This is a genomic window from Enterobacter cloacae complex sp. P29RS, assembly GCF_014893445.1.
Classification (GTDB): Bacteria; Pseudomonadota; Gammaproteobacteria; order Enterobacterales; family Enterobacteriaceae; genus Enterobacter; species Enterobacter intestinihominis.
The window spans coordinates 1-56,968 of record NZ_JADBPZ010000032.1 but is presented as its reverse complement, the minus strand read 5'-3'; the positions used below and the strand labels follow the sequence as shown (position 1 = coordinate 56,968).

Annotated in this window: 56 protein-coding genes and 1 other RNA gene (1 of these 57 cut by a window edge); 22 read left to right on the top strand and 35 right to left on the bottom strand. The window is 56.0% G+C overall.

The features are described from left to right. Positions 1-397: the 5' end (the start) of a peptidase U32 family protein gene (locus IM282_RS20540; RefSeq protein ID WP_022649510.1), read on the bottom strand. The gene continues 599 nt to the left of window position 1, outside the view; only the first 397 of its 996 coding nucleotides appear in the window; it begins with the start codon at positions 395-397; the stop codon falls past the left edge of the window. A 221-nt stretch (positions 398-618) separates the two neighbouring features. Here IM282_RS20540 and IM282_RS20535 point away from each other — a divergent pair, with 221 nt between their 5' ends. Next, entirely contained in the window at positions 619-1,143 is a 525-nt protein-coding gene (locus tag IM282_RS20535; RefSeq protein WP_023307057.1) for an SCP2 domain-containing protein, read from the top strand. Then, on the top strand, positions 1,137-1,640 hold the full coding sequence (locus IM282_RS20530; protein WP_022649509.1) for a GNAT family N-acetyltransferase: 504 nt from the start codon (positions 1,137-1,139) through the stop codon (positions 1,638-1,640). The genes IM282_RS20535 and IM282_RS20530 overlap by 7 nt, the downstream gene beginning before the upstream one ends. Here the strand turns inward: IM282_RS20530 and IM282_RS20525 are convergent. Beyond that, the gene (locus tag IM282_RS20525) at positions 1,627-1,956 is read right to left on the bottom strand and encodes a GIY-YIG nuclease family protein (RefSeq protein WP_003861768.1); all 330 of its coding nucleotides are present in this window, start codon (positions 1,954-1,956) and stop codon (positions 1,627-1,629) included. The two genes, IM282_RS20530 and IM282_RS20525, sit on opposite strands and share 14 nt — an antisense overlap. 14 nt (positions 1,957-1,970) lie before the next feature. Between IM282_RS20525 and IM282_RS20520 the strand changes: the two genes are divergently transcribed. Further along, on the top strand, positions 1,971-2,405 hold the full coding sequence (locus IM282_RS20520; RefSeq protein WP_022649508.1) for a YhbP family protein: 435 nt from the start codon (positions 1,971-1,973) through the stop codon (positions 2,403-2,405). On the opposite strand, the gene IM282_RS20515 is transcribed toward IM282_RS20520, so the two are convergent. Further along, positions 2,385-2,903 (bottom strand): type 1 glutamine amidotransferase domain-containing protein, encoded by a 519-nt coding sequence (locus IM282_RS20515; RefSeq protein ID WP_015571965.1) that lies wholly within the window; start codon positions 2,901-2,903, stop codon positions 2,385-2,387. The two genes, IM282_RS20520 and IM282_RS20515, sit on opposite strands and share 21 nt — an antisense overlap. Before the next feature lie 128 nt (positions 2,904-3,031). Between IM282_RS20515 and IM282_RS20510 the strand changes: the two genes are divergently transcribed. After that, entirely contained in the window at positions 3,032-3,676 is a 645-nt protein-coding gene (locus IM282_RS20510; RefSeq protein ID WP_022649507.1) for an NAD(P)H-binding protein, read from the top strand. Positions 3,677-3,716: 40 nt separating this feature from the next. Further along, entirely contained in the window at positions 3,717-4,754 is a 1,038-nt protein-coding gene (locus IM282_RS20505) for a permease (protein ID WP_192970774.1), read from the top strand. Positions 4,755-4,804: 50 nt separating this feature from the next. On the opposite strand, the gene dolP is transcribed toward IM282_RS20505, so the two are convergent. From dolP to IM282_RS20485, 4 genes are read right to left on the bottom strand one after another with little or no spacing between them, the layout of a single operon-like run. Continuing rightward, positions 4,805-5,380 carry a division/outer membrane stress-associated lipid-binding lipoprotein gene (gene dolP / locus IM282_RS20500; RefSeq protein WP_022649505.1) on the bottom strand — a complete coding sequence of 192 codons (576 nt, stop codon included), beginning with the start codon at positions 5,378-5,380 and terminating at the stop codon, positions 4,805-4,807. 9 nt (positions 5,381-5,389) lie between these two features. Then, positions 5,390-5,980, bottom strand: coding sequence for a DnaA initiator-associating protein DiaA (gene diaA / locus IM282_RS20495; protein WP_003861754.1), 591 nt, complete (start codon positions 5,978-5,980; stop codon positions 5,390-5,392). 21 nt (positions 5,981-6,001) lie between these two features. Further along, positions 6,002-6,397: a YraN family protein gene (locus IM282_RS20490; RefSeq protein ID WP_022649504.1), complete on the bottom strand. Its 396-nt coding sequence runs from the start codon at positions 6,395-6,397 to the stop codon at positions 6,002-6,004. Continuing rightward, the gene (locus tag IM282_RS20485; RefSeq protein ID WP_192970773.1) at positions 6,355-8,493 is read right to left on the bottom strand and encodes a penicillin-binding protein activator; all 2,139 of its coding nucleotides are present in this window, start codon (positions 8,491-8,493) and stop codon (positions 6,355-6,357) included. Before IM282_RS20485 ends, IM282_RS20490 begins: the two co-directional genes overlap by 43 nt. A 61-nt stretch (positions 8,494-8,554) precedes the next feature. On the opposite strand from IM282_RS20485, the gene rsmI reads away from it, so the two are divergent. Continuing rightward, positions 8,555-9,418 carry a 16S rRNA (cytidine(1402)-2'-O)-methyltransferase gene (gene rsmI / locus IM282_RS20480; protein WP_023298712.1) on the top strand — a complete coding sequence of 288 codons (864 nt, stop codon included), beginning with the start codon at positions 8,555-8,557 and terminating at the stop codon, positions 9,416-9,418. A 67-nt stretch (positions 9,419-9,485) separates the two neighbouring features. On the opposite strand, the gene IM282_RS20475 is transcribed toward rsmI, so the two are convergent. The 11 genes from IM282_RS20475 to kbaZ form a co-directional block, all read right to left on the bottom strand. Beyond that, entirely contained in the window at positions 9,486-11,375 is a 1,890-nt protein-coding gene (locus IM282_RS20475; RefSeq protein WP_192970772.1) for an enterotoxin, read from the bottom strand. A 16-nt stretch (positions 11,376-11,391) separates the two neighbouring features. Further along, positions 11,392-12,564, bottom strand: a complete 1,173-nt coding sequence (locus IM282_RS20470; protein ID WP_063147850.1) for a MalY/PatB family protein — start codon at positions 12,562-12,564, stop codon at positions 11,392-11,394. A 12-nt stretch (positions 12,565-12,576) separates the two neighbouring features. Then, on the bottom strand, positions 12,577-14,148 hold the full coding sequence (malX, locus tag IM282_RS20465; protein ID WP_192970771.1) for a maltose/glucose-specific PTS transporter subunit IIBC: 1,572 nt from the start codon (positions 14,146-14,148) through the stop codon (positions 12,577-12,579). Between the two features lie 116 nt (positions 14,149-14,264). Continuing rightward, entirely contained in the window at positions 14,265-15,137 is an 873-nt protein-coding gene (gene kbaY / locus IM282_RS20460) for a tagatose-bisphosphate aldolase subunit KbaY (protein WP_003861740.1), read from the bottom strand. A 12-nt stretch (positions 15,138-15,149) separates the two neighbouring features. Continuing rightward, positions 15,150-16,295 (bottom strand): SIS domain-containing protein, encoded by a 1,146-nt coding sequence (locus tag IM282_RS20455; protein WP_063147852.1) that lies wholly within the window; start codon positions 16,293-16,295, stop codon positions 15,150-15,152. 246 nt (positions 16,296-16,541) lie between these two features. After that, positions 16,542-17,675: an N-acetylglucosamine-6-phosphate deacetylase gene (nagA, locus tag IM282_RS20450; RefSeq protein ID WP_063147853.1), complete on the bottom strand. Its 1,134-nt coding sequence runs from the start codon at positions 17,673-17,675 to the stop codon at positions 16,542-16,544. After that, positions 17,672-18,106, bottom strand: coding sequence for a PTS galactosamine/N-acetylgalactosamine transporter subunit IIA (gene agaF, locus IM282_RS20445; RefSeq protein WP_032626392.1), 435 nt, complete (start codon positions 18,104-18,106; stop codon positions 17,672-17,674). The genes nagA and agaF overlap by 4 nt, the downstream gene beginning before the upstream one ends. A gap of 16 nt (positions 18,107-18,122) precedes the next feature. Continuing rightward, on the bottom strand, positions 18,123-19,001 hold the full coding sequence (agaE, locus tag IM282_RS20440; RefSeq protein ID WP_022649494.1) for a PTS N-acetylgalactosamine transporter subunit IID: 879 nt from the start codon (positions 18,999-19,001) through the stop codon (positions 18,123-18,125). Further along, positions 18,991-19,770, bottom strand: a complete 780-nt coding sequence (gene agaW / locus IM282_RS20435; RefSeq protein ID WP_003861730.1) for a PTS N-acetylgalactosamine transporter subunit IIC — start codon at positions 19,768-19,770, stop codon at positions 18,991-18,993. Before agaW ends, agaE begins: the two co-directional genes overlap by 11 nt. Before the next feature lie 10 nt (positions 19,771-19,780). Further along, positions 19,781-20,254 (bottom strand): PTS N-acetylgalactosamine transporter subunit IIB, encoded by a 474-nt coding sequence (gene agaV / locus IM282_RS20430; RefSeq protein WP_003861728.1) that lies wholly within the window; start codon positions 20,252-20,254, stop codon positions 19,781-19,783. Positions 20,255-20,273: 19 nt separating this feature from the next. Continuing rightward, the gene (gene kbaZ / locus IM282_RS20425; protein ID WP_032677146.1) at positions 20,274-21,581 is read right to left on the bottom strand and encodes a tagatose-bisphosphate aldolase subunit KbaZ; all 1,308 of its coding nucleotides are present in this window, start codon (positions 21,579-21,581) and stop codon (positions 20,274-20,276) included. Between the two features lie 239 nt (positions 21,582-21,820). On the opposite strand from kbaZ, the gene IM282_RS20420 reads away from it, so the two are divergent. Continuing rightward, positions 21,821-22,624 (top strand): DeoR family transcriptional regulator, encoded by an 804-nt coding sequence (locus tag IM282_RS20420; RefSeq protein ID WP_015571958.1) that lies wholly within the window; start codon positions 21,821-21,823, stop codon positions 22,622-22,624. 107 nt (positions 22,625-22,731) lie between these two features. Here IM282_RS20420 and garD read toward each other — a convergent pair whose 3' ends face one another. Beyond that, a complete protein-coding gene (gene garD, locus IM282_RS20415; RefSeq protein WP_023298704.1) occupies positions 22,732-24,303 on the bottom strand; it encodes a galactarate dehydratase in 1,572 nt (523 codons plus the stop codon). A 367-nt stretch (positions 24,304-24,670) separates the two neighbouring features. Here garD and garL point away from each other — a divergent pair, with 367 nt between their 5' ends. From garL to IM282_RS20360, 11 genes are all read left to right on the top strand, one after another. Next, a complete protein-coding gene (garL, locus tag IM282_RS20410) occupies positions 24,671-25,441 on the top strand; it encodes a 2-dehydro-3-deoxyglucarate aldolase (protein WP_003862676.1) in 771 nt (256 codons plus the stop codon). Positions 25,442-25,462: 21 nt separating this feature from the next. Beyond that, on the top strand, positions 25,463-26,353 hold the full coding sequence (gene garR, locus IM282_RS20405; RefSeq protein ID WP_063150245.1) for a 2-hydroxy-3-oxopropionate reductase: 891 nt from the start codon (positions 25,463-25,465) through the stop codon (positions 26,351-26,353). A 56-nt stretch (positions 26,354-26,409) separates the two neighbouring features. Continuing rightward, positions 26,410-27,555, top strand: coding sequence for a glycerate 2-kinase (garK, locus tag IM282_RS20400; protein ID WP_022649489.1), 1,146 nt, complete (start codon positions 26,410-26,412; stop codon positions 27,553-27,555). A gap of 32 nt (positions 27,556-27,587) precedes the next feature. After that, positions 27,588-27,964, top strand: an RNA gene (gene rnpB / locus IM282_RS20395) — RNase P RNA component class A. A gap of 672 nt (positions 27,965-28,636) precedes the next feature. Further along, a complete protein-coding gene (tdcA, locus tag IM282_RS20390) occupies positions 28,637-29,557 on the top strand; it encodes a transcriptional regulator TdcA (RefSeq protein WP_126504249.1) in 921 nt (306 codons plus the stop codon). Positions 29,558-29,653: 96 nt separating this feature from the next. Next, complete coding sequence (gene tdcB / locus IM282_RS20385) at positions 29,654-30,643, top strand: bifunctional threonine ammonia-lyase/L-serine ammonia-lyase TdcB (RefSeq protein ID WP_023298701.1); 990 nt, start codon at positions 29,654-29,656, stop codon at positions 30,641-30,643. Between the two features lie 9 nt (positions 30,644-30,652). Continuing rightward, complete coding sequence (gene tdcC, locus IM282_RS20380; RefSeq protein WP_063150244.1) at positions 30,653-31,984, top strand: threonine/serine transporter TdcC; 1,332 nt, start codon at positions 30,653-30,655, stop codon at positions 31,982-31,984. Positions 31,985-32,014: 30 nt separating this feature from the next. Further along, the gene (gene tdcD, locus IM282_RS20375) at positions 32,015-33,223 is read left to right on the top strand and encodes a propionate kinase (RefSeq protein WP_192970770.1); all 1,209 of its coding nucleotides are present in this window, start codon (positions 32,015-32,017) and stop codon (positions 33,221-33,223) included. Positions 33,224-33,238: 15 nt separating this feature from the next. Next, positions 33,239-35,533 (top strand): formate C-acetyltransferase, encoded by a 2,295-nt coding sequence (gene pflB / locus IM282_RS20370; protein ID WP_192970769.1) that lies wholly within the window; start codon positions 33,239-33,241, stop codon positions 35,531-35,533. Between the two features lie 274 nt (positions 35,534-35,807). Next, a complete protein-coding gene (locus tag IM282_RS20365; protein ID WP_192970768.1) occupies positions 35,808-37,139 on the top strand; it encodes an amino acid permease in 1,332 nt (443 codons plus the stop codon). A 20-nt stretch (positions 37,140-37,159) separates the two neighbouring features. After that, positions 37,160-38,461: a serine dehydratase subunit alpha family protein gene (locus IM282_RS20360; RefSeq protein WP_163347188.1), complete on the top strand. Its 1,302-nt coding sequence runs from the start codon at positions 37,160-37,162 to the stop codon at positions 38,459-38,461. Between the two features lie 102 nt (positions 38,462-38,563). On the opposite strand, the gene IM282_RS20355 is transcribed toward IM282_RS20360, so the two are convergent. Then, positions 38,564-39,265: a pirin family protein gene (locus tag IM282_RS20355; RefSeq protein WP_022649481.1), complete on the bottom strand. Its 702-nt coding sequence runs from the start codon at positions 39,263-39,265 to the stop codon at positions 38,564-38,566. Between the two features lie 104 nt (positions 39,266-39,369). On the opposite strand from IM282_RS20355, the gene IM282_RS20350 reads away from it, so the two are divergent. After that, complete coding sequence (locus IM282_RS20350; protein ID WP_038416772.1) at positions 39,370-40,272, top strand: LysR family transcriptional regulator; 903 nt, start codon at positions 39,370-39,372, stop codon at positions 40,270-40,272. Positions 40,273-40,319: 47 nt separating this feature from the next. Here the strand turns inward: IM282_RS20350 and IM282_RS20345 are convergent, their stop codons facing one another. From IM282_RS20345 to IM282_RS20295, 11 genes are all read right to left on the bottom strand, one after another. Further along, positions 40,320-40,685 carry a DUF805 domain-containing protein gene (locus IM282_RS20345; RefSeq protein WP_023307037.1) on the bottom strand — a complete coding sequence of 122 codons (366 nt, stop codon included), beginning with the start codon at positions 40,683-40,685 and terminating at the stop codon, positions 40,320-40,322. A 106-nt stretch (positions 40,686-40,791) separates the two neighbouring features. After that, on the bottom strand, positions 40,792-41,778 hold the full coding sequence (locus tag IM282_RS20340; RefSeq protein ID WP_192970767.1) for a glutathione S-transferase family protein: 987 nt from the start codon (positions 41,776-41,778) through the stop codon (positions 40,792-40,794). A 72-nt stretch (positions 41,779-41,850) separates the two neighbouring features. Further along, positions 41,851-42,243: a DoxX family protein gene (locus IM282_RS20335; protein WP_032626373.1), complete on the bottom strand. Its 393-nt coding sequence runs from the start codon at positions 42,241-42,243 to the stop codon at positions 41,851-41,853. A gap of 253 nt (positions 42,244-42,496) precedes the next feature. After that, complete coding sequence (locus IM282_RS20330) at positions 42,497-42,793, bottom strand: YqjK-like family protein (RefSeq protein WP_022649477.1); 297 nt, start codon at positions 42,791-42,793, stop codon at positions 42,497-42,499. Further along, on the bottom strand, positions 42,790-43,188 hold the full coding sequence (locus IM282_RS20325) for a phage holin family protein (protein ID WP_003862647.1): 399 nt from the start codon (positions 43,186-43,188) through the stop codon (positions 42,790-42,792). Before IM282_RS20325 ends, IM282_RS20330 begins: the two co-directional genes overlap by 4 nt. Before the next feature lie 2 nt (positions 43,189-43,190). After that, positions 43,191-43,496, bottom strand: a complete 306-nt coding sequence (locus IM282_RS20320) for a YqjD family protein (protein WP_008503141.1) — start codon at positions 43,494-43,496, stop codon at positions 43,191-43,193. A gap of 29 nt (positions 43,497-43,525) precedes the next feature. Continuing rightward, positions 43,526-43,894, bottom strand: a complete 369-nt coding sequence (locus IM282_RS20315; RefSeq protein WP_017382428.1) for a DUF1090 domain-containing protein — start codon at positions 43,892-43,894, stop codon at positions 43,526-43,528. 143 nt (positions 43,895-44,037) lie between these two features. Further along, positions 44,038-44,421 carry an EnvZ/OmpR regulon moderator MzrA gene (mzrA, locus tag IM282_RS20310; protein ID WP_058677050.1) on the bottom strand — a complete coding sequence of 128 codons (384 nt, stop codon included), beginning with the start codon at positions 44,419-44,421 and terminating at the stop codon, positions 44,038-44,040. Positions 44,422-44,423: 2 nt separating this feature from the next. Then, positions 44,424-45,086: a DedA family general envelope maintenance protein YqjA gene (yqjA, locus tag IM282_RS20305; protein WP_022649475.1), complete on the bottom strand. Its 663-nt coding sequence runs from the start codon at positions 45,084-45,086 to the stop codon at positions 44,424-44,426. A gap of 341 nt (positions 45,087-45,427) precedes the next feature. Continuing rightward, on the bottom strand, positions 45,428-46,204 hold the full coding sequence (exuR, locus tag IM282_RS20300) for a transcriptional regulator ExuR (protein WP_192970766.1): 777 nt from the start codon (positions 46,202-46,204) through the stop codon (positions 45,428-45,430). A gap of 196 nt (positions 46,205-46,400) precedes the next feature. After that, entirely contained in the window at positions 46,401-47,699 is a 1,299-nt protein-coding gene (locus IM282_RS20295) for an MFS transporter (protein ID WP_022649474.1), read from the bottom strand. Positions 47,700-48,174: 475 nt separating this feature from the next. Between IM282_RS20295 and uxaC the strand changes: the two genes are divergently transcribed. Then, complete coding sequence (uxaC, locus tag IM282_RS20290; protein WP_023298694.1) at positions 48,175-49,587, top strand: glucuronate isomerase; 1,413 nt, start codon at positions 48,175-48,177, stop codon at positions 49,585-49,587. Between the two features lie 17 nt (positions 49,588-49,604). Then, positions 49,605-51,092 carry a UxaA family hydrolase gene (locus tag IM282_RS20285; protein ID WP_023307033.1) on the top strand — a complete coding sequence of 496 codons (1,488 nt, stop codon included), beginning with the start codon at positions 49,605-49,607 and terminating at the stop codon, positions 51,090-51,092. Positions 51,093-51,231: 139 nt separating this feature from the next. Here IM282_RS20285 and sstT read toward each other — a convergent pair whose 3' ends face one another. From sstT to IM282_RS20265, 4 genes are all read right to left on the bottom strand, one after another. Then, entirely contained in the window at positions 51,232-52,473 is a 1,242-nt protein-coding gene (gene sstT, locus IM282_RS20280; protein ID WP_023298692.1) for a serine/threonine transporter SstT, read from the bottom strand. Positions 52,474-52,748: 275 nt separating this feature from the next. Next, positions 52,749-53,714, bottom strand: coding sequence for a TerC family protein (locus IM282_RS20275; protein ID WP_022649470.1), 966 nt, complete (start codon positions 53,712-53,714; stop codon positions 52,749-52,751). Between the two features lie 252 nt (positions 53,715-53,966). Then, positions 53,967-54,965 carry a Gfo/Idh/MocA family protein gene (locus tag IM282_RS20270; RefSeq protein WP_022649469.1) on the bottom strand — a complete coding sequence of 333 codons (999 nt, stop codon included), beginning with the start codon at positions 54,963-54,965 and terminating at the stop codon, positions 53,967-53,969. Positions 54,966-55,035: 70 nt separating this feature from the next. Beyond that, positions 55,036-55,539, bottom strand: a complete 504-nt coding sequence (locus IM282_RS20265; RefSeq protein ID WP_023298690.1) for a M48 family metallopeptidase — start codon at positions 55,537-55,539, stop codon at positions 55,036-55,038. An 83-nt stretch (positions 55,540-55,622) separates the two neighbouring features. Here IM282_RS20265 and rlmG point away from each other — a divergent pair, with 83 nt between their 5' ends. Beyond that, a complete protein-coding gene (gene rlmG, locus IM282_RS20260) occupies positions 55,623-56,759 on the top strand; it encodes a 23S rRNA (guanine(1835)-N(2))-methyltransferase RlmG (RefSeq protein ID WP_192970765.1) in 1,137 nt (378 codons plus the stop codon). The last annotated feature ends 209 nt before the right edge of the window (positions 56,760-56,968 follow it).

Here is a 56,968-nt window from a genome sequence, read left to right as displayed (position 1 = left end):
AGTGTCGATGATAAAAACGCACGGCCTCTTCATTGGTGGCCGATGCCTGAACAGAGACGTGGCGCTCAATATGCGGATAACGTTCTGCCGCATACTCAAGCATAGCGAGGTCGGCCAGGATCAACGCATCGGCGCCCAGCTGGGCCGCCATATCCACGGCGCGCTGCCAGCGGGCGTAGCCATCAGGATGGGCAAAGGTATTGATGGCGATGTGCAGTTTGCGCCGGTGCTGGTGAACGAAGTTAACGGCTTCCTGAAGTTTTTTCTCCGTAAAGTTAAGACCCGCAAAATGGCGGGCATTGGTATCATCTTTCAGCCCGATATAGACCGCATCGGCCCCATTTTCGATGGCCGCCTTAAGCGCCGGAAGGTTTCCGGCAGGGCAGAGCAGCTCCATAATTTATCCCGATGTTGTCGATCGCAGGGATCGTAAAAAATGTTAACGAGCTGGGATTTTAATTAACCCATACGCGACAATTTTTGATTTAAGGCAGCTAATGGCGTATTGATGGCACCAATAATGAGGTATACCGGACAACGGTTTGTTGATTTACGCCGCTATCTTCTTGTCGGGATATGGCAAAATAGCAGGATTATAGCTATCAGGGAGTAAAGCTCGTGCTGGATAAACTGCGTTCACGTCTCGTACAATTCGGTCCATCAATGCTGAGCGTGCCGGTAAAACTGGCGCCGTTCGCGCTTAAACGCCAGGTGCTGGAACAGGTACTGAGCTGGCAGTTCCGCCAGGCGCTACAGGACGGTGAGCTTGAGTTTCTGGAAGGCCGCTGGTTAAAGATTGAAGTACGCGATATCGGGTTGCGCTGGTTTACTTCCGTAGAGAACGATCGGCTTATCGTCCGTGAAACCGCCGAGGCGGATGTCAGCTTTAGCGCGGATGCCAGCGATCTGCTGATGATCGCCGCGCGCAAACAGGATCCGGACACCCTCTTCTTCCAGCGTCGTCTGGTGATTGAAGGCGACACGGAGCTCGGTCTGTACGTCAAAAATTTAATGGATGCCATTGAGCTGGAGCAGATGCCGAACGCACTGCGTATGATGTTGATGCAAATGGCAGATTTCGTTGAGGCCGGGCTAAAAACCCCGCCGGACAGTAAACACACTTCAGTAGGTGAACCATGCTGATTCGAGTCGAAATTGGGATTGATGCGCCGGGTATCGATGCGTTGTTACGCCGCTCTTTTGCAGGCGACGCCGAAGCTCAACTGGTTCACGATCTTCGCGAAGATGGCCTGATTACGCTGGGCCTGGTTGCCACCGACGATGAAGGGCAGGTAGTCGGCTACGTGGCGTTCAGCCCGGTGATTGTGCAGGGTGAAGAGTTGCAGTGGGTCGGCATGGCGCCGCTGGCGGTGGATGAAAACTACCGTGGACAGGGCCTGGCACGCCAGCTGGTCTATGAAGGGCTGGATTCCCTGAATGAATTTGGCTATGCCGCTGTCGTCGTTCTGGGCGATCCGGCGTTCTACGAGCGTTTAGGCTTTGAGCCAGCGTCCAGATACGATCTGCGCTGCCACTGGCCAGGCACGGAAACATCTTTCCTGGTACATCCTCTGGCGGACGATTCGCTCGATGGGGTTACCGGTCTGGTGGAGTACCACGATCATTTCAATCGTTTTTAAGCAGGCTTTCGCGTAGCGCCTCGAAAGAGCCGTCCCCGTTGACGAGACGCTCTTTCTGGCGCTTCGTCAGCTGCTTGATGCGGTACTCCAGCCTGAGCGCCAGGGATCTGTCGCCCACGGCGGCTGAAAACGCCAGCTGAAGTTCACCTTTCCCCCGCAGTGCTTTCGCCCCTTTTCCCGTTTGATGTTGTAAAAAACGCCGTGCCACATCGGTAGTGATCCCGGTGTAGAGTGCGTTATCAGCGGTTCGGACAAGATAGAGAAACCAGCACACGGTAAACAGATTCAGTATGTTAAGGTGAACGCACCATAGCATGAGAGAGAGCGAAAATGGAAACACTGGCCGCCATTAACCGCTGGCTGGCAAAGCAGCATGTTGTGACCTGGTGCGTCTGTAAAGACGAGGAGATGTGGTGCGCAAATGCCTTTTATTACTACGATCCCGAGCGCGTGGCCTTTTACGTGATGAGCGAAGACAAAACGCGGCATGCGCAGATGACGGGCCAACAGGCAAAAGTGGCGGGCACGGTAAATGGTCAGCCTAAAACCGTTGCGCTGATCCGCGGGGTCCAGTTCAAAGGCGAAATTCGTCGCCTGGAAGGTGAGGAAAGCGACGCCCAGCGTAAACGCTATACGCGCCGCTTCCCGGTGGCCGCAGCGCTAAAAGCCCCGGTGTGGGAAATCCGCCTCGATGAGCTGAAATTTACCGACAACACCCTGGGCTTTGGCAAGAAGCTGCACTGGTTACGCACCGAGCAGGCGTAGCGCTTCGCGGTTAAACGCTGGAAGATCGTCCGGCGTACGGCTGGTGATCAGCTGATCGTTATCGTTCACCACTTCCTGATCGTAGAACTCGGCACCGGCGTTTTTCAGATCAATAACGATCGGTTTCACCGCGGTGAGCTTACGCCCGCGTACCACCTCGGCGCTGATCAGCAGCTGCGGGCCGTGGCAAATGGCAAACACCGGTTTACCGGTGCCGACGAAGTCACGGGTAAAGGTGACGAAACGCTCGTCCCCGCGCAGGGAATCCGGTGAATGGCCGCCCGGTAACAGCAGGGCGTCGAAATCCGACGGGCTGACGTTATCAATGGATTCGTCAATGGTCACGCTGGCTTCACCCTTGTGGCCCTTCACGGTTTTACCCGCTTCTTTTTCGATGGTGACCACCTCGTGGCCCGCCTTGCGGAATGCCTCTGCTGGCGACGTAAATTCTGAATCTTCAAACTCGTCGGTAATCAAGACTGCGATTTTTTTACCCATGCTTCCTCCGTTGTTTTCGCTTCAGACTGTTTTTTTCCCGTTTGTGGTAAATACTTACCGGTAACAGACTTTTAAGTGTGGTAGAGCAGGCCCAGATCGCAAACGGACAATTCTGTAAAGGGGACAAGATGAGTCAGGTACTGATTACCGGCGCAACCGGGCTGGTGGGTGGACATCTGCTGCGGCTGCTGATCCAGGATCGGCATATCAACTATATCGCCGCCCCGACGCGTCGCCCGCTGTTGGATATCACCGGCGTCTATAATCCGCACGATCCCCAGCTTACCGACGCGCTGGCGCAGGTGCAGGATCCCATTGATATCGCCTTTTGCTGCCTTGGCACCACCCGACGGGAAGCGGGCAGTAAAGAAGCCTTTGTCCATGCAGATTACACGCTGGTGGTAGATACCGCTCTGACGGCCAAGAAGCTGGGTGCTAAGCATTTCCTGGTGGTCAGCGCGCACGGCGCGAACGCAGGCTCGCCGTTTTTTTACAACCAGGTGAAGGGCAAAATGGAAGAGGCGTTAATCGCGCAGCAATGGGAGCGCCTGACCATCGTGCGGCCTTCCATGCTGATGGGCCACCGCGACGAACGGCGTTTTAACGAGTCTTTTTTCGCTCCGCTGTTTCGCATCCTGCCCGGTAACTGGAAGTCCATCGAGGCGCGGGATGTCGCGCAGGCGATGCTGAAAGAGGCACTGGCTCCGTCGCAAGAGGGGGTTAATATTATCCCTTCGGCAAAACTGCGTGAAATCGCGCAGGGCGAGGCGTAAACTTCCCCGGCTTATTAAATAACACCTTCCGGGGAATGGTATGACTGGTCAGTCTTCATCTCAGGCGGCAACACCTGTTCAGTGGTGGAAGCCCGCACTCTTCTTTCTTGTGGTCATCATTGGCCTCTGGTATGTGAAATGGCAGCCGTACTACGGTAAAGCCTTCACCGCCGCCGACACCCACAGCATCGGTAAATCGATTCTCGCGCAGGCCGATTCCAGCCCGCTTCGCGCGGCGTGGGATTACGCCATGATCTATTTTCTTGCCGTCTGGAAAGCGGCGGTATTGGGCGTATTGCTGGGCTCGCTGATTCAGGTACTTATCCCGCGTAACTGGCTGATAAAAACCCTGGGACAACCGCGCCTGCAGGGCACGCTGCTGGGAGCGATTTTCTCCCTGCCGGGCATGATGTGCTCCTGCTGCGCTGCACCGGTGGCGGCGGGTATGCGCCGACAGCGCGTGTCGATGGGCGGCGCGCTTGCCTTCTGGATGGGTAACCCCCTGCTGAACCCGGCAACGCTGGTGTTTATGGGCTTCGTTCTCGGCTGGCATTTCGCGTTTATCCGTCTGGCGGCTGGCCTGCTGACGGTGGTGCTTGTCGCTACGCTAGTGCAGCACCTGGTGAAAGACAACGAGGCCGGGCCTGCCTCCGTTGAGCTGGACCTCAGCGATCCGCAGGGCAGTTTCTTAGCTCGCTGGGGCAAAGCGCTGTGGCAGCTTTTCTGGAGCACAATCCCGGTCTATATCCTGGCCGTACTGGTGCTCGGGGCGGCGCGCGTCTGGCTGTTCCCGCATGCGGATGGCGCTATCGACAACACGCTGATGTGGGTGATTGCGATGGCGGTGGCCGGTTGCCTGTTTGTGATCCCAACCGCGGCGGAGATCCCGATTATTCAGACCATGATGATGGCTGGCATGGGTACCGCACCGGCGCTGGCGCTGCTCATCACGCTGCCGGCGGTGAGCCTGCCGTCGCTGATCATGCTGCGTAAGTCATTCCCGGCGAAAGCGCTGTGGCTGACGGCGGGGCTGGTGGCGTTGAGCGGAGTGATTGTGGGGAGTATGGCGCTGGTGTGAAAGAAAGCCCGGTGGCGCTGGCGCTTACCGGGCTTACAGTCAGGTGTGAATTACTTGATATAAGTAAAGGCGGTGGTGACGTGCTTCACGCCGCTCACCCGGCTGGCGATATCCGCCGCCGCTTTCCCTTCACGTTCTGTCACCAGGCCCAGCAGGAACACTTCGCCGTTCTCAGTGGTTACTTTCACGTTTGAGGATTTCACCTGGTCGGTACCCAGCAGCTGGGAACGCACTTTGGTGGTGATCCAGGTATCAGATGACGCGGTGCCGAGACCAATCGGCTGGCCCTGGCGGATCTCGTTAAACACTTCCGCCGTACCTTCTACGCCCATCGCGATCTGTTTGGCGCGCGAGGCGAGTTCAGGGGTTGGCGCCTGGCCTGCCAGCAGAACTTTGCCCTGATAAGCCGTCACGTTAATGCGTGCTTCCTTCTTGATCTGTTCGTCTTTCGACAGCGCACTGTTTACGCGCAGCTCAAGCGTACCGTCATCCACCTGCGTCCCAACGGTACGCGGATCGGTCGCTGCTTTGGTGCCGACCGCTGCGGTACCGACTACAGCGGCAGCGATGCATCCCTGAAGCAGTAATGCAGACATCACGACTGCAAGGGCCGATAAAACCTTCATGAGAACTCCTTAATCATCCTGGTGAGGGAAAAGCGTGTTATCGATCAGATCGCATAAGCAGTTCACCGTGAGCATATGCATCTCCTGGATGCGGGCGCTACGGTGCGAAGGAATGCGGATCTCCACATCCTGCGGCCCCAGCAGGCCAGCCAGCTCACCGCCGTCGTAACCGGTCAGGGCGACAATCGTCATGTCCCGGGTTACTGCCGCTTCAACCGCCTTAACGATATCCCGGCTGTTACCGCGCGTGGAGATCGCCAGCAGCACGTCTCCGGCATGGCCTAAGGCGCGCACCTGCTTGGCGTAAATTTCGTCATGCAAACGATCGTTGGCAATCGCAGTTAAGACCACGTTATCGGTGTTTAGTGCAATGGCTGGTAAACTCGGTCGCTCGGTTTCGAAGCGATTGATCATGCTGGCAGCAAAATGCTGTGCGTTGGCGGCGGACGTGCCATTGCCACAACAGAGGATTTTGTTGCCGTTGAGCAGCGACTGAACCAGCGTCATCGCTGCACGCGAGATCGCGTCCGGAAGGGCTTCCGCTGCGGCAATCTGCGTTTGAATGCTTTCTGTGAAGCACACTTTTATTCGTTCGAGCACGGTATCCCTTTAAAATCTTATTTATGCGTCTTCGCCAAACGCGTTTTTAAGCCAGTCGATCGCATTTCCGGTGAAGGCTACCACATCGAAACGGCAATCCACAGTATCAAAACTCCCATTATGGCGGGCAAGCCACAAGTGGGCAGTCTGTAATAATTTTTGTTGTTTGGCGAGCGTCACGCTGGCGGCAGCACCGCCAAAACGGGACGACTGTCGGTAGCGTACTTCAACAAACACGATGGTTTGACCGTCTTTCATAATCAGGTCAATCTCGCCGCCGCGCCCGCGAACGTTGGCGGCGACAAAGCGCAGTCCTTTGCCTTCAAGCCAGCGGCGCGCTTTTAGCTCCCACGCGTCGCCGGTCTCTTTGCGGCTTAACTGGCCGGGACGATCTGCCCCTGCTGGTATTTGAGCCATGATAACTTCCTGTTAATCACACAATCCTGATCGGCGGTCAGATCGCCGGTATTCCCGTTAAGCTCAAAGCCCGGTACCTGGCGCATCTGGGTAAAGTGGTTTGCCAGCGCCCAGGCATCGACGCCCATCGCGTACAGACGCGCCAGGGAATAATCATTGCGCACCGCGCCCAGCGCCTGCTGCATCAACTGCGGGTTGCTGCCTGCCAGCAAAGGGATCTCGCTGTATTGCAGTCCTTCCATTTCCAGACGGAAATCCGGGCCTGCGGTACCCTGTGCGCTGCGTGAGCTGGCGTAGAGCGTTGCGCCGCTCTGGCTGCCGTTACGCATGGCGATCATTGGTTTGATAAAGGCGATCTCTTCCGGCGTAGCGACGATGTACGCCGAATCCACTTTACCGCCGCCGCTGATTTGCGCGTCGGTAGGGGGGGCTGGGATCGTCAGACCGCCGATGGTGACGCTCTGCTGCTGCGGCAGGCTGGCGGATACCGGGCTACCGTTGAGGGCAATACCTGCCCCGCCGTTCACGCCCGCTCTCAGTTCGGAAGCTGAGCCAAATTTCTGCTGCAACACCACGCCACCGCCAAGGGTCTGCCACTCTTGCGCAAAGGCGTTGGCAACGCGGTCGCCCAGCGTGCTGCGTGGGATCAGCAGCAGCGGCGCCTGTTTGCCCTGCTCGTGGATATGACGGGCCGCATCGCGGGCTTCATCCTCCGGAGAGAGGGCGAAGTAACAGATATTGGCGCGGTTCTGAACCTGCTCTGGCTGGTTCAGCGCAAGCACGTTCAGCGTGGTGTTGCTCTTCATCAGCGCTTCCACGTTGTTTTTCAACAGCGGGCCGACAACGATGCTGGCCCCGTCCTGCTGAACCTGCGCCAGCACCTGGTCAAGCGGCTGGGCGCTGGTGTCGTAGATTTTCAACTCTGCACCAGGGTTAGCGCTGGTGGTGGCCACAGCCTGCGGCTGGGCTGCTGGCTGCTGTTCCGGCTGCGCGGTTTGCGGCTGAGGTTGTTCTGCCGTCGCGGGCGCCGGAGTTTCAGCCGGGGCCTGTGTTGCCGCAGGCGCTGAGGTAGCGGGTTGCGTCGTTGGGGCGGTAACCGGATTCTGCATGGTGCCCTGGGCAGGGGGTTGCGCGGTGGTCAGGTCGCTGGTTTCGGCGGCTGACGGACTGACGACGTCGTTCACATTCGCCGCCTGTGCTGCCTGCGCCGGAACGGCGCTGCCGGTGACGGCGGTAGTGCCGTTTTTCGCGGCTTCAAAACCTTGCTGAATGGCGCGGCCAAACACCGCTGCCTGGCCGTTTAACGGCAGCAGCAGGGCGATTTTGCTGGTGGAGGCGGGCTTAAAGTTTTGCACGTTCACCAGCTGCGTTGGCAGCATTTTTGCTCCCGGGTTTTGCGGGTAGCGCTTTTGCCAGTCGGTAATGCCGGCTTTCAGCATGTTCGGATCGCTGCGGTTGTTGAACCACATCTGTTGCAGATCCAGCCAGCCTTGCAGGACATTTTCATCGGCGTTGATCACCAGCGCTCTGGCCTGATCCTGGGTCATGGAGGCGAGTGCCTGCCAGGTTGCGTCAATATTTTTCTGCTTGTCCGCACCCGCAAGCAGAGGCTCCTGGGCAATCAGCGCGCGGAGAAGCGTCAGGGAGGGGCGACCCTGCTCAGCGGTGATACCGGCCTGCCAGAAACGGGCCTGCTGATTCTTATCCAGCGCGCTCAGTTCGAGAGTGCCGAGGATCTTCTTCGCGCCGTCGAAATCTTTCTGCGCGACCTTCAGTTCTGCCGACAGCAGCGTCTGCTCATGGCGCTGATCGTCGTTAAGATCCTGCGGCAGCTGGCTGAACAGCTCGGCGGCCTGCTGGGTTTTTCCTTCCTTCAGCAGTGCACGAATGGCGAGTAATTGCCAGTTGATCCTGGTATCATTTGAACTCTGCGACATTTGTTGCAGATAAAAGCCAGAATCAGCCTGAGCGGATCCCTGCATATGAGCAGTGCTCTGGTCGGGTGCCTGAGTGCCGCAGCCTGTAAAGATCAGAGCTGCCAGCAGGAGGGGCACGCTGTGCGCAGCTTTTTTACGAAGAAACGTTAACGGTACCATACTGTATCCAGTGATTTTTTTACGCAATGCTCAATATTAAATCGGCAATACGGACGAAACAATGAAACAACACGAAACGGCAGATAATTCTCAAGGCCAGCTTTATATTGTACCTACTCCTATCGGGAATTTGTCTGATATTACCCAACGTGCACTCACTGTATTGCAAGCTGTTGATTTAATTGCTGCTGAAGACACCCGTCATACCGGTTTACTGCTGCAGCACTTTGCCATTAACGCCCGTCTGTTTGCCCTGCACGATCACAATGAGCAACAAAAAGCCGAAACGCTGGTGGCGAAGCTGAAAGAAGGGCAGAACATCGCGCTGGTCTCCGATGCGGGTACGCCGCTTATCAACGATCCGGGTTACCATCTGGTGCGCACCTGCCGTGAAGCAGGGATCCGCGTTGTGCCGCTGCCGGGGCCGTGTGCTGCTATTGCCGCATTAAGTGCGGCGGGCCTGCCGTCCGATCGTTTCTGCTACGAAGGTTTCCTGCCTGCTAAATCCAAAGGCCGTCGCGACGTGTTAAAGGATCTGGAAGCAGAGCCGCGTACCCTGATTTTTTACGAATCAACCCACCGCCTGCTGGAAAGCCTGGACGATATGGTTACCGTCTGGGGCGAATCCCGCTACGTGGTGCTGGCGCGCGAGCTGACCAAAACCTGGGAAACGATCCACGGTGCGCCGGTTGGCGAACTGCTGGCGTGGGTGAAAGAGGATGAGAACCGCCGCAAGGGCGAAATGGTGCTGATTGTCGAAGGGCATAAAGCGCAGGAAGACGCCCTGCCTGCCGATGCGCTGCGTACGCTGGCCCTGCTACAGGCTGAACTGCCCCTGAAAAAAGCGGCGGCGCTGGCGGCGGAGATCCACGGCGTGAAGAAAAATGCGCTGTATAAATATGCGCTGGAGCAGCAGGGGGAGTAAGCCCCTGCCGCCTGTTTTGCCGGGTGGCGGCTTCGCCTTACCCGGCCTACACCGTGTCAAAGCCTCACTATTTTCCCGGCATCGCCTCAAACACCAGCGTTTCCAGCGGTTGCAGCGTAATCACCACAGCGTTTTTATATTCCTCTGGTACGGTCGAATTACTGCCGTACACGGCTTTCAGGGTAAACTGCGAGCGCTCTCCTGCCGGGATCTCAAAATCTTTGGTTAAATCCAGGTAGTAACGTTGCGGCTTATCCGACGGGTTGCGTAAACCAAAAATCGCTTTGTCTTTACTCCATGAGGCCCAGCCGTAAACCTCAAGCGAAGTTGGGTCACCGCCAATCCAGTGCGTATCCACCAGCACGCTGGCATTCTCACGCGACCACTTCGCCGCCTGTGCCAGGGTATCCCACTTCGCCTTGTTAAGCATGGACGGCGTGATGTACAGCTCCTGAAGCTGAGTTCCGGTCGCGAAGTAGCTCCAGACCTGATCGGCAAAATCACCGTCCGTTTGTACTTTCTCCAGTCCATAGTAAGCGTTCTCTGCGCTGACGATCCCGTGGTACATCAGGGAGTTCAGCGGGAACAGCGGGCCTTTGCGTACGATGGAGCGATAAGTTTCGGCATCCCGGTAGGTCATCCACTGCTGCACTGGCGTGCCGGGACCGTACAGGTTGATATCATCGCCCTGACGCCAGATTGAATCAGCATAGAACAGCCAGGACGGGCTCGCGTCGGTGCCGGTGGTCAGGTTGATAAACAGGTTCGGGTTTGCGCTGCGCATGTTGTGCAGCAGGGCAATGGACGCGTCAAAATCCGATGCAAATGGGCTGCCCTTGATATGCGAATTGGCGTTACCCATTCCGTCGAGCTTGAACGAGGTAATGTGCTCGTTTTTGATCAGCTTAATGATCTGATCGTTAAAGTTTTTAAAGTAGTTCGGCCCCGACAGCGCCAGCTTGCCGTCTACGGTTTCGAAACCATACTCTTTTGCATGCGAGACGCGAATATCGCGCGGCTTGTTGTAACCGCCCCACGGTGAAAGCCACAGCCCAACCGAGCTATGCAGGCTATCGGCTTTTTCCCTGACTTTGCCAAAACCGTTGCTGAATGCCGGGCCAAACAGCCAGCGTCCGGTGCGATCGTCCCAGCCATCGTCCAGCAGGAACGCGTCCAGCGCCACCCCGCGTTCGGCAATAAATTCTTTATTCCATTCGTCCATCCGCCCAATGACATCCTGCTCGGAGTAAGGAGTAAAGAAGCCAATGTCCATCCAGCTGTTGTAGTGCAGATAAGGCTTATAAGGCCGCGGGCGCACGGCATCGATAAACTGGTTTACGCTGCGCCGCAGCTGATTAGTTTCCGGGAAAGTGCCGAACCAGGTGGTAAAACTGACCGGTGTCTCAGGCAGAATTGGCGTTTTCAGCTCCACGTTGAGGTTCGTGGTGGCTTCATAAGCGTAAGTATTCACAATCGGTTTGTCTGGCAGGATGAAGAACGAGTCGGCCACGATTGGCGAGCTGTTAATCGCCCCGTCAACGTAAGGTGCCTGAGACTGCTTCTTCGTCGGGAAGAAGGTCATTTTCGCTACGTCCCGCGGCTGCCCGACGGCGGCGATGGTGTAGCCGATGCTGGCGTATTTTCCCTTCACCAGGTTCAGTTTCACCGTTACGTTAAAATCCGGATGCGTAAAGTCGATGACTATCGCGTTGTCCTGCTTTTCGACGTGCTTGATTTTGAAATCAGCGGTGTGGATTTTTGTTTCATCCGGCAGTGTCAGAAAGAACAACTCCTGTGGCGTGAGCGGATGGTTAGCCTTGCTGTCCGTTACTACTACCGTTGCATTTGCATCATCAAACGAAAGGGCAATATTGTTGTTACTGAGCGCGTAGTTTGCTGCCGCCGCGCCATGAGAAACACAGAGAGCCAGCAGCGAGAGAGTGAGCATTTTTTTCATCGGGGTAAGATCCTTATCAGTAATGCTTCAGCATTCGGTTGATGGACTGTTCCAGCCAGTAGCGCTGGGTGCCGAAGTTAATACGCAGGTAGTTTTCGCCGTTTTGTACGTAGTGGCTGCCATCTTCGATGACCACGCCAGCGTGTTTTGCGAAATGTTGGGTTAGCGCCGTCGCACTGCGATCGTCCGCACTGACGTCTATCCAGGCGAGATACGACGACTCCGGGTTCATCATCTTCCATGCAGGGAAGTGGGTCTGGATGGCATCTGCAAGGTAGCGGGCATTGCCGCGCAGATAACCATTCAGCGCGTCGAGCCATGGCAGACCTTGCTGATAAGCCAGAATAATTCCCCACACGCCGAAGATATTGGGCGAGGTAATGGAGTTCTTCTCCAGCTGCTGGCGGAAACGCTGGCGCAGCGAATCGTCTGGAATCATTGAGTAGGATGTTTTTAGCCCGCCAAGGTTGAAGGCTTTATTGGGGGAGGTCAGCACAATCAGATTGTCCTGGGCGGCACAGCCCGAAGTCAGACAGCTGACGAATGTACCGTCCAGAATGTGCTCGGCGTGAACCTCATCAACCACCAGAATCGTGCCGTAGCGCTTACAGAGATCGGACACCTGGCGTATCTCATCCGCGCGCCAGATGCGGCCCGAGGGGTTATGCGGCGAGCAGAAGAACCACAGTTTTGGACGGTGAGTTTTGAGCTGAACTTCAATCAGATTAAAATCCAGCTGATAGCGGTTTTCCTTCACGCTCAGCGGATTTGCAAGCACCCGCACGCCCTGTCGCTGTGTCGCCATCGCAAACGGGTCATACACCGGGGTGTTCATCATCACGCAGTCGCCGGGATTGCAGAACGCCTGAACCGTATAGTGCAGCGTAGAAACGGTGCCGTAGGTCAGGGTGATCCATGACTTATGCACCTCAACCTGATGACGGGTGCGCTGGAAGGCGATGACCGCATCGTAGAATTCGTCGAAGCACCAGGTGTAACCGAAGGTGCCATGCTCCACGATGCGCTGAAAGCCTTCAATCACGGCGGGTGGCGAGGTGAAATCCATGTCTGCTATCCACAGCGGGATAAATCCCTCCGGGACATCACCGAAACGCGAACACACAAACGCATGATCCCATTTACGGCATTTATCGCTTTTACGCTCAATGATTCTGTCGAAATCAAACACAACGACCCCCTGTTAAATTAAGGCTTCAATACCGGATTTGACGCTCTGCACCTGCGGGCCGATGATCACCTGAACGCTGTGGGCATCAAGCACCACGACTGACAAGGCGCCAGCGGCCTTCAGCGCCTGCTGGTCGATAAGCCCCATATCTTTCACCACCAGACGTAAGCGGGTAATGCAGTTGTCGAGCGACTCAATATTCTCTTTACCGCCAAGCGCGCGAAGAATAAGCCCATGATCGTATTTTGATTTTCCACGTGCCCGGGTATTGGCTTCCACCGCCTGGAGCGCACCCTGCGCGTCAACCTCACGGCCTGGCGTTTTTATATCGTGCTTGAGGATGTACCAGCGGAAGACGAAGAAGTAGATAGCAAACCAGGCAATACCCACCGGGAACAGCAGATACCATTTGGTCGACATCCCCTGCATGACGCCGAAGATCAGCAGATCCAGAATACCGCCGTCAGTGTTGCCGATGGTGACGCCGAGCAGCGCCATCACCATCAGCGCCAGGCCAGACATAACGATATGAAACGCGTAAAGCACAGGGGCAATAAACAGGAACAGGAACTCAATCGGCTCTGAAATACCCGTGACAACTGAAACCAGCACGCCTGAAAGCAGCAGCCCTTTAATCACCGGACGGTTTTCCGGGCGCGCGGTGCGGTAGATAGCGTAAGCCACGGCAGGCAGGCCGAAGATAAAGGTCGGCATAAACCCTTGCGATAAAAATGCCGTAACGTGCGGGCTAAACGGCAGACCCGCTTTCAGCTCGGCGTAGAAAATGTTCAGCGCACCGGCCACTTCCTGGCCGTTAACCATCTCAATGCCGCCCGCCGGGGTGAAGCGCACCATCGCCAGCAGAATGTGATGCAGGCCAAAAGGTTTGAGTAGCAGCACGCCCACGCCATACAGGAACGGCCCAAAGACGCTGGTGCTCTGGATGATATGACCAATCCCGGTAATGCCCATTGCCACATATTCCCACAGCAGGGGGATGACCAGGCCGACCAGCGACAGGGTGAGGGCGGTAACAATCGGTACAAAACGAATGCCGCTAAAGAAGGCAAATGCGTCGTGCAGCACCGTGTCCTGGAAGCGTTCGTGCAGGAAGTAGGTGATCACCCCTACCACAATGCCGCCGAGCACGCCCATCTCCAGCGTTTGAATGCCAAGCACGATGGATTGTCCCACCTGTCTCATGGTGGCGGCATCCGCAAGCTGGTGGGTGGCGGTCAGGTAGTAGTTGATGCTCATGTTCATCAGCATGTAACCAACGAATCCGGCAAAAGCGCCCACCGCTTTATTACGCCTGGCAAGGCCCATTGGGATCGCCATGGCAAACATCAGCGGCAGATAGGTAAAAGCAAAGCCACCGACCATGGCGATAAAACCAAAGGTGAGCTGCGTTAACTCGCCGCCCAGAAAGGGAAAACTTTTGATGGTGGAAGGGCTGGTGACAGAACTACCGATACCTAACAACAACCCCATAAAGGCCAATAGCGAAACCGGGAACATAAACGTCTTTCCCAGGCTCTGGAAAAACTCCCACGCTTTCGATTTAAACGACTTTTCCTGTGTCATGTAGGGACTCCTCGGATTTTTAGGATAATGGAAGGCGCTGTCCGGCTTAAGGACGCGCCTTCATATTTGCGAGGCTTATAGTTATTTTTTAGGTACTAACGTTATGCGCGATGGGTTCAGGCTTCAGCCGGAAGCAGCAGCCGGTTCGCCGAGCCGCAAACGGTGATTTTGCTTCTGACCACCTCTTTCATGGCATCCATGCCGACGCGCATGTAGAAGCGCGGATCGTTGCCCTGTGGGTTCTCGGCAAACCAGGCTTTGACTGCGTCAGAGAAGGCGATTTTCAGCTCTGTTGCGACGTTAACTTTGCAGACGCCCAGCTCAATGGTGCGGCGCACATCCTCATCCGGAACATCGCTCGCACCGTGCAGTACCAGCGGCACTGTCACTACCTCGCGGATCTCGGCCAGCCGCTGGAAGTCGATTTTTGGGCGTTTGGTATAGAGGCCGTGCGCGGTTCCGATGGCAACGGCGAGGCTGTCCACGCCTGTCAGTTCGACAAAGCGTTTTGCTTCCTGCGGGTCGGTCAGGAACGCGCTTTCGGCGTCGACGCTCATGTCATCTTCCACTCCACCCAGTCGGCCCAGTTCGGCCTCGACGCTACAGTCGTTGAGGTGACAGAAATCGACGACCGATTTCACCAGCTTGACGTTTTGTTCGAAGGGGTAATGGCTACCGTCGATCATTGCGCTACGTACGCCGGCATGGACTTTGCGGCGAATGTCATCCAGCGATTCGTGGTGATCGAGGTGTAGCGCCAGCGGCATGTCATAAGTAAGGGAATATGCGCTGCACAAGGCGTAGATCTCTTCCAGCGCAATATGTTTAAACGTCCCCGGCGTACCCGCGAGGATCACCGGGGATCGCATTTCGCTACAGACTTCGAGGATCGCCTGGATCGTCTCGGCGTTATGAATGTTAAAGGCCGGAACGGCATAGCCCTTTGCCTGTGCGTCCTGCAAAAGATATTTGGTGGAAATAATACTCATGAGCCTGTCCTCTTAAGCCTGCCACGGATGAATAACGACGCCCTGGACCACACGGTTAACCGTACCGCTGGCGGATGGCGTATCTGGCGTATTGCCAACGTGCAGAGACTGGGTCAGTGCGAAGACCTGGGCGTACATCAGGAAGCAGAACGCCTGCTCCATATCGTTAAATGAACGAGAAGGCGGCAGCAGGATATGCGGGCCAGCTTCAATGACCGGATCCGTTTCGGCTGCAATGGCTACCACGCGCATAGCCTGACGATCGCGACGCAGCTCGGCGAGCAGATCCAGATCGTACTGACGCGTGTACGGATGGCTGGAGACAAACACGACGACCAGCGTTTCGTTGTCCACCAGTGACTTAGGCCCGTGACGGAAACCCGTTGGCGAATCGTAGAATGCCGCCAGTTTGCCGGCGGTCAGCTCCAGCACTTTCAGCGCAGACTCCCGTGCGGCGCCCTGTAATCCACCGCTGCCCAGATAAACAATGCGTTTCCACGGTTCGTTACCAAAGACGCCGGGGCTGAAATCGCCAAGCGAAGTGAGGATCGCCTGACAGCGATCGGACACGTTCCGGAACGTTTTGCTGTTGATCGTTTCCGGTGCGAATACCGCCAGGCAGCTCGCCATCATGGTGGTGATGCTGCTTGTCATCGCGAACCCGCGATCGTGCGTTTCGGCTGGCATGAGCAGAGCGCAGGCGTTATCGCTGTCGACGGCATTCTGGTACAGGCTGCCCGCTTCATTACAGGTGATCGACAGGTGGTAGCACTCCGGTACGAACTGATTCGCCAGCTCAACGGCGGCGACGCTCTCCGGGCTATTGCCAGAACGGGCGAAAGAGACCAGAAGCAGCGGGTGCGCAGGGCTGAAATAATCCATCGGGTTGGTGACCAGATCGGTCGTAGGTATCGCGGTGATGTTTTTCCCCGTGTGGCTGGCAAGCCATGGCGCAATGATGTCGCCGATAAAAGCGGACGTACCCGCGCCGGTCAGAACGATCCGCAGATCGGGCTTGCGCAACAGTGGCGTCAGAAAACTGTCGATCGAGGTGCGCAGGTTATCAATATTGTTGAGCGAGCGAAGCCAGCTCGCTGGCTGCTGGCGGATCTCTTTTTCGGTCCAGGTGCCGGTGGTGGCGGTAGTGGTTTGTGGCATAACTCAGTCCTTAGTCGTGTGAATTCCACATCAGACGCTGGCAAACGTGTCGCTATCTTTCGTTTCGTTTCACTTGTTAACTTTAGCAGTTAAATAAAATCTATAGAAAAGAAATCGAAAGTTCAATGGCGTAAAAGAAATAAAACGAAAAGTGTGATCGCGAAAGGAAAGGAGAAAGTCAAGGAAAGGAAAAGAAAGGCCTTACGATCGTCTTCCGTAAGGCCAACAGGGCACACTGTGAAAGGGCTACAGGGAAAGAGCCTGACCCTGGATCCAAATCTGCCGGAGGTGTAAACCCGCATCCAGCGCAATAATATTGGCGCGTTTGCCAGGCGCTAACGATCCCAGCAAGTGATCCATACCGAGCAGACGGGCGGGATGCAGTGAAGCCATATGGATAGCTTGCTCTGGGGCGACCCCCGTATGCTCCACCATATTTCGCACGGCGGCATCCAGCGCGAGCGTGCTGCCCGCCAGCCCGCCTGAGGCCGTGCGGACAACGCCGCCCTGCATCTCGACACTTTCACCACACAACGTATAGCCCCCATCAGGCATACCCGCCGCCTGCATGGCATCGGTAATCAGCACCGTACGATCCTTCGCGCAGCAACAACACAGCCGCATGGCTCCAGGATGAACGTGATGCCCGTCGGCAATAAGCTCCAGCCACGCGCGTGGGTCCGTAAGGCCAGCGCCAACCATGCCGGGCTCCCGGTGGTGTAACCCCGTCATGCCGTTGTAGCAGTGCACCAGCCCGGCTGCGCCTGCATCAAATGCGGCCAGGGTTTGCGCGTATGTAGCGGCGCTGTGGCCCAGCATGACGCGTATCGCTTTTTGCTTGAGGTGATGGATCGCCTTCAGGGCTTCCGCTTTTTCCGGAGCAAGCGCCACTACCCGCAGCGTGTTCTGCGAAACCGCAATCAGATCATCAAGTTCCGCGAGATCCAGTTCGCGAAACAGTCCTTGCGGATGTGCCCCTTTGTTCTGCGGCGTAAAGTACGGGCCTTCCAGATAGCTGCCCAGGACCTGCGCACCGGGGCCACCGACATGACAGCGTCGGGCAATGCGCCGTAACGCGCTATGGATCGCCTCCAGCGGAGCGGTGACGGTGGTAGGCAGAAACGCCCCCACGCCTTCACGCGCTTTATGCATGGCTAACCGGTCCAGCACGTCGGGGGCATCATCCATCACATCCACACCCGCGCCGCCGTGGACGTGGATATCAATGTATGCCGGGCAAAGCAGGTCTGCCTCGCGGGTGTTAACCCCTGCCGGAATCGGCTCGATGGCGGTGATGACGCCTCTATCCATGCGCAACTGATGGTCATCCAGCCAGCCCTGCCCGGTAAGCAGACGACGCGCGCGCAGCAGCTGGCTCATATCCCTTCCTCGGCGGGCGCTTCCTCGCGACAGCGTGCAAGCTCATCCACCAGGCTGGTCAGGCCGCGATGGCCGCACTCCAGCGCCTGCAAACGAAATGCTTCACTGCTTAACCCGTCGCGCTCCAGAACCATCTCCAGCAAAAGCTGGAGATTGGTGCCGGTGATCACTTCGCTGCCGGGGTGTTGCATCGCGAGGGTAGAGGCCACACGAAACGGCGTACCGCCGAGAAGATCGGTGAGAAACACGATATCGTGCTCTGCATCCAAATCATTCACTGCCTGCTCAAGCTGCGCGGTCAGCCGCGCAGTGGTGGAGCTTTCCGGAAAATCGATGGCGATAAACTGCGGCTGTTCGCCGAGGATTTGCTTCATCGCCTGTTCCAGCCCGCTGGCAAAACCGCCATGACCCGTCAAAATAATGCCTAACATCGCAACCTCTTTGCTTTTACAGGAAGTGACAGAATTTACCGACAACGCCCAGCACCACGGTGATACCAATCAGGCGCAGCGGGCTCCAGCCACGGCGTACCAGCCAGAACATGGTCAGGGTGTAGACCAGCGGCAGAAAGGCGGGCATCAGTTTGTCGATCACGTCGGTTTGCAGTTTGACGACCGCATCCCCGGCTTTAATCTCGAGTGTGGTATTCAGGCGCACATAGGTTGCCACCAGCGCACCAATCACCGTCATCCCGACAATGGACGCAGCATGACCAACCTTTTTGGTGTTGGCCTTGATCAGCGGGATCGCGGCGACACCCATCCGGTAGGCATAGTGCGCCAGACCAAAACGCAGGCCGAGATGCACCACGTTAAACAGCACGATAAAGACCACGGCGCCAAGAATGGATCCCTGTAGCGCCAGGCTGGCGCCAATCCCCCCGCAGATGGGCAGCAGGGTCAGCCAGAACATGGCGTCACCAATGCCACCGAGCGGTGCGCCGACGGCAATTTTAGTGCTCTGGATGCTGTTCACATCCTGCTTGGAACGCTCCATTGCCAGAATAATGCCGATGACGAAGGTCACCAGGAACGGGTGGGTGTTGAAGAAGCCCATATGGCCTTTCATGGCGCGCGCCAGGTCCCGCTTATTGGTGTGGATCTTTTTCAGCGCGGGCAGTAGCCCATACAGCCAGCCGGAGGCCTGCATACGCTCGTAGTTAAACGAGGCCTGTAGCAGCATGGAACGCCAGGCGACACGGTTAATATCCTTTTTCGTTAGCTCAGCGCCAATACTCTGGTCTTCGTAGACGTTTTCATTCACGCCGGTCAGCAGCGTCTCTTCACTTTCAGACACGCCCGGCAGGGTGGTTGGATTAGATGCCATCTTCAAATTCCTCTTTCTGGGCCGCAGGCGCCGTGGGTTCAGGCGATTTGCGCAGCAGGTCGATCAGCGCCATCGCCAGCGCAGCCGCGGCAATCGCCAGCACCGGGAGTTTCAGCCAGGCCGCGGCGACAAAGCCGATAATGAAGTAAGGGATGTAAACGTTTTTCATCATGATCTTCAGCAGCACGGCGAAGCCGATAGCTGGCATGATACCGCCCGCGACGCCCAGACCGTCGATCAGACGTTCCGGCAGCACGTCAATGGCGGTTTTCGCATGTTCAGCCCCGAAGTAGATGGGCAGAAACGCGCACAGGAAGTAGAAGACGCCGAGCGCCAGCAGTGCCAGATAGTTGACCCGTTCAATACCACGGGTGTCTGCGTTAGCCGCCATGCGATCGCAGCGGGACATCACGCCGGACATCACCGAGAAGAGGAAAGTGATCCCCATCTGAACCGCCACGGCAAACGGCACGGCGACCCCAACCGCGACATCCGGTTTCACGCCTGTGGTAATAGCAAATGTGGTGCCAACGATGGTGCCGATAATCACGTTTGGCGGCTGCGCACCCGCCAGCGGCGCGAGACCCATCCAGACCAGTTCTAACGTACCGCCGGTCAGAATTCCGGTGTGCAGATCGCCCAGAATCAGGCCAACCAGTGGCCCGAGCACCACCGGACGGTGCATGTGTGTTAAGCCGTTAAACATATCCAGGCCCGCGATAAAGGCGAGAAGCCCCAGCGCGAAAGCCTGCAACAGACTGATTTCCATTGTGAATCCCTCAGAGCAGTTTAAAGAGATCCAAAGCAGTCTCTGTTGGAACGCCCTGAACGAAGCATTCCACTCCGGCCGCCTTCAGGCCGTTAAACGCGGCGATATCGTTCGCGTCTACAGATACCGTTTTGGCAATTTGCTGTTTGCCACTGGCGTAATGCATATTTCCGACGTTGATACGGGTGATGGGCACGCCGCCCTCGACCAGCGTTAAAAAATCAGCCGGTGTTTTACAGACCAGCAGAATTTTCTGCCGATCGGCGGCGCGATGAATGTTGTCGATCACTTTTTGCAGGGACCAGAAACGCACGGCGATGCCTTCCGCAAGCACCATCTCCATCAGGTTTTGCTGAACCGGATCGTCTGCAACCTCGTCATTTGCCACCAGCACCAGGTTCGCCCCCGCAAACCCCACCCACTGTACGCCCACCTGACCGTGGATCAGGCGTTCATCAATGCGGCATAAGACAATGTTTGGCATAGCGTTTTCCTCTTTTTAATTATGCGTGTTGAGTCGTTACGCCTTCGCAGGCGGCATGGTACTGCTGGAGTATGTCCTGAATGTGGTCGAGAATGAGCTCCCGTGGTGTGGACCTGAGAGCACCCTCGCGAACTTTGCTGTACTGCAACGGCAGATACTGGCTGATCAGCGGCAGCGGGATCGGTTCATCCGCCAGGTTGCGTACCAGTCGCTCAAAAGCCTCGTCAATCTGGCTGTCTGGCCAGTAATAGCGCACGCGGTCGGAATAGCTGTAACCGCGGGCCAGGCGACGGGCATTGCCGTCGCCGTGATAGTGGCTTTGCCAGTATTCCGGGCGATCGAGCATCACGTTTTCCAGGACGTGACGCAGTCCTGAGCAGGCTTTTGCCGGCAAAAGCTCTTCTTCAATTGCAGCCAGGGAGAACAGCGCTTCGCGCAGCGCGAAGGTTAGCGCAGGGCCGACTTTCAGAATGGCGAAGTGATCTTTCACCAACTGGCGCAGCGCCTGCGGCGTCTGGTAATCGGTAGAATGTGCCTCAAATACGAGCGTGTCGTAGGCTTCAACCATCTTGCTCAGTGCGACGGCTTTATGCGGTTGATAGTCACAAACGTGCGCATGGTCGAACTCAACGCCAGGCTGAACCACCAGGCCAATAATGCGCGGCCAGATGTCGCTTAACCCTTCCTTCTCGAATGCGTGGCGGTGTGCCTCAAGCGTGGCACGTGCCGCCTCTGGTGTGGTGACCTCAAGCTCGGTCAGCGTTTCGTGTGCCCCACCGGGAACCGGAACTTCCGTGCCGATAACGTAGACCAGATCCGCTACGCCAAATTGCTCGAGACAGGTGGTTTCGGCAATTTTAGCCAGCCGAGCGGCACGCCCGGCAACGATTGCATCGGTTAAAGGAACCGGATCGTCTTCGCAGGACATGCTGCAATCGAGGTGAATTTTTTTAAATCCGGCCGCCACGTAGCTTCTGATCAGATCGTCGGCGTTCGCCATCGCCTGCAAAGCTGGCAGGTTTTGCCAGCGGTTTGGACCTAAATGATCGCCGCCAAGGATCAGCTGTGAGGTGGGGAAACCGAGGGATCCCGCCAGATTGCAGACAAACCCATAAAAATCGGCGGGCGTCATACCGGTATAGCCGCCAAATTGATCCACCTGGTTTGAGGTGGCTTCAATCAGCAGAGGCGTCTGTTGTGAATGGGCGTAACGAATTGCAGCTTCAAGTACCAATGGATGTGCGGAACAGACGGCGTAAATCCCGTTTGTATTCCCCCGTTTATGTTGTTCCACCATTTCTGTCAGATGTTTCACTTTCCTCTCCATTTCGGATGGTGTTGGTATTCATCTTTCGTTTTGTTTCATTTGATACTGCATTATGGTGGGGTAAAAATAAAACGAAAGATAATAGTTTTCCGATCTGTTTCACAAAAGAAACATAATGAAAGGTTTCAGCGGCGGTTAAGCTTGCGTTTGCTCACCATACAGGGCTTGCATTCCCTCAAAAGAAAGGCGTTAATAAGCAAAACGAAATGAAACGAAAGTTTATTTACTAAGGAGCTCGTATGAGCAGCACCGATTCATCCGCAGAGAAGCGCATCACCGGCACCAGTGAAAGGCGAGAGCAGATCATTCAGCGGTTGCGGGCGCAGGGAAGCGTGCAGGTTAACGATCTTTCTCTTTTATACGGCGTGTCGACGGTGACGATCCGTAACGATCTGGCCTTTCTGGAAAAGCAGGGGATTGCCGTTCGCGCTTACGGCGGCGCGCTGATTTGCGAAGGCAATGCCCCCGGCGTGGAGCCGTCCGTTGAGGACAAAAGTTCCCTTAATACGGCTGTGAAGCGCAGCATCGCGCAGGCGGCGGCTGAACTGGTGAAGCCGGGTCACCGCATTATTCTGGACTCCGGCACCACGACCTTTGAAATTGCTCGCATGCTGCGCCAGCATACCGATGTTATTGCCATGACCAACGGGATGAACGTGGCAAACGCGCTGCTGGAAGCGGAGGGCGTAGAGCTGCTGATGACCGGCGGGCACTTGCGCCGTCAGTCGCAGTCCTTCTATGGTGACCAGGCGGAGCAGTCCTTACAGAATTACCATTTTGACCTGCTGTTCCTGGGCGTCGATGCCATCGATCTCGATCGGGGGGTGAGTACGCACAACGAGGATGAAGCCCGTCTGAACCGGAAAATGTGCGAGGTGGCGGAGCGTATTATCGTTGTCACTGATTCCAGCAAGTTTAACCGTTCAAGCCTGCATAAAATCATTGATACTCAGCGGATCGACATGATTATCGTTGATGAAGGTATTCCGGCGGAAAGCCTGGAAGGGTTACGCAAAAGCGGGATCGATGTGGTGCTGGTCTAAAGAGGCTTTTCCCCTCACCCTAACCCTCTCCCCATAGGGGAGAGGGGACTGCTCGGTGCGGTTTTTTTACCCTCTCCCCGGTGGGGAGAGGGCAGGGTGAGGGGCCATCACGTCACCGGTGCCGGGTTAAACACCGCCAGCGAGTTATGCAATCCCCATTGATCGGAGAAGGTTTTCTTCCGCCCGCTTGCCACATCCAGAATGAAGTGGAACAGCTTCCAGCCCACCTCTTCAATACTCTCTTCCCCGGTGGCGATGGTGCCCGCGTTGATATCCATTAAGTCATACCAGCGGTTTGCCAGCTCGGTGCGGGTCGCCATTTTGATCACCGGTACCGCCATCAGGCCGTACGGCGTGCCGCGTCCGGTGGTAAAGACCTGTACCGTAATGCCGGATGCTACCTGCTGGGTGCCGCACACGAAATCACTGGCAGGCGTTGCCGCGTAGATCAGACCGCGTTTGGTTGGTCGCTGGCCAGGTGAGAGCACTTCCACAATCGCGCTCTGGCCGGATTTGGCAATCGACCCGAGGGCCTTTTCCACCACGTTTGCCAGGCCGCCTTTCTTGTTACCCGGAGACGGGTTGGCGCTGCGGTCGGTTTTGCCCATGTCGAGATAGTTATCGTACCAGGCCATCTCCTCCAGCAGGCGTTTGCCCACCTCTTCGTTGACGGCGCGCGGCGTGAGCAGGTGGATAGCATCACGCACTTCGGTGACTTCGGAGAACATCACCGTGGCGCCGCAGCGCACGAACAGATCGGAGGCATAACCTACCGCCGGGTTAGCGGTGACGCCGGAAAACGCATCGCTGCCGCCACACTGTGTCCCAACCACCAGTTCAGAGGCCGGGCAGGTTTCACGCTGACGTTTGTTCAGCTTCTCCAGATGGCGCTCTGCCACCTGTAAAATGTCGTCGACCATCGATCTGAAGCCGACATGGTGTTCATCCTGAAGACGCACAATACTGGCCTCGTCAACCGGAATGGCTTTCACATCCTCAGTACCCTGCAACAGGCGTTCTGGCTGCAATTTTTCACAGCCGAGGCCAATCACCATCACCTCGCCGCCAAAGTTCGGGTTAAGGGCGATATTGTGGATCGTGCGGATCGGCACGACCGCTGCGGGCGCGTTGATCGCCACGCCGCAGCCGTACAGGTGGTTAAGACCCACCACGCCGTCAACGTTGGGGTATTTCGGCAGCAGATCGCGCTCAATAATTTTCACCACGTAATCCACGACACCCGCCACGCAATGCACGCTGGTGGTGATGCCAAGCAGGTTTTTGGTTCCCACGCTGCCATCCGCGTTGCGGTAACCTTCGAAGGTATAACCCTCCAGCGGAGGTAACGGCTCAGGGACGCGGGTAGCCAGCGGCAACGTCTCCAGCGGCGGGGCGGTGGGCAGCTCAACCAGCGACTCCTCAATCCAGCTACCCTGCGGGATAGCGCGCACCGCATAGCCGATGACTTCGCCGTAGCGCACGATTTCGCCCTGCGCCGGGATATCGACCAGTGCGACTTTATGCCCCTGCGGAATGTGCTCAATCAGCTCCAGCCCGTCCGGGAACCGGGTACCCGCTTTTAAGCCATTGTCGTTGACAATAATCGCCACGTTATCGGTATCGTGCACTTTTATATAGAACGCCGTCGGCGCCGCCTGTCGAATTTCAATATCGGCCATTGTTCACTCATCTCCAGCAAAATATCTGATACTAAATATAGCCAGATGGTTAATCGTTTCTTATTGAGGAAATAAAGAATGTCAGGAGAGGAAAAGTGAGAATGTGATCGCGATCGCTCCCGAAACACTAATCGTTGATTCTGTGCATCAGCGCCCACTGCATTGGGCATATGCTCAAAATAGCGTGCTAACCCCGTTGGATAATTGAGCATTGAGACAATGTGCTGCCGGGTGGTGACGATTATACTGAATGACGATTTTATAAAGCCAAAATTCAGTCAGGAAAATAAATATAACGCTGACGCTGAGTCGGAATAAATAAGAAAAGCTACTGGCTAAAACTGCGGAATTAAAAAAGGTATACGTAATGAGTAACGACATCTTCCCGAATAAATTTAAAGCGGCCCTTGCGGCGCATCAGATTCAGATTGGCTGCTGGTCTGCGCTGGCCAACCCCATCAGCACCGAAGTGCTGGGCCTGGCCGGATTCGACTGGCTGGTGCTGGACGGCGAACATGCGCCAAACGATATCAACACGTTTATTCCGCAGCTGATGGCGCTGAAAGGCAGCCACAGCGCGCCGGTGGTGCGTGTACCTACCAACGAGCCGGTGATCATCAAGCGTCTGCTGGATATCGGCTTCTACAACTTCCTGATCCCGTTTGTTGAAACGGAAGAAGAAGCGGTGCTGGCCGTAGCTGCCACCCGCTATCCGCCGGAAGGGATCCGCGGCGTGTCTGTCTCGCACCGCGCCAACATGTTTGGCACCGTGCCGGACTATTTCGCCCAGTCCAACAAGAACATCACCATTCTGGTTCAGATCGAGAGCCAGCAGGGGGTCGATAACGTCGACGCCATTGCCGCGACCGAAGGTGTCGACGGTATTTTCGTCGGCCCGAGCGATCTGGCGGCCGCCTTTGGTCATCTGGGCAACGCCAGCCACCCGGACGTGCAGCGAGCAATCCAGCACATTTTTGCCCGTGCCAAAGCGCACGGTAAACCGTGCGGCATTCTGGCGCCGGTGGAAGCTGATGCCCGCCGCTACCTGGAGTGGGGCGCAACGTTTGTCGCCGTCGGCAGCGACCTCGGCGTATTCCGCGCCGCCACGCAGAAATTAGCAGACGCTTTTAAAAAATAACCATCATTGAGGAAATAGATTATGACGCTGAAAGTGGGTTTTATTGGCCTGGGTATCATGGGCAAACCAATGAGCAAAAACCTCATCAAAGCAGGTTACTCACTGGTGGTTTTAGATCGTAATTCAGACGCGGTGGCAGAAGTGATTGCGGCTGGCGCAGAAACGGCGACAACTGCAAAAGCGCTCGCCGAGCAGTGCGACGTGATTATCACCATGCTGCCAAACTCCCCGCACGTGAAAGAGGTGGCGCTGGGTGAGAACGGCATTATCGACGGCGCGAAGCCGGGTCTGGTGGTGATCGACATGAGTTCTATCGCGCCGCTGGCGAGCCGCGAAATCAGCGAGGCGCTGAAAGCGAAAGGCGTGGAGATGCTGGATGCGCCGGTCAGCGGCGGCGAACCGAAAGCCATCGACGGTACTCTGTCGGTAATGGTGGGGGGCGATAAAGCCGTGTTCGACAAATACTACGACCTGATGAAAGCCATGGCTGGCTCCGTGGTGCATACCGGTGAAATTGGCGCAGGCAACGTCACCAAGCTGGCAAACCAGGTGATTGTGGCGTTGAACATCGCGGCCATGTCCGAAGCACTGACGCTGGCCACCAAAGCGGGCGTTAATCCGGATCTGGTCTATCAGGCCATTCGCGGTGGTCTTGCGGGCAGCACCGTGCTGGATGCCAAGGCACCGATGGTGATGGATCGTAACTTCAAACCGGGCTTCCGCATCGATCTGCACATTAAAGATCTGGCGAATGCGCTGGATACCTCCCACGGCGTGGGCGCGCAGTTGCCGCTGACTGCCGCCGTCATGGAGATGATGCAGGCGCTGCGTGCGGACGGTCTGGGCACCGCCGATCACAGCGCGTTAGCGTGCTATTACGAAAAGCTGGCGAAGGTTGAAATTGCTCGCTAATGACGTCCCGCCCGGTGGCGTTACGCTTACCGGGCCTACGGCTCAGGCATACAACTATGAAAATCGTAATCGCGCCAGACTCTTATAAAGAAAGCCTGTCTGCCACTGAGGTGGCGCAGGCGATAGAAAAAGGATTTCGGGAAATTTTCCCGGACGCTCATTACGTGTCTGTTCCCGTTGCTGACGGCGGAGAAGGTACGGTTGAAGCGATGATCGCCGCGACGCAGGGCACCTGGCAGCAGGCTGTCGTCACCGGCCCGTTAGGGGAAAAGGTGAAGGCCAGCTGGGGGATCTCGGGCGACGGTACCACCGCGTTTATCGAGATGGCCGCCGCCAGCGGCCTGGTACTTGTTCCTCCCGCGCAGCGTAACCCGCTGGTCACGACGTCGCGCGGGACGGGGGAGCTGATCCTCCGCGCGCTGGATAAAGGCGCGCGCAACATCATTATCGGTATCGGCGGGAGCGCAACCAACGATGGGGGCGCGGGTATGATGCAGGCGCTGGGCGCGAGGTTTACGGATGCGAACGGGACGGAGATCGGCTACGGCGGCGGCAGCCTGATGGCGCTGAACCGTATTGATATTTCTGATCTTGATCCGCGTCTTCAGGGGTGCGCAATCCGCGTCGCCTGTGACGTGACGAATCCGCTGGTCGGTGAAAGCGGCGCGTCGCGTATCTTTGGCCCGCAAAAAGGCGCCACGGAGGAGATGATCCTCGAACTCGACGCCAGTCTTAGCCACTACGCCAACGTGATCAAAAAATCGCTGCGCATTGACGTCAACCCGGTTCCGGGGGCAGGAGCGGCGGGCGGCATGGGCGCGGCGCTGATGGCCTTCCTGGGCGCTGAGCTGAAAAGCGGCATTGAGATTGTCACTCAGGCGCTCAATCTTGAAGAACATATTCACGACTGCACGTGGGTGCTGACGGGAGAAGGGCGCATCGACAGCCAGAGCATTAATGGCAAAGTGCCCGTCGGCGTGGCGAGCGTCGCCAAAAAATACCATAAGCCGGTGATAGGGATTGCCGGAAGTCTGACGCAGGATGTGGGTGTGGTGCATCAGTACGGCATCGACGCGGTGTTCAGCGTATTGACCCGCATCGGTTCACTGGAAGAGGCGTTCCAGGGAGCGTACGACAACATTTACCGCGCCTCGCGCAATATCGCGGCCACATTGCAGGTAGGCATGCGTAGCCAGGGGTGACAGCGGCGCGCAAACCCTCTATACTGCGCGCCGAAGCTGACCAGACAGTCGCCGCTTCGTCGTCGTCCCTTTCGGGGGAGACGGGCGGAGGGGAGGAAAGTCCGGGCTCCACAGGGCAGGGTGCCAGGTAACGCCTGGGGGGGAAACCCACGACCAGTGCAACAGAGAGCAAACCGCCGATGGCCCGCGTAAGCGGGATCAGGTAAGGGTGAAAGGGTGCGGTAAGAGCGCACCGCGCGGCTGGTAACAGTCCGTGGCACGGTAAACTCCACCCGGAGCAAGGCCAAATAGGGGTTCACATGGTACGGCCCGTACTGAACCCGGGTAGGCTGCTTGAGCCAGTGAGCGATTGCTGGCCTAGATGAATGACTGTCCACGACAGAACCCGGCTTATCGGTCAGCTTCAACTTCTTACGAAACCCCGCTTCGGCGGGGTTTTTGTTTTCTGAAGGTTGCATGCCGGGTCAGCGAAGCGCCAAACGACATCAATTCTCAATTTTGCGACGCCAAGCACATTTCACTGCTTTACCGATTATGCGTTCCTTTCATCTGCTGCGCATGATCGTAATCACAAAATTTAGCGCTATAAAATTAGAAAATTTTAGTGTTGAACAGATGTTGTGAATGTTGACTCAGTGATGCTGAATGTTATTCATTTGATAATTTAATATTGAATCTAAAAACATTCTTCTGGTGAATGTGTGATATATCCCACTCTTTAACCGGAAGCTGAGAAAATATTCCTGATAAAGTTGATAAACCACAAAAATGTTTTAAAAGAATAATGATGGTTTATTAACCTTTAATTGCCTGAAAGATAGTCTTTATTAATATTGTCAAGGCAAAAAAATTCATGCTGGTTATTGCCATAAAATAAATTTATTACCGCGGATTTTGTTGATCAATATCAGCGTAATTGCGTATTTTTAGCTATCTAACTGTTTGAATAATAAGATTATAAATCGATTTTAAATGTGGTTGTAAAAAGGGCATCCTGGCAAATTGTGAGTAACAGCACATACCCCCTGAAACAATATTGGGTAGAATCCGCTGCGTCATAGGGAAATAAGCGCAGAATATTATGAATACTATTATTCTACCGAAAACACAGCACCTCGTGGTATTTCAGGAAGTCATCAAAAGTGGCTCTATAGGTTCTGCTGCAAGACAACTGGGGCTAACGCAACCTGCCGTCAGCAAAATCATCAGCGACATCGAATCTTACTTTGGGGTGGAAGTGATGGTGCGTAAAAACACCGGCGTAAAACTCACTGCCGCCGGTCAGGTGCTGCTGTCCTACGCTGAGTCGATCACCCGCGAAATGAAAAACATGGTGAGCGAGATCAACAGCCTCAGTTTCAGTACCGTCATGGACGTCTCCTTCGGCTATCCGTCGCTGATTGGCTTCACCTTCCTGTCCGGGATGATCAAAAAATTCAAGGAAGTGTTCCCGAAAGCGCGCGTCTCAATGTATGAAGCGCAGCTCTCTTCATTCCTGCCCGCCATTCGCGATGGCCGGCTGGATTTCGCCATCGGCACGCTGAGCGACGGGATGCAGCTTCAGGATCTTCACGTTGAGCCACTGTTTGAATCTGAGTTTGTGCTGGTGGCGAGTAAATCACGAACGTGCACCGGCCCGACCAGACTGGCATCGCTCACGCATGAGCAGTGGGTGATGCCGCAAACCGATATGGGCTACTACAACGAACTCCTGACCACCCTGCAAGACAACCACATCAGCATTGAAAACATCGTCCAGACCGATTCCGTCGTCACCATCTATAACCTTGTTCTCAATGCCGATTACCTGACGGTGATCCCCCGTGACATGATTGCGCCATTCGGCTCGGACCAGTTTATTGTCCTGCCGGTGGAAGATGCATTACCCGTGGCGCGTTATGCCGCCGTGTGGTCAAAAAATTACAGTATTAAAAAATCGGCGTCAGTATTAGTTGAACTGGCAAAACAATATTCGTCGATGAATATCGAAAAACGACGATAGAAATAATGATGATTTAAAAGACCCGGCGCGACGCTTTTTAACGCTCTGATACCCTGACTTTGCCTGAAAACAATGAATTATTATAACGAGGATATTATGCACATTACTTACGATCTCCCGGTGACCATTGACGATATTCAGGACGCCAGAAAAAGACTGGCGGGAAAGATCTATAAAACCGGTATGCCGCGCTCAAATTATCTGAGCGAACGGTGTAAGGGTGAGATATTCCTGAAATTTGAAAATATGCAGCGTACCGGTTCGTTTAAAATACGTGGGGCGTTTAATAAATTAAGCTCGCTGACCGATGCGGAAAAACGCAAGGGCGTGGTTGCCTGTTCCGCAGGGAACCACGCGCAGGGGGTGTCGCTCTCCTGCGCCATGCTCGGCATCGACGGCAAAGTGGTAATGCCTATGGGCGCGCCGAAATCCAAGGTGGCCGCCACGCGCGACTACTCCGCCGAAGTAGTGCTGCACGGCGAGAACTTTAACGACACTATCGCCAAAGTGAGCGAAATCGTCGAGATGGAAGGGCGCATTTTTATCCCGCCTTACGACGATCCGAAAGTGATCGCCGGTCAGGGCACCATCGGCCTGGAAATCCTCGAAGATTTATACGACGTGGATAACGTGATTGTTCCCATCGGCGGTGGTGGTTTAATTGCCGGTATTGCGACAGCAATTAAATCCATCAACCCAACTATCAATATTATCGGCGTGCAGTCTGAAAACGTGCACGGAATGGCGGCGTCGTATCAGACCGGTGAAATAACGAACCACCGCATTACCGGCACATTAGCGGACGGCTGCGACGTGTCTCGCCCGGGTAATTTAACCTTCGAAATCGTTCGTGAACTGGTTGACGACATTGTGCTGGTCAGCGAAGACGAGATTCGCAACAGCATGATCGCGCTTATTCAGCGAAATAAAGTGGTTACGGAAGGTGCTGGCGCGCTGGCGTGCGCGGCGTTATTAAGCGGCAAGCTGGACCACTATATTCAGGGCCGTAAAACCGTCTGCATTATTTCCGGTGGCAATATTGATCTCTCCCGTGTTTCCCAAATTACCGGCTTCGTTGACGCATAAAGGTGACCTATGAGCAACACAGAAAGCATTATCGTTGGCCAGACAAAAACGTCCTCCTGGCGTAAATCGGATACCACCTGGACGCTCGGCCTGTTTGGTACCGCCATTGGCGCTGGCGTGCTGTTCTTCCCCATCCGCGCAGGCTTTGGGGGGTTGATCCCTATTTTGCTGATGCTGGTTCTGGCGTTCCCCATTGCCTTTTACTGCCACCGCGCACTGGCGCGTCTGTGTTTGTCCGGCAGTAACGTCTCCGGCAACATCACCGAAACGGTGGAGGAGCATTTTGGTAAGACCGGCGGGGTGGTGATCACCTTCCTCTACTTCTTTGCTATTTGCCCGCTGCTGTGGATTTACGGCGTCACCATTACCAACACCTTTATGACCTTCTGGGAAAACCAGCTCCAGATGCCTGCCCTGAACCGCGGCGTGGTAGCGCTGTTCCTGCTGCTGCTGATGGCCTTTGTGATCTGGTTCGGTAAAGACCTGATGGTGAAGGTGATGAGCTACCTGGTGTTCCCGTTCATCGCCAGCCTGGTGCTGATTTCTCTCTCGCTGATCCCGTACTGGAACTCAGCGGTGATCGACCAGGTTAACCTGAGCGATATCGCCTTCACCGGTCATGACGGCATTCTTGTCACGGTGTGGCTGGGGATTTCCATTATGGTCTTCTCCTTCAACTTCTCGCCTATCGTCTCCTCGTTTGTGGTCTCCAAGCGCGAAGAGTACGAGCCGGAGTATGGTAAAGAATTCACCGAGCAGAAATGTTCCAAAATCATCGGTCGCGCCAGCCTGCTGATGGTGGCGGTGGTGATGTTCTTCGCCTTTAGCTGCCTGTTTACGCTCTCTCCGCAGAACATGGCGGACGCCAAAGCGCAGAACATTCCGGTGCTCTCTTACCTGGCGAACCACTTTGCGTCGATGTCAGGCAGTAAATCCACGTTCGCCACGGTGCTGGAGTACGGCGCGTCCATCATCGCGCTGGTCGCTATCTTTAAATCCTTCTTCGGTCACTACCTGGGCACGCTGGAGGGGCTGAACGGCCTGATCGTTAAGTTCGGCTACAAGGGCGACAAGAAGAACGTCTCCGTGGGCAAGCTGAACACCATCAGCATGGTCTTCATCATGGGCTCCACCTGGATTGTGGCCTATGCCAACCCGAACATTCTGGACCTTATTGAAGCCATGGGCGCGCCAATTATCGCCTCTCTGCTGTGCCTGCTGCCGATGTACGCCATCCGCAAAGCACCGGCGCTGGCGAAATACAAAGGCCGGACCGAGAACATCTTCGTAACCGTGGTCGGCCTGCTGACCATTCTGAACATCGTGTACAAACTGTTTTAAACCAAAGCTCAGGAAGAGCGGAGCCATACCATGATTGAGTTTCCGGTAGTACTGGTCATTAACTGCGGATCGTCCTCTGTTAAGTTTTCGGTGCTGGACGCCGCAGGCTGCGATGCCCTGCTGACGGGCATTGCGGACGGCATCAACACAGAAAAAGCCTTTATTTCCGTGAATGGGGGTGAGCCAGTCAGACTGGCTCATCAGGACTACGAAGGGGCGCTGGCCGCCATCGCCCTGGAGCTGGAGAAGCGCGACCTGATGGGCAGCGTGGCTTTGATTGGCCATCGCATTGCCCACGGCGGCGATCTCTTCAGCGAGTCGACCCTGATCACGGAAGAGGTGATGGAGCAGATCCGCCAGGTCTCCCCGCTGGCGCCGCTGCATAACTACGCTAACCTGAGCGGCGTGGAAGCCGCAGAGCGACTCTTCCCCGGGGTGCAGCAGGTGGCGGTATTTGATACCAGCTTCCACCAGACCATGGCGCCGCAGGCGTATCTGTACGGCTTGCCGTACCGCTATTTTGAAGAGCTGGGCGTGCGCCGCTACGGCTTCCACGGCACCTCTCACCGCTACGTGGCGGCGCAGGCGCACGCGCTTCTCGGGCTCTCCGCCGAAGACAGCGGCCTGGTGATTGCCCATCTCGGCAACGGGGCGTCCATTTGCGCGGTGCGTAACGGCAGAAGCGTGGACACGTCCATGGGGATGACGCCGCTTGAAGGACTGGTGATGGGCACACGCTGTGGCGACGTAGATTTTGGCGCGATGGCGTGGATTGCCCGGCAGAGCGGCCAGACGTTCGAGGATCTGGAGCGCGTGGTCAATAAAGAGTCCGGGTTGCTGGGGCTCTCCGGCATCTCCTCCGATTTGCGCGTGCTGGAGAAAGCCTGGCATGACGGCAACGAGCGGGCGCGGCTGGCGATAAAGACCTTTGTCCACCGCATAGCGCGGCATATCGCCGGTCATGCCGCGTCCCTGCACCGTCTGGATGGCGTGGTGTTTACCGGCGGGATCGGTGAGAACTCTGTGCTCATACGCGCGCTGGTGGTGGAGCACCTGAAGGTGTTTGGCATCATCCTCGACGAGTCCAAAAATGCCCTGCCGGGCAGCGCGGGCGAGCGCGTGATCTCCACCGAGTCGTCCCGCGCGGCCTGCGCGGTGATCCCTACCAATGAAGAAAAAATGATCGCACTGGACGCCCTCCGTCTTGGGAAGGTTACTCCGGCTGCGGCTTACGCCTGATAAAGCGAGAATCTGATGAAAGTAACAATCGATACGGGCGTCGCGCCTTACAGCGACGCATGGGCCGGGTTTCGCGGTGAAGAATGGAAAAACGCCGTTAACGTGCGCGATTTTATTCAGCATAACTACACCCCTTATGAAGGCGATGAAGCTTTCCTCGCGCAGGCGACGCCAGCAACGACGGCGCTGTGGCAGAAGGTGATGGTCGGCATTCGTCAGGAGAATGCTACTCACGCTCCGGTGGATTTTGACACCAACATCGCCACTACTATTACCGCGCACGGGCCGGGCTATATTGATCAGGAGCTGGAGACGATCGTCGGCCTGCAAACCGACAAGCCGCTCAAGCGCGCCCTGCATCCGTACGGCGGGATCAACATGATCGGCAGCTCGTTCGAAGCCTACGGTCGCGAGATGGATCCGCAGTTTGAATATCTCTTCACAGACCTGCGCAAAACCCACAACCAGGGCGTGTTTGACGTTTACTCCCCGGAGATGATGCGCTGCCGCAAATCGGGGGTGCTGACCGGTCTGCCGGACGGCTACGGGCGCGGACGCATCATCGGCGACTACCGTCGCGTGGCGCTGTACGGCATCAGCTATCTGGTGCGCGAGCGTGAACTTCAGTTCGCCGATCTCCAGGGGAAACTGGAGCGCGGAGAAGATCTGGAGGACACGATCCGCCTGCGCGAGGAGCTGGCGGAGCACAAACGTGCGTTGCTCCAGATCCAGCAGATGGCGGCGAACTATGGCTTTGATATTTCACGTCCGGCGATGAATGCGCAGGAAGCGGTGCAGTGGGTCTACTTTGCCTACCTTGCCGCAGTGAAATCCCAAAACGGCGGGGCGATGTCGCTGGGGCGCACGGCCTCGTTCCTCGATATCTACATTGAACGCGACATGCAGGCAGGAAGGCTGAACGAGGTGCAGGCCCAGGAGCTGATCGACCACTTCATCATGAAGATCCGCATGGTGCGCTTCCTGCGCACGCCGGAGTTCGACACGCTCTTCTCCGGCGATCCGATCTGGGCCACGGAAGTGATCGGCGGCATGGGGCTGGATGGCCGTACGCTGGTGACCAAAAACAGCTTCCGCTATCTGCATACCCTGCACACCATGGGGCCTGCGCCGGAGCCAAACCTGACGATCCTCTGGTCCGAACAGCTGCCGATCGCTTTCAAGAAATACGCCGCGCAGGTCTCGATCGTCACCTCCTCGCTGCAATACGAGAACGATGATCTGATGCGTGCCGACTTTAACAGCGACGACTACGCCATTGCCTGCTGCGTCAGTCCGATGGTGATCGGCAAGCAGATGCAGTTCTTCGGCGCACGCGCCAACCTGGCGAAAACGCTGCTGTACGCGATTAACGGCGGGGTGGATGAGAAGCTGAAGATCCAGGTGGGGCCGAAAACCGAGCCGCTGCTGGATGAGGTACTGGATTACGACACCGTAATGGCGAGCCTCGATCACTTCATGGACTGGCTGGCAGTGCAGTACATCAGTGCGCTGAATCTCATTCACTACATGCATGATAAATACAGCTACGAAGCCTCGCTGATGGCGCTGCACGACCGGGACGTTTACCGCACCATGGCCTGTGGCATTGCCGGACTGTCGGTGGCGGCGGATTCCCTGTCAGCCATCAAATACGCCACGGTAAAACCGGTGCGCGACCACACCGGTCTGGCGGTCGATTTCGTCATCGAAGGCGACTATCCGCAATACGGCAACAACGACGATCGCGTGGACAGTATCGCCTGCGATCTGGTTGAGCGCTTTATGAAGAAAATCCAGGCGCTGCCGACGTACCGCAACGCCGTGCCGACGCAGTCGATCCTGACCATCACCTCCAATGTGGTTTACGGGCAGAAGACCGGCAACACGCCGGACGGACGTCGCGGCGGTACACCGTTTGCGCCTGGCGCCAACCCGATGCACGGGCGCGACAGAAAAGGAGCGGTGGCGTCGTTGACCTCGGTCGCCAAGCTGCCGTTCACCTATGCCAAAGACGGGATCTCCTACACCTTCTCCATCGTGCCGCAGGCACTGGGCAAGGACGAGCTGGTGCGCAAAACCAACCTTGTCGGGCTGCTGGACGGGTACTTCCACCACGAAGCGACCATCGAGGGCGGGCAGCACCTGAACGTCAACGTGATGAACCGGGAGATGCTGCTGGATGCCATCGCCCATCCGGAGAACTATCCGAACCTGACGATCCGCGTTTCAGGCTATGCGGTGCGGTTTAACGCTCTGACGCGCGAGCAGCAGCAGGACGTGATTTCGAGGACGTTTACGCAGGCGATCTAACACAGGCCCCATCTTCAGCCTCCTCAGATGAGGAGGCTTTTAATTTTGTGAACACCGTCAATTTTAGAAAACTCGCTCTCTTTTCTGCTATCCCGAAGTAATATTTTCCTCTTGCCTTAGGAAATCCCTATAAAAGTTGTGACTTTTTTCTCCCGCGCTCCGGATATGATCTCCCCATACCAATAACTCACACCTGCACCCTCTGACTCGCAATCGCTGGCGATCGGAACCTTATAAAAACAAATCGTTACCCTACAAAATAAGCGAGTGCCCAATGAATATGGCAACAAACAGCAGTGTGATTGTGAGTGATTCCCCTGCGGCAAGGCGGGCGGGAATGAGCGAAAGCGAATGGCGAGAGGCGATTAAATTCGACAGCACCGATACGGGCTGGGTCATCATGAGTATTGGGATGGCTATCGGCGCGGGCATTGTTTTTCTTCCGGTGCAGGTTGGATTAATGGGGCTATGGGTATTTTTACTCTCGTCGATAATTGGTTATCCGGCCATGTACCTGTTCCAGCGCCTGTTTATTAATACGCTGGCGGAATCACCGGAATGTAAAGACTATCCGAGCGTTATTAGCGGATATTTAGGCAAAAACTGGGGCATCTTATTGGGTGCACTTTATTTCGTGATGCTGGTGATCTGGATGTTTGTCTATTCGACGGCCATTACCAACGACAGCGCATCCTATTTACACACCTTCGGCGTAACCGACAGTTTGCTCTCGGAAAATCCGTTCTACGGCTTATTCCTGATCTGCATTCTGGTCGCCATTTCGTCGCGCGGTGAAAAGCTGCTGTTTAAAGTCTCCAGCCTGATGGTGCTGACCAAATTATTTGTGGTGGCGGCGCTGGGGCTTTCGATGATTGGCCTCTGGCATTTAGCCAACGTCGGCATGCTGCCGCCAATGGGGCTGCTGATTAAAAACGCCATTATTACGCTGCCTTTCACCTTAACCTCCATTCTGTTTATTCAGACATTAAGCCCGATGGTGATTTCCTATCGTTCAAGGGAAAAATCCGTTGAGGTGGCGCGTCATAAAGCGCTGCGGGCAATGAATATCGCCTTTGGTGTGCTGTTTGTGACGGTCTTTTTCTACGCTGTCTCCTTCACCCTGGCGATGGGGCACGACGAGGCGGTAAAAGCCTACGAGCAGAATATTTCCGCCCTGGCAATCGCAGCACAGTTTATCAGCGGTGACGGCGCGGGCTGGGTCAAAATCGTCAGCGTAATCCTCAATATTTTCGCTGTGATGACCGCGTTCTTTGGCGTCTATCTCGGCTTTCGTGAGGCGACGCAGGGCATTGTGATGAACATCCTGCGCCGCAAAATGCCGGCGGAGAAAATCAATGAAAATGCCGTCCAGCGCGGGATTATGCTGTTCGCCATCCTGCTGGCCTGGAGCGCGATTGTGTTAAACGCGCCGGTGCTGAGCTTCACTTCCATCTGTAGCCCTATTTTCGGGATGGTGGGCTGCTTAATTCCGGCGTGGCTGGTCTACAAAGTGCCCGCACTTCATAAATATAAAGGCGTATCGCTGGTGATTATTGTAATTACCGGGCTGCTGCTTTGTGTTTCTCCTTTCCTCGCCTTCTCATGAGGTTAAATAAGGTCGTAACGATGTCTGAGCAAATTAATCCTTTATGGAACCATTTTATTCGCGCGGTGCAGGAAGAGGTAAAGCCTGCGCTGGGCTGTACCGAACCCGTCTCGCTGGCGCTGGCGTGCGCGATGGCTGCCGGACAGCTTGACGGTGAGGTGACGCGTATCGAGGCGTGGGTATCGCCGAACCTGATGAAAAACGGGCTTGGTGTAACGGTGCCCGGTACCGGTATGGTCGGTTTACCCATCGCGGCCGCGCTGGGCGCGATTGGCGGTAACGCGCATGCCGGACTGGAGGTGTTGAAAGACGCGTCGTCCGAGGCGCTAACGCGCGCCAAAGCACTGCTGAACGCGGGTCTGGTGCAGGTAAAATTGCAGGAGCCGTGCGATGAGATCCTCTATTCACGTGCCTGCGTTTACGTCGGTGAATCCTCGGCGATGGTGACCATCGCTGGCGGGCACACTCGCGTGGTGGAGGTAGTTTGTCAGGGCGAAACGCGCTTCAGGCTTGACGATAATCAGAACCAGAACAGCGACGATCCGCTGGAGGTGCTCTCGACCACCACGCTGTCGCAGATCCTTGAGTTTGTGGAACAGGTGCCGTTCGACGCGATCCGCTTTATCCTCGATGCGGGACGGCTGAACGATGCGCTCTCCCGCGAAGGTTTACGTGGCAACTGGGGGTTGCATATTGGTGCGACGCTCAATAAACAGCGCACACGCGGATGGATGGCGCAGGATCTGGGTTCAGACATTGTTATCCGCACCAGCGCAGCCTCGGATGCCCGCATGGGGGGCGCGACGCTGCCGGCGATGAGCAACTCGGGTTCCGGGAATCAGGGCATCACCGCCACCATGCCAGTGGTGGTGGTGGCTGAGCACGTTCAGGCCGATGACGAACGGCTGGCGCGGGCGCTGATGCTCTCGCACCTGTCGGCGATCTATATCCATTACCAGCTTCCGCGCTTGTCCGCGTTGTGCGCGGCGACAACGGCCGGAATGGGGGCCGCCGCAGGGATGGCGTGGCTGATGGGCGGTTCTTACCAGACTATTGCCATGGCGATCGGCAGTATGATCGGCGACGTCAGCGGGATGATCTGTGACGGGGCGTCTAACAGTTGCGCAATGAAGGTCTCGACCAGCGTCACCAGCGCCTGGAAAGCCGTGATGATGGCGCTGGATGATACTGCCGTGACGGGCAACGAGGGGATTGTGGCGCACGACGTGGAGCAGTCGATCGCGAACCTGTGCGCGCTGGCGTGCCGCTCGATGCAGGCAACGGACCGGCAGATTATTGAGATTATGGCGAGTAAGGTGTAAAAATTTCCCCTCACCCCAACCCCTCTCCCCATAGGGGCGAGGGGCTCGATCGTTCCCTCTCCCCTTTGGGGAGAGGGCTAGGGTGAGGGGCGAGTCTGTTCTTTAAACCGGCAAATCAATCAGCAGCGCGCGCAGCGGCGTATCCGCCACCAGGGTGATATTCGCTTCATCACGAATAAACGCACCGTCTCCGCAGGTGAGCGCCTCTTTCTCTTCCGCGTGCGTCACCGCATGCACCGTTCCGTGAATGGACTGCAGATAGGCGCGCGGGCCATGAAGCTGGAAGCTTGCCTGTTCACCTTTTTTCAGTTCGATATGGTGCAGCCACACCTGCTGGCGTAACTGCAGGCTGCCTTTGCTGCCGTCTGGCGAGGCAATCAGCTGCTGTTTATCGCCCTTCAGATCGATTTTTTGCACCAGCGGATTTTCCCGCTCCGGACAGGCATCCAGCCACAGCTGCATGCGGGTCAGCGTTTTGTCTTTGCTGAGGTTATGCTCGCTATAGCTAATACCCGGCTGCGTGGAAATTAACAGCGCCTCGCCAGCCTTCGCCTGGACATGATTGCCCTCGCTATCGCGGTATTCTGCCTCGCCTTCCAGGATCAGGTTCAGGATATCGACTTTCGGGTACGTGCGCGGCTGGAAGGACGCGCCCGGGGCGAGCACTTCCTGGTTCAATACGCGCAGTGAAGCGTAACCGAGAAGTTTAGGGTCAAAGTAGTGTCCAAAGGAAAAGGTGTAGCGGGCCTGCAACCAACCGAAATCGGCTTGTCCGCACTGTTTCGCTGTTCTTGTCGTAATCATAAACTTGACCTCTCTTTACACTAAATCAATGGTAAAGGTATGGACGCTGCATTGTTAGCCAGATATTCTGCCCGGTATGTTCAAATTTCCTGAATGAGAACGAGATGGCTAAAGAGAGAGCATTGACGCTTGAGGCGCTTCGCGTCATGGACGCGATTGACAGGCGCGGCAGTTTTGCCGCGGCGGCAGATGAACTGGGGCGCGTTCCGTCTGCGCTGAGCTATACCATGCAAAAGCTGGAGGAGGAGCTGGATGTTGTGCTCTTCGATCGCTCCGGTCATCGAACAAAATTCACCAACGTTGGGCGGATGCTGCTGGAGCGCGGCCGCGTATTGCTGGAAGCGGCGGATAAACTGACGACCGATGCCGAAGCGCTGGCCCGCGGCTGGGAAACCCATCTGACGTTAGTGACCGAAGCGCTGGTGCCCACCGAGGCGCTGTTCCCGCTGGTGGACAGACTGGCCGCGAAAGCCAATACCCAGCTGTCGATCATCACCGAGGTACTGGCCGGGGCGTGGGAGCGTCTTGAGACGGGCAGGGCGGATATCGTCATTGCGCCGGATATGCATTTCCGCTCATCGTCAGAAATTAACTCGCGCAAACTGTACAGCGTGATGAACGTCTACGTCGCTGCGCCGGGTCACCCGATCCATCATGAGCCGGAACCGCTCTCTGAGGTCACGCGCGTGAAATACCGCGGCGTGGCGGTGGCGGATACCGCGCGCGAGCGCCCGGTGCTAACGGTGCAGTTGCTGGATAAACAGCCGCGTCTGACGGTGACGTCGCTGGAAGATAAGCGTCAGGCGCTGCTGGCGGGGCTGGGCGTGGCGACCATGCCGTATCCGTTCGTCGAAAAGGACATTGCAGAGGGACGGCTGCGCGTTGTCAGCCCGGAATACACCAGCGAAGTGGATATTATTATGGCGTGGCGTCGTGACAGCATGGGCGAAGCCAAATCATGGTGTTTACGCGAAATTCCGAAGCTTTTCACGCAATATAATAAATAAAATCGTAATTTGTAGGCCCGGTAAGCGAAGCGCCACCGGGCTTTTTTTTATGCGCAGATCTTCGGATCCGGACCAAAGCGGTTTTCTCCCGGCGTTCCGCTCTGACAGTTGAAAATCAAAATCACGATCCAGCCGACAAGCGGGATCAACAGCAACAGCAGCCACCACGCCGAACGATCGGTGTCGTGGAGACGACGAAACAGTACGGCCCATGAAGGCAGCAGAACTAACACACCATAAATGGTGGTGAGAATGCCTTCACCCCCCTCGCGTTCCCAGCCGAGGATCTTGTCCACAATGCCCAGCACCATAATCAGGACGAAGTTCACCAGAACGAACATCCAGTACTCTTTACGGCGGGCACGGCCACCAAATCCAACGTAGTTGCGCAGTACCTTTAAATACCAGTCCATTTTTCCTTGCCTCTTAGTCAGTCAATCACTTGTTTTCTAAGCGATCGAGGTAAGGATAGATGTATGCCGTGAATTAAAAAAGGGAATCAATTGATTCCCTAAATAATTATCCGAAACGCACGTCGCGCCCGTGCGGTTCATCCAGGTCCTGCCACGGGCCAATGGAGATAATGCCCGTTGGGTTGATGGTCTTATGACTGCGGAAATAATGGGTGCGAATATGCTCAAAATTGACCGTCTCCGCAATACCCGGCATCTGATAGATGTCGCGCAGGAAACCGTGCAGGTTCAGATAATCGCTGATGCGATGCTTGTCGCACTTGAAGTGGGTGACATACACCGGATCGAAGCGGATCAGCGTCGTCCACAGGCGGATGTCTGCTTCAGTGAGGCGATCGCCCGTTAAATAACGATGCTGGCCGAGGATCTGCTCCAGACGTTCCAGGGATCCAAACACGTTGCCGACCGCTTCGTCGTACGCTTCCTGACTGGTGGCAAAACCGGCTTTATAGACGCCGTTGTTGACGTTGTCGTAGATCCAGCCGTTCAGCTCGTCAATTTTCTCGCGCAGCTCAACCGGATAGTAATCCCCGGCGCGGGCGCCGTGCGCGTCAAACGCGGTAATGAACATGCGAATGATTTCAGCGGATTCATTGCTGACGATCGTCTGGTTTTTCTTGTCCCACAGCACAGGCACCGTTACGCGTCCGGTGTAGTGCGGATCGGCGCGCAGATAGAGCTGATACAGGAAATCGTGATGATAAAGCTCATCACCCGTCGCGGCCGGGAAGTCACTGTCGAACGTCCAGCCGTTTTCCAGCATCAGCGGGTTGACCACCGAAACCGGAATTAGCGATTCGAGACCTTTAAGTTTGCGCACAATCAGCGTGCGGTGCGCCCACGGACAGGCGAGAGAAACATACAGATGATAACGATCTTTCTCCGCCGCAAAGCCCCCTTCGCCACTCGGGCCGGGCGCGCCGTCGGCGGTCAGCCAGTTACGGAAGGCCGAAACAGAGCGCTTAAAGCGTCCACCGGTGGATTTGGTGTCATACCAGACATCCTGCCAGACGCCGTCTACGAGTTGTCCCATTTTTTACTCCTCCGTCAGATAGCAAAAGCGAGGAGATGTCTCCTCGCTTTGAATTTAATCAGTATAGCGTGCTTACCACTTCTTATTCAGAAGACGGTCGATGCTGTAGGCGCCCGGACCCGTGATAGCCAGCAGCAGGAAGCCACCTGCGATGGTCAGGTTTTTCATGAACATCAGGGAGTTCACGCCTTCCGCAAAGTTGCTGTGGAAGATGAACGCGGTCAGCAGGGTAAAGCCTGCGGTGAACAGCGCTGTGGTGCGGGTCAGGAAACCGAACAGCACTGCCAGGCCGCCGCCGAACTCAAGCAGGATGGTCAGTGGCAGCAGGAAACCCGGTACGCCCATCGCTTCCATATACTGCTGAGTGCCCGCATAGCCGGTAATTTTGCCCCAGCCTGCGGTGATGAACAGCACAGGCATCAGAATACGCGCTACCAATACACCAACATCATCTAATTTTTTCATTTTACTCTCCAGGAAACCACATCAGCGGCTAAACGTTATTTGCGTGCAAATTCGGGTAGATACCGCGTCTTTGCTGTCGATGGAGAGGAGTGTAAACGGGGCGGATGGCAATTGTTAGCAAGGAAAACTGTCAATCTTTTTCAAAGATATTGAGTAAGGGAGCATAGAGAGATTTTGCCGGGTGACGGCTACGCCTTACCCGGCCTACTTTTTACCGTAGGCCGGGTAAGCGCATCGCCACCCGGCGAGAAGGCTAGCGCAGCTGCTGCTGACGAATCGTTGCTTTCACCAGACGCCATGCGCTCCAGACACCAAAGCCACGGCGTGCCCAGCGAATCAGCATGTTTGGATGACGAATCGTCCAGATCGCCATCACGCTGCTACCCACCAGCGCCCACGATCGCAGGCTCAGAAGAGTATTCCAGCCGCGATCGTAACGCTGGGTCAGCTCCAGCCAGTCGCGACGGCTAGCGGACAGGTCCAGCCGCTGCTGCTGGATCTGGCTCAGCAGATACGCTTTCCGCTTTTGACGTTCGGCTTTGTCGCTCACGACTTATCATCCTCCAGCAGGGCGCGGTCGTTGGCCAGCTCCTGGCGCGTATGGCGCAGGAAGGTCGACGTGCGCGCTTTATGCAGGGTCCAGATACCGCCTATCAGCGCCGCCACCAGCAGAACCACGGTAGTCGCAATCATCGCGTTCAGTCGATACTGTGGATCGATAGCCCAGATGATTAACACCATCAGGCTCATCAGACCAAACGCGGCAAAGAGCATCGTAAGCCCAAGCATGAGCAGCATCTGGAAGAGATTGGCTTTCTCCTCTTCCAGTTCCACTACCGCAAGCCGGACGCGCGTTTCGGCAATCCCGACCAGCGTCGTAAGAATACGCTGGCCGATGCCGAGGACGTTTTTAGCAGGCCCTTGTGCGTGACGTGGATCTTCCATAATCAACGACGCGTCAGCAGGACACCCAGCACCACACCCACTGCGGCACCAATACCAACGCCTGTCCATGGATTGTCACGTACATATTCGTCTGCGCGCGCAGCCGCTTCGCGGGTCTGTTTCGCCAGTGCATCACCGGTTTCACCCAGACGGTAACGGCTCTCTTTCAGTGCCTGCTCCGCTTTGCTGCGCAGTTTGCTGACTTCTTCTTTCGATTTATCGGCAGAAGAGTTCAGCACCTCTTCCAGGGTGTCCGCCAGGGATTTCAGCTCAGCGCGCAGATGTTCTGAAGTTGTATCTTTTGACATGATTCTCTCCTGTTGAGATTTCCGTTAACTCAATAATCGCGAGCTTCCAGCGCTTTCAGTTCGTCCTGCGCCTCTTGCAACTTCCTCTCGCGCTTGGCAATTTTTTCCGCATCACCTTTCTCTTTCGCTTCTTGCAGGTCTTGACGGCGCTCGGCTATCTCGTCCTTCTGTTCAGCGATTTTTTCCTGATGATCGGCACGCAGCTTGCTGTCCGTACAATTGTCTTTCACTTCGCTCAGCGCTTTTTTCAGTCCGTCGATCCGGTGCTGATTGTTATGCTTTTCGGCATAACTGATTTCGCGTTGAATATCCTGTTCTTTCTCCTGACAAAGAGACATAGCGAAGGAAGCTGTGCTTAAAGAAAAAAGGGCCAGAGCCAGGGTGATGCGGTATTTCATTATAGAAACCTTCCATTGTGTTACGGCGTAAGCCGTGTTCCAGAACTATGCGGAGAACATCTGAGGGGTGCTCCGCGTACTTAAGCATAGTAAGTAAACGGGAGTTTCACCAAAGTGGGTGAAAATATTCGGAATATTAGTCGTTAGCCAAATCGATGCGACGTGTCGCGTAACCGTGACATCCAGGAGGTTACGTGGCTGTCATCATCCTGTTGCGCGATGATGTAACCCTGCGGCAACGTGCGGTCCAGCACCGCTTTCGCCGCGGCGCTTTGCGCACTGGAGTCAAATTTTATCAGCAGCACATCGTCTTGCGGCGTGATGCTCTTAAAGCGGATCCCGTTAGCATCCAGATGATGCCAGATGGAAAAACCATCCGGCACGCTGGTTCCTTGACTCACAGGACGGATAGTCAGCGTCGACTCCTGGTGCTGTAGGGCAGACCATAGCAGGATGAGAGCGCTGAACATCATTAGCGCGACGATGGCGTAAGAGAAGCGGCGCAGCGCGAGCGGGGAGATAACCATCGTTAACCCCTGGCTCCGTATTTCTTTTTCCACAGTACGACCAGTGAACCGACCAGGCCAAACACCAGCAGGACGACGGGCAGCAGCATCAGGCAAGACATCAGCTGGTCTTCATATTTCATAAAGACCGGCGTTTTACCGAGCGCGTAGCCGAGCGTGGTCAGGATCAGAACCCACAGCAGGCCGCTCATCCAGTTAAAGAACTGGAAGCGCGCGCTGCTCAGGCCGGACAAGCCCGCAATGGTCGGCAGCAGGGTGCGTACGAATGCGATAAAGCGGCCAATCAGCAAGGCGGAGAGCCCGTGCTTATGGAAAAGGTGGTGCGCTCGCTGGTGATAATGTGCCGGAAGATGCGAAAGCCAGTTCTGAACGATTCGCGTGTTGCCCAGCCATCGCCCCTGAATATAACTCACCCAGCAACCCAGGCTGGCGGCAATGGTCAACAGCAGAACCGTTTGTGGGAAAGCCATCGCTCCTTTTGCACAGAGCACCCCAACCAGCACCAGCAGGCTGTCGCCCGGTAAAAAGGCAGCAGGCAGCAAACCGTTCTCAAGGAACAGGATCATAAATAACACAAAGTAGAGCATGCCAATCATGGACGGGTTGGCCAGCGTTTCGAAATCCTGAGCCCAGAGGGCGTTCAGTAGTTGGGTCAAAAGTTCCATTCAGTGTTCCTGGAAATCGGTTAACGTCACGCCTGTCATTCGGGAAAACAGCACGGCGACATTGTTATGATTTCATTATGGTCGCTCGCGGACACAATGATGTGTGGCCAACACTGTTCCCTGTTAATTGGCTGGTTAGCAAGCACTAACTTACAAAATAACGAAGTGAATCCAATTGTAACAAAGCCCGACGTTCTGCGTCACAGAATTTGAGGGGAAACACGATTTTGGCGTAAGCCACGGAGGGGAGCGAGAGATTTTACAAAGGCTGACACTATAGAGGTTTTCTTACCCTGTCTGGCCGGAAGGCGCGGCGGTGCGCCTGCCAGCAGTTCAGGAGGTTATTTTGCGACATTGGTCGCGGTATCGAGGTGAACCACCGGATTATCAGCAAAAAGATAGCGGTCAGCGTTAAATTCAAAGTCATCACTCGTTTCATTAAAAAGCATCTGTTTAGTGTTCTCCAGATGCTGCCACATTGCCAGTTTCGCCGCATGCGGATCTTTACGAATCAGGGCCTTAAGAATCTGGTCGTGGTCGTCACACCAGTTGTCTACCGTGCGGGAATCAATGTGATCGTGCAGTTTCTTCCAGTACGGGTTGTGAACGCGCTGAGTCCACATTTTTTCAACGATTGCCGCCAGCGCTGTGTTCTGAGTCGCAAGGGCGACCTGAACGTGGAATTGCAGGTCCCATTCGGAATCGCGGAAACATTTTTCTTTACGCGCATGATCCTGGATTTCCATCAGCTTCATGATGTCCTGCTTGGTGACCTGCGTCGCTGCGAATTCTGCGATATTGCTTTCAATCAGCTGGCGAGCCTGGAGAAGCTCAAACGGACCGTAGCTGGCAAATTCCAGACTTTCGTCCGGCGCGGGGGAGTGTTTCGCCTGGCTGGAAATCACGTGAATACCGGAACCTTTGCGTACCTCAACATACCCTTCAACTTCCAGCATGATGATGGCTTCGCGGACCACCGTACGGCTGACGCTTTTTTCATCCGCAATAAAACGCTCAGCGGGAAGTTTATCACCGACAAGATAGACCCCTTGCTCGATGCGATCTTTCAGCTCGGCGGCAAGTTGTTGATATAAACGACGTGATTCGGTGATTTCCATATGCGCTCCAGGCAGGGTACGGCGAATGATTTGTTATACCACTTTTGCTTGCCACTCTCCAGATTTCGCCATTAAAAAAGCCGCCCGGAGGCGGCTTTTGCGACGTTTTTGCCGGGTGGCGCTACGCTTACCCGGCCTACGGTTTTATCGGGTGTTGTAGGCCGGGTAAGGCGGAGCCGCCACCCGGCACAACAAGCTAACTCTGCGTCGCCGGTCCCCCAAGGGACTCTTTCGCCAGTTCCTCGGCGGATTTACTCTTCAGCACCGTCCAGATAACCACTGCACCCAGCAGGTCGAAGATGGCCAGTACCGCGAACAGCGGGCTGAAGCCGATGGTGTCTGCCAGCGCGCCGACCACGAGGGCGAACAGGGTACTTGCGGTCCAGGCGGCCATCCCGGTCAGACCGTTGGCGGTGGCAACTTCGTTACGACCAAACACGTCGGACGAGAGCGTAATCAGCGCGCCAGACAGAGACTGGTGAGCAAAGCCCCCGATACACAGCAGGGCGATAGCCACGTAAGGACTGGTGAACAGGCCAATCATGCCAGGGCCAATCATCAGCAGGGCGCCCATGGTGACCACCATCTTACGGGACACAATCAGGTTCACGCCAAACCAGCGCTGGAACAGCGGTGGCAGGTAGCCGCCGACGATACAGCCCAGGTCTGCAAACAGCATTGGCATCCAGGCGAACATCGCGATCTCTTTCAGGTTAAAGCCGTAGACTTTGAACATGAACAGCGGGATCCAGGCGTTGAACGTACCCCAGGCCGGTTCCGCCAGGAAGCGTGGCAGGGCGATACCCCAGAACTGACGGGTACCCAGGATCTGCCAGACGGACATTTTCTTGCCGTTGTCGGTCTGATGATGAGATTCCTGACCATTGATAATGTAGTCACGTTCTTCGGTAGACAGCTTTTTCTGATCGCGCGGGTGTTTATAGAAGATCAGCCACGCCATGGCCCAGGCAAAACTCAGCACACCGGAGATGATGAACGCCATTTGCCAGCTGTGCATCACAATCGCCCACACCACCAGTGGCGGAGCGATCATCGCCCCGATGGAGGAACCCACGTTGAAGTAACCGACAGCGATTGAACGTTCTTTTGCCGGGAACCATTCAGAGCTGGCTTTCAGACCCGCAGGGATCATCGCCGCTTCGGCAGCACCTACCGCACCACGCGCCAGCGCCAGCCCGCCCCAGCTGCCAGCCAGCGCCGTCGCCCCGCAGAAGACGGCCCATGCTACAGCGAAGAAGGCATAACCAATTTTTGTACCCAGAATATCAAGAACATAACCTGCAACAGGCTGCATTACGGTGTAAGCGGCAGAATACGCCGCAATGATGTAAGAGTATTGTTGTGTGGAGATATGTAACTCTTCCATCAACGTTGGCGCCGCTGCTGCCACGGTGTTACGTGTCAGGTAGCCCAGCACGGTGCCGAGCGTCACCAGTGCGATCATGTACCAACGTAACCCTTTAATTTTACGCATGTAAAACCTCATCGTTATGTTATTTCCGTGTCGGGACACGGCAACAACTCAACCGTTGCCGGGAGCTGTTCTGTAACGGGAGGGGCGTAACCGGGAACCTGTCCCGGAACGGCCCGAACCTTGCCATAAGTCATCGTGCTAAGTCGGCTTCCGTACCGTTAAATCCGATGTAACAAACACCGGTAATGCATTCCGTCGGCTTATAGTTTGCGACGGCGAAAAGATAACTTGTCATACAACTTTAAAAGGTGAGTGACATCACAAAAGAGTGAATCTTTGTAGGGATATTATGCGGCGTGCGTAAAGCCAGATCTGGCGCGGCCTGCAAGAAGGTTTACCCCTTTGAGGGTAATTTATTTGTCGACGTTTATTGATCTAACTCACGAAAAAAACGTCGGACTCTGGAAATTGGTGTGATAACTTTGCAGCATCTGAACATAAGCTTTCTGACGCTCCCGTAATGAGGAAGACGATAATGACACCGTTTATGACCGAAGATTTCCTGTTAGATACCGAATTTGCTCGCCGCCTGTACCACGACTACGCAAAAGATCAGCCGATTTTCGACTACCACTGCCATTTACCGCCGCAACAGGTTGCCGAAAATTACCGTTTCAAAAACCTGTATGATATCTGGCTGAAGGGTGACCACTATAAGTGGCGCGCGATGCGCACCAACGGCGTGGCCGAGCGCCTGTGTACCGGCGACGCGACCGATCGCGAGAAGTTTGACGCCTGGGCCGCTACCGTTCCCCACACCATCGGTAACCCGTTATACCACTGGACGCACCTCGAACTGCGTCGTCCTTTTGGTATCACCGGCAAGCTGCTCTCTCCCGCCACGGCGGATGAAATCTGGGATCAGTGCAACGAACTGCTGGGGCAGGATAGCTTCTCGGCGCGCGGCATCATGCAGCAGATGAACGTGAAGATGGTGGGCACAACCGACGATCCGATCGACTCCCTGGAGCACCACGCGGTTGTCGCGAAGGACAGCACCTTTGACATCAAAGTGCTGCCAAGCTGGCGTCCGGATAAAGCCTTCAACATTGAGCTGCCGACCTTTAATGACTACATGACGAAGCTGGCGGAAGTATCGGATACCGATATCCGTCGTTTCGCCGATCTGCAATCCGCGCTGACCAAACGTCTGGATCACTTTGCCGCACACGGCTGTAAAGTGTCTGACCACGCGCTGGACGTGGTGCTGTTCGCGGATTCCAGCGAAGCCGAGCTGGACAGCATCCTGGCGCGTCGTCTCTCCGGCGAAGCCCTGAGCGAGCATGAAGTCGCCCAGTTTAAAACCGCGGTGCTGGTGTTCCTAGGTGCGGAATATGCCCGTCGCGGCTGGGTTCAGCAGTACCATATCGGCGCGCTGCGTAATAACAACCAGCGTCAGTTTAAACTGCTGGGCGCGGACGTGGGCTTCGACTCCATCAACGACCGCCCTCTGGCAGAAGAGCTGTCAAAACTGCTGAGCAAACAGAACGAGCAAAACCTGCTGCCAAAAACCATTCTCTACTGCCTGAACCCGCGCGATAACGAAGTACTGGGCACCATGATCGGCAACTTCCAGGGCGAAGGGATGCCGGGCAAGATGCAGTTCGGTTCCGGCTGGTGGTTTAACGATCAAAAAGACGGCATGGAGCGTCAGATGACACAGCTGGCGCAGCTCGGCCTGTTGAGCCGCTTCGTTGGCATGCTGACCGACAGCCGCAGTTTCCTCTCCTATACCCGCCATGAATATTTCCGCCGCATTCTGTGCCAGATGATTGGCCGCTGGGTGCACGCGGGCGAAGCGCCAGCGGATATCCAGCTGCTGGGCGAAATGGTGAGAAACATCTGCTTTAACAATGCGCGTGACTACTTCGCCATTGAACTGAACTAAGGCCGTTTGAGGTTGATATGCAATACATCAAAATCCATTCGCTGGATAACGTTGCCGTCGCGCTGGCAGATTTAGCCGAAGGGATGGAAGTGACCTTCGACAACCAGTCGGTGACGTTACGCCAGGCCATCGGACGTGGACATAAGTTTGCCCTGATCCCCATCGCGAAAGGGGAGAACGTGGTGAAGTACGGTTTGCCCATCGGTCATGCGCTGGCGGATATTGCGCCGGGTGAATACATTCATTCCCACAATACCCGCACCAATCTCAGCGATCTGGACGAGTACAGCTATCAACCTGACTTCCAGCCAGAAGAAGGACAGGCGGCCGATCGTGAGGTACAGATCTACCGCCGCGCCAGCGGCGAGGTGGGGATCCGCAATGAGCTGTGGATCCTCCCGACTGTCGGCTGCGTGAACGGGATCGCGCGTCAAATTCAGACGCGTTTCCTGAAAGAGACTAATGATGCTGAAGGCACCGACGGTGTGCATCTGTTCAGTCACACCTATGGATGCTCCCAGCTGGGTGACGACCACATCAATACCCGCACCATGCTGCAAAATATGGTGCGCCACCCGAACGCGGGCGCGGTGCTGGTGATCGGCCTCGGCTGCGAGAACAATCAGGTCGACGCCTTCCGCGACACGCTGGGCGAATTTGACCCTGAGCGCGTGCACTTTATGGTGTGTCAGCACCAGGACGACGAAGTGGAAGCGGGCGTTGAACAGCTGCATCAGCTGTACGAGGTGATGCGTCACGACAAGCGCGAGCCGGGCAAGCTGAGCGAACTGAAGTTTGGCCTGGAGTGCGGCGGATCTGATGGCCTTTCCGGCATAACCGCTAACCCAATGCTGGGTCGCTTCTCGGATTACGTGATTGCCAACGGCGGCACTACGGTGCTGACCGAAGTGCCGGAGATGTTCGGCGCAGAGCGCATTCTGATGAGCCACTGCCGCGACGAAGAGACCTTTGAGAAGACCGTCACCATGGTCAACGACTTCAAACAGTACTTCATCGCCCATAACCAGCCGATATACGAGAACCCCTCGCCGGGGAACAAGGCGGGCGGGATCACCACGCTTGAAGAGAAATCCCTGGGCTGCACCCAAAAAGCGGGCGCCAGCCAGGTGGTGGACGTGCTGCGCTATGGTGAGCGTCTGAAAACGCACGGCCTGAACCTGCTCAGCGCACCGGGCAACGATGCGGTCGCCACCAGCGCGCTGGCGGGAGCGGGCTGTCATATGGTGCTGTTCAGTACCGGTCGCGGTACGCCGTACGGCGGGTTTGTGCCGACGGTGAAAATCGCCACTAACAGCGAACTGGCGGCGAAGAAAAAGCACTGGATCGACTTTGACGCGGGCCAGCTGATCCACGGCAAAGCGATGCCGCAGCTGCTGAGCGAATTCGTGGACACGATTGTGGAATTTGCCAGCGGCAGGCAGACCTGCAACGAGAAGAACGACTTCCGCGAGCTGGCGATCTTTAAGAGTGGTGTGACGCTATAAGTCGGGTGCGGGCTGGTGCCCTCACCCCGGCCCTCTCCCACAGGGAGAGGGTGCAAACACTAAAAACGGCAACACATGTTGCCGTTTTGCATTTACCTTGTAGGCCCGGTAAGGCGTAGCCGCCACCGGGCTTTTCTTTTTAACTGCGCAGGGCGTTCTTCGCTAAACGCGCATCTTCCGCCTGACAGGCTGCGGCGGTAAACAGCACGTCGGTAGAGGAGTTCAGCGCGGTTTCGCAGGAATCCTGCAATACGCCGATAATGAAACCGACCGCGACAACCTGCATGGCAATCTCGTTCGGAATACCGAACATGTTACAGGCCAGCGGGATCAGCAGCAGAGAGCCGCCCGCCACGCCGGATGCGCCACAGGCACACAGTGATGCAACGACGCTCAGCAGCAGCGCGGTTGGCAGATCTACCGGAATACCCAGCGTATGCACCGCCGCCAGCGTCAGCACGGTGATGGTAATCGCCGCACCGGCCATGTTCACGGTTGCACCCAGGGGAATCGACACCGAATAGGTATCGCGGTCCAGGTTCAGCTTCTCCGCCAGCGCCATGTTCACCGGTATGTTCGCCGCTGAGCTGCGGGTGAAGAAGGCATACACGCCGCTCTCGCGCAGGCAGGTCAGCACCAGCGGATACGGGTTGCGGCGGATCTGCCAGAACACCAGCAGCGGGTTGATCACCAGCGCCACCAGCAGCATACAGCCGACCAGGACGACCAGCAGCTGCGCGTAGCCCCACAGTGCGTCGAAACCGGTGGTGGCCAGCGTCGAAGAAACCAGACCAAAGATACCGACTGGTGCAAAGCGAATCACCAGCTTCACCATGAAGGTCACTGCATTGGACAAATCGTTAACCAGGTTTTTCGTGGTCTCGTTGCCATGACGCAGCGCGAAGCCCAGACCAATCGCCCAGACCAGGATGCCAATGTAGTTTCCGTTCATCAGTGCGGTGATGGGGTTAGAGACCATGCTCATCAGCAGGCCGCGAAGGACTTCCACAATCCCGGACGGCGGGGTGATATCACCGGCCGCGCTGGTCAGGTGCAGCGTGGACGGGAACAGGAAGCTAAACACAACGGCCGTTAAGGCAGCAGAGAAGGTTCCCAGCAGATACAGGAACAGAATAGGGCGAATGTTGGTTTTTTGTCCGTGCTGGTGGTTGGCAATCGACGCCATCACCAGCATCAGCACCAGTACCGGGGCGACGGCCTTCAGTGCGCCAACGAAAAGGGTGCCGAGCAGTCCCGTCGCTTCCGCCGCAGGTTTTGACACCATCGCCAGCAGAATACCCAGTACCAACCCGACCAGAATTTGTTTTACAAGACTGCCCTGCGCCAGGCGCGCAAGCAGGCCCTTAGATTGTGTGCTCATACGTTATTCCTGAGTGAAATTGCGTTCCATCCTGGATGTGCTCTAAGTCACATTTGTATCCGGATGTAAGTATTTGTTTGCCTGGTTGAGTATCAGGGAAAGCAGCGAAAGGCGGAAGCGTAAAATGCTGGATTTTACGTGTTGCGTCATGTTTTTTAACTATTGGTTAACGAAAGTGCCGGGTGGCGCTGCGCTTACCCGGCCTGCATTGCATTTCCCCCTCTCCCCGTGGGAGAGGGGTGGGGTGAGGGCATCAGCCCGCACCGAACGTTGCACTAAGCCTGCTGCTTCTTATCGTGCTGGCGGTTAACCCAGGTATTGATAATCAGCGTCACCAGCAGAATGCCAAACACCACGCCGAGCGAAATGGCGATCGGGATATGGTAGAAATCAACAATCAGCATCTTGATACCGATAAAGACCAGAATCACCGACAGACCGTACTTCAGCATTGAGAAGCGCTCTGCCGCGCCCGCCAGCAGGAAGTACATCGCACGCAGGCCGAGGATGGCGAACAGGTTCGAGGTCAGGACGATGAACGGGTCGGTAGTGACCGCGAAGATAGCCGGGATACTGTCCACCGCGAAAATCACGTCGCTCAGCTCGACCAGAATCAGCACCAGCAGCAGCGGGGTGGCGAACAGCAGGCCGTTCTTACGCACGAAGAAATGCTCGCTCTCGATCTTGTCCGTCATGCGCAGATGACCCCGGATCCACTTCACCAGCGGCTTATCACCGATACCGGTATCGTCTTCTTTCGCCAGCGCCATTTTGACCCCGGTGAACAGCAGGAACGCACCAAACACGTACAGCAGCCATTCGAACTGGGTAATCAGCCAGCTACCGGCGAAGATCATGATGGTACGCAGGATGATGGCGCCCAGCACGCCGTATACCAGCACGCGGCGTTGCAGGGCCGCAGGCACGGCGAAGTAACTGAACAGCATCAGCCAGACGAAGACGTTATCAACCGCCAGCGCTTTTTCAATCAGATAGCCGGTGAGGAAGGCGAGTGCCTGAGGATCGGCCACCGCGCGACCTTCGGTTGAGGCCAGATACCACCAGAAGGCGGCGCAGAAAAGAAGTGAGAGGGTAACCCATACCAGCGACCAGACGGCGGCTTGCTTAACGCTCATGCCGTGTTCGCCGCGACGACCCTGCAAAAAGAGGTCGATCGCCAGCATGATGAGCACGACAACCGCGAATCCGCCCCACAGCATTGGAGTGCCGACAGAATGCATACTATTTTCCTTACACATAAAAAAACAAAAACGGCTATGGTCAGAAGACGATAGCCGTTAGCTTTTTATGCATAGACCTCGCCTTCCGGCAAGGTCTCACTTACAACCACGAAGGTTGCCCGGCGACCGGATGCGGTTTTGCACGCATCGTAATGACGATCCACCGGCGAAGAAGTTACTCCCCTTTGCAGGTAACAAATTATGTCAGACCATCGATTTCGTCAATGGTCTGCACGATTTCATTACACAGCTTTACGCGACGGCTTCCACATTCACGCCGTCTGCGGGGAAGATTACGCCGGTCTGTCGGCGGATCTCCGTTTGCAGCTTCGCCGTGGTGCGGCTGATCGCCAGTCCCGGGTGGTTCACTTCGTTGTCTTCTACCAGACGGGCGAAGACCTCTGCCTCATAAAGCATAGTGTTAATATGCTGAGGCTGCGTCAGCTCCTGCGCTTTTCCGCCGCGCGGAACGATGCTGAGCTTCTGGCATTCGGAGATTTTTTCGATCACCAGCGAGCCGTCTTCGCCCTGAATTTCGCTTGGCAGCACGGAGTCGCTGACCTTCGAGTGCTGCAACGTCACGCTGAAATCACCGTAGTCCAGCACCACAACGCCGTGTGCATCCACGCCGCTCTCCAGCAGGCTGGCGGTGGCCGTCACGCCGTGTGGTTCCCCCCACAGCGCAACCGCAGAGGCCAGGCAGTAAAAACCGATATCCATAATCGAGCCATTCGAGAAGGCCGGGTTAAAGGTGTTCGGGTTTTCGCCGTCCAGATAGCGCTGGTAGCGCGAGGAATACTGGCAGTAGTTGATAAAGGCTTTACGCACTTTGCCAATTTTCGGCAGGGACTGCTGCAACAGCAGGAAGTTGGGCAGGCTGGCGGTTTTGAACGCTTCAAACAGCACCACCTGGTTTTCGCGGGCAAGCGCAATGGCGGCTTCCACTTCGTGGATATTCGACGCCAGCGGCTTCTCGCAGATCACATGCTTTTTATGGCTGAGGAACAGCTTCGTTTGCGGGAAGTGCAGAGCATTCGGGCTGGCGATATAGACCGCGTCAATGGCGTCGCTTTGCGCCATCTCATCGAGTGAGGTGAACAGATGTTCAACCAGGTAGTCATTCGCAAAACTTTGCGCCTGCTCAAGGCTGCGGGAATAGACTGCGGTGAGCTTATATTTGCCGGTTTCGTGGGCGGCGTCGACGAACTGGCGCGTGATCCAGTTCGTACCGATGACTGCGAAACGTATCATAAACGTTTACGTACTCCGTAGCAGGGAACCTAAAGCCACTGTAGCACGTCCTCATGACATTTCGCGTGCGCTACTGCGCATTACTCTTTAACGATAAATGCGTCAGCCACAAACGGGTATCAAACTCCAGCTGGTGGTACTGCGGCTCCATATGGCAGCACAGGGAATAGAACGCTTTGTCGTGATCTTTCTCTTTCAGGTGCGCCAGCTCGTGCACCACGATCATCCGCAGAAAGGCTTCCGGTGCATTGCGAAAGACGGTCGCGACGCGGATCTCCGCCTTAGCCTTCAGCTTGCCGCCCTGCACGCGGGAGATGGCGGTATGCAGGCCGAGCGCGTTTTTCAGCACGTGGATCTTGTTGTCGTACATCACCTTGTTGATCGGCGGGGCGCTCTTCAGATACTGGCTTTTCAGATCCTGCGTATACTGCCAGAGGGCTTTGTCAGTCGCGAAATCATGCGTGCCCGGGTAGCGTTTTTCCAGCACCGCGCCGAGCTTTCCCGCGGCGATCAGGTCGCGAACCTGGGATAGTAATTGCTCCGGGTAGCCCTGGAGATAAGTCAGCTGGTTCATCAAAACCCCAAAATAGTGTGAAAACGGGTATACTCACGCACCCTTTTCAGGGATACGCCAAATTTTACCATTCAGGAGGGCCGATGAGCCACTTAGACAACGGTTTCCGTTCACTCAACCTTAAACGTTTCCCGGAAACGGACGACGTGAACCCGCTTCAGGCGTGGGAAGCGGCGGATGAATATCTGCTGCAGCAGTTGGATGAGACTGAAATCCGCGGCCCGGTACTGATCCTGAATGACGCGTTTGGCGCGCTGGGCTGTGCGCTCGCGGAACATGCGCCTTACAGTATCGGCGATTCTTACTTAAGCGAGCTGGCGACGCGTGAAAACCTGCGTCACAACGATATCGACGAATCCAGCGTGAAGTTCCTCGACAGCACCGCGGACTACCCGCAGGCGCCAGGCGTGGTTCTGATTAAAGTGCCCAAAACCATGGCGCTGCTGGAGCAGCAACTGCGCGCGCTGCGCAAAGTCGTGACGCCAGAAACGCGCATCATCGCGGGCGCCAAGGCGCGTGATATTCACACCTCGACGCTGGAACTGTTCGAGAAAGTGCTCGGCCCGACCACTACGACGCTGGCCTGGAAAAAAGCGCGCCTGATCAACTGTACCTTCAGCGCGCCGGAACTGGCCGACGCGCCAGAGACCCTGAGCTGGAAGCTGGAAGGGACCGACTGGACCATCCACAACCACGCGAACGTCTTCTCCCGTACCGGTCTGGATATCGGCGCACGCTTCTTTATGGAACATCTGCCGGAAAACCTGGAAGGGGAGATTGTCGATCTCGGCTGCGGTAACGGCGTGATTGGCCTGACGCTGCTGGTGAAGAACCCGGAGGCCAGCGTGGTGTTCAGCGACGAATCGCCAATGGCGGTGGCTTCAAGCCGTCTGAACGTGGAAACCAATCTGCCGGAGGCGCTGGATCGCTGCGAGTTTATGATCAATAACTCGCTGTCCGGCGTAGAGCCTTTCCGCTTCAACGCGGTGTTTTGCAATCCTCCGTTCCACCAGAAGCACGCCCTGACGGATAACGTCGCGTGGGAGATGTTCCACCACGCGCGCCGCTGCCTGAAAATCAACGGCGAGCTGTACATCGTGGCGAACCGCCATCTGGACTACTTCCACAAGCTGAAGAAGATTTTCGGTAACTGCGTCACCATTGCGACAAACAACAAGTTTGTGGTGCTGAAGTCGGTGAAGCTGGGGCGTCGTCGATAAGATCGTTTTGCCTGGCGGCGTTTCGCTTGCCCAGGCCTACGGTTTCAAATGCCCGGTGGCGCTTCGCTTACCGGGCCTACAATGGCCTCGGACCCGTAGGCCCGGTAAGCGAAGTGTATGACCGGATACATAGGTAACAGATCAGACCGGGAACATAGGTAACACTTTTCAGTCTATCCGGAGCACACTCTGGGTTTTTCGGTCGTAGT

Excerpts from the sequence above, each read along its gene's own strand:
- IM282_RS20420 (WP_015571958.1), top strand. The coding sequence starts at position 21,821 with ATGAGCAGCACCGATTCATCCGCAGAGAAGCGCATCACCGGCACCAGT.
- dolP (WP_022649505.1), bottom strand. The coding sequence starts at position 5,380 with ATGAAGGTTTTATCGGCCCTTGCAGTCGTGATGTCTGCATTACTGCTT.
- agaW (WP_003861730.1), bottom strand. The coding sequence starts at position 19,770 with ATGGAAATCAGTCTGTTGCAGGCTTTCGCGCTGGGGCTTCTCGCCTTT.
- IM282_RS20275 (WP_022649470.1), bottom strand. The coding sequence starts at position 53,714 with ATGCATTCTGTCGGCACTCCAATGCTGTGGGGCGGATTCGCGGTTGTC.
- garR (WP_063150245.1), top strand. The coding sequence starts at position 25,463 with ATGACGCTGAAAGTGGGTTTTATTGGCCTGGGTATCATGGGCAAACCA.
- rlmG (WP_192970765.1), top strand. The coding sequence starts at position 55,623 with ATGAGCCACTTAGACAACGGTTTCCGTTCACTCAACCTTAAACGTTTC.
- IM282_RS20530 (WP_022649509.1), top strand. The coding sequence starts at position 1,137 with ATGCTGATTCGAGTCGAAATTGGGATTGATGCGCCGGGTATCGATGCG.
- garL (WP_003862676.1), top strand. The coding sequence starts at position 24,671 with ATGAGTAACGACATCTTCCCGAATAAATTTAAAGCGGCCCTTGCGGCG.
- exuR (WP_192970766.1), bottom strand. The coding sequence starts at position 46,204 with ATGGAAATCACCGAATCACGTCGTTTATATCAACAACTTGCCGCCGAG.
- IM282_RS20510 (WP_022649507.1), top strand. The coding sequence starts at position 3,032 with ATGAGTCAGGTACTGATTACCGGCGCAACCGGGCTGGTGGGTGGACAT.
- tdcB (WP_023298701.1), top strand. The coding sequence starts at position 29,654 with ATGCACATTACTTACGATCTCCCGGTGACCATTGACGATATTCAGGAC.
- garD (WP_023298704.1), bottom strand. The coding sequence starts at position 24,303 with ATGGCCGATATTGAAATTCGACAGGCGGCGCCGACGGCGTTCTATATA.
- IM282_RS20265 (WP_023298690.1), bottom strand. The coding sequence starts at position 55,539 with ATGAACCAGCTGACTTATCTCCAGGGCTACCCGGAGCAATTACTATCC.
- kbaZ (WP_032677146.1), bottom strand. The coding sequence starts at position 21,581 with ATGGAGAGGAAAGTGAAACATCTGACAGAAATGGTGGAACAACATAAA.
- IM282_RS20270 (WP_022649469.1), bottom strand. The coding sequence starts at position 54,965 with ATGATACGTTTCGCAGTCATCGGTACGAACTGGATCACGCGCCAGTTC.
- IM282_RS20520 (WP_022649508.1), top strand. The coding sequence starts at position 1,971 with ATGGAAACACTGGCCGCCATTAACCGCTGGCTGGCAAAGCAGCATGTT.
- IM282_RS20365 (WP_192970768.1), top strand. The coding sequence starts at position 35,808 with ATGAATATGGCAACAAACAGCAGTGTGATTGTGAGTGATTCCCCTGCG.
- IM282_RS20320 (WP_008503141.1), bottom strand. The coding sequence starts at position 43,496 with ATGTCAAAAGATACAACTTCAGAACATCTGCGCGCTGAGCTGAAATCC.
- IM282_RS20335 (WP_032626373.1), bottom strand. The coding sequence starts at position 42,243 with ATGAAAAAATTAGATGATGTTGGTGTATTGGTAGCGCGTATTCTGATG.
- IM282_RS20340 (WP_192970767.1), bottom strand. The coding sequence starts at position 41,778 with ATGGGACAACTCGTAGACGGCGTCTGGCAGGATGTCTGGTATGACACC.
- uxaC (WP_023298694.1), top strand. The coding sequence starts at position 48,175 with ATGACACCGTTTATGACCGAAGATTTCCTGTTAGATACCGAATTTGCT.
- IM282_RS20295 (WP_022649474.1), bottom strand. The coding sequence starts at position 47,699 with ATGCGTAAAATTAAAGGGTTACGTTGGTACATGATCGCACTGGTGACG.
- tdcC (WP_063150244.1), top strand. The coding sequence starts at position 30,653 with ATGAGCAACACAGAAAGCATTATCGTTGGCCAGACAAAAACGTCCTCC.
- IM282_RS20355 (WP_022649481.1), bottom strand. The coding sequence starts at position 39,265 with ATGATTACGACAAGAACAGCGAAACAGTGCGGACAAGCCGATTTCGGT.
- garK (WP_022649489.1), top strand. The coding sequence starts at position 26,410 with ATGAAAATCGTAATCGCGCCAGACTCTTATAAAGAAAGCCTGTCTGCC.
- mzrA (WP_058677050.1), bottom strand. The coding sequence starts at position 44,421 with ATGGTTATCTCCCCGCTCGCGCTGCGCCGCTTCTCTTACGCCATCGTC.
- IM282_RS20490 (WP_022649504.1), bottom strand. The coding sequence starts at position 6,397 with ATGGCTCAAATACCAGCAGGGGCAGATCGTCCCGGCCAGTTAAGCCGC.
- IM282_RS20475 (WP_192970772.1), bottom strand. The coding sequence starts at position 11,375 with ATGAAAAAAATGCTCACTCTCTCGCTGCTGGCTCTCTGTGTTTCTCAT.
- pflB (WP_192970769.1), top strand. The coding sequence starts at position 33,239 with ATGAAAGTAACAATCGATACGGGCGTCGCGCCTTACAGCGACGCATGG.
- IM282_RS20515 (WP_015571965.1), bottom strand. The coding sequence starts at position 2,903 with ATGGGTAAAAAAATCGCAGTCTTGATTACCGACGAGTTTGAAGATTCA.
- IM282_RS20505 (WP_192970774.1), top strand. The coding sequence starts at position 3,717 with ATGACTGGTCAGTCTTCATCTCAGGCGGCAACACCTGTTCAGTGGTGG.
- IM282_RS20360 (WP_163347188.1), top strand. The coding sequence starts at position 37,160 with ATGTCTGAGCAAATTAATCCTTTATGGAACCATTTTATTCGCGCGGTG.
- sstT (WP_023298692.1), bottom strand. The coding sequence starts at position 52,473 with ATGAGCACACAATCTAAGGGCCTGCTTGCGCGCCTGGCGCAGGGCAGT.
- agaF (WP_032626392.1), bottom strand. The coding sequence starts at position 18,106 with ATGTTAGGCATTATTTTGACGGGTCATGGCGGTTTTGCCAGCGGGCTG.
- rsmI (WP_023298712.1), top strand. The coding sequence starts at position 8,555 with ATGAAACAACACGAAACGGCAGATAATTCTCAAGGCCAGCTTTATATT.
- agaV (WP_003861728.1), bottom strand. The coding sequence starts at position 20,254 with ATGCCAAACATTGTCTTATGCCGCATTGATGAACGCCTGATCCACGGT.
- IM282_RS20285 (WP_023307033.1), top strand. The coding sequence starts at position 49,605 with ATGCAATACATCAAAATCCATTCGCTGGATAACGTTGCCGTCGCGCTG.
- IM282_RS20455 (WP_063147852.1), bottom strand. The coding sequence starts at position 16,295 with ATGCCACAAACCACTACCGCCACCACCGGCACCTGGACCGAAAAAGAG.
- yqjA (WP_022649475.1), bottom strand. The coding sequence starts at position 45,086 with ATGGAACTTTTGACCCAACTACTGAACGCCCTCTGGGCTCAGGATTTC.
- IM282_RS20325 (WP_003862647.1), bottom strand. The coding sequence starts at position 43,188 with ATGGAAGATCCACGTCACGCACAAGGGCCTGCTAAAAACGTCCTCGGC.
- malX (WP_192970771.1), bottom strand. The coding sequence starts at position 14,148 with ATGACACAGGAAAAGTCGTTTAAATCGAAAGCGTGGGAGTTTTTCCAG.
- kbaY (WP_003861740.1), bottom strand. The coding sequence starts at position 15,137 with ATGAGTATTATTTCCACCAAATATCTTTTGCAGGACGCACAGGCAAAG.
- IM282_RS20315 (WP_017382428.1), bottom strand. The coding sequence starts at position 43,894 with ATGAAATACCGCATCACCCTGGCTCTGGCCCTTTTTTCTTTAAGCACA.
- nagA (WP_063147853.1), bottom strand. The coding sequence starts at position 17,675 with ATGAGCCAGCTGCTGCGCGCGCGTCGTCTGCTTACCGGGCAGGGCTGG.
- tdcD (WP_192970770.1), top strand. The coding sequence starts at position 32,015 with ATGATTGAGTTTCCGGTAGTACTGGTCATTAACTGCGGATCGTCCTCT.
- agaE (WP_022649494.1), bottom strand. The coding sequence starts at position 19,001 with ATGGCATCTAATCCAACCACCCTGCCGGGCGTGTCTGAAAGTGAAGAG.
- IM282_RS20485 (WP_192970773.1), bottom strand. The coding sequence starts at position 8,493 with ATGGTACCGTTAACGTTTCTTCGTAAAAAAGCTGCGCACAGCGTGCCC.
- IM282_RS20525 (WP_003861768.1), bottom strand. The coding sequence starts at position 1,956 with ATGCTATGGTGCGTTCACCTTAACATACTGAATCTGTTTACCGTGTGC.
- tdcA (WP_126504249.1), top strand. The coding sequence starts at position 28,637 with ATGAATACTATTATTCTACCGAAAACACAGCACCTCGTGGTATTTCAG.
- IM282_RS20350 (WP_038416772.1), top strand. The coding sequence starts at position 39,370 with ATGGCTAAAGAGAGAGCATTGACGCTTGAGGCGCTTCGCGTCATGGAC.
- IM282_RS20345 (WP_023307037.1), bottom strand. The coding sequence starts at position 40,685 with ATGGACTGGTATTTAAAGGTACTGCGCAACTACGTTGGATTTGGTGGC.